This is a genomic window from Sphingobium quisquiliarum P25 (assembly GCF_000445065.1).
Classification (GTDB): Bacteria; Pseudomonadota; Alphaproteobacteria; order Sphingomonadales; family Sphingomonadaceae; genus Sphingobium; species Sphingobium quisquiliarum.
Genome location: NZ_ATHO01000007.1, coordinates 57343 through 112095, shown reverse-complemented (window position 1 = coordinate 112095; position 54753 = coordinate 57343). Strand labels below are relative to the sequence as shown.

48 protein-coding genes, 1 tRNA gene, 1 pseudogene and 1 riboswitch (1 of these 51 only partly in view) are annotated in these 54753 nt (G+C 63.4%); of the genes and pseudogenes, 23 read left to right on the top strand and 27 right to left on the bottom strand.

Going from position 1 to position 54753, the window contains the following annotated elements; all coding sequences use genetic code 11:
* Together L288_RS23470 and L288_RS23465 are read right to left on the bottom strand one after the other, a co-directional pair.
* Positions 1–310, bottom strand: a pseudogene (locus tag L288_RS23470) (hypothetical protein); the annotation flags it as partial.
* Between the two features lie 245 nt (positions 311–555).
* Complete coding sequence (locus tag L288_RS23465) at positions 556–4152, bottom strand: PAS domain S-box protein (RefSeq protein ID WP_021236557.1); 3597 nt, start codon at positions 4150–4152, stop codon at positions 556–558.
* Positions 4153–4570: 418 nt separating this feature from the next.
* Here L288_RS23465 and L288_RS23455 point away from each other — a divergent pair, with 418 nt between their 5' ends.
* The 6 genes from L288_RS23455 to L288_RS23430 all read left to right on the top strand — a co-directional run bounded on the left by L288_RS23455 (position 4571) and on the right by L288_RS23430 (position 10406).
* Entirely contained in the window at positions 4571–5494 is a 924-nt protein-coding gene (locus L288_RS23455) for a YihY/virulence factor BrkB family protein (RefSeq protein ID WP_236612984.1), read from the top strand.
* An 86-nt stretch (positions 5495–5580) separates the two neighbouring features.
* A complete protein-coding gene (locus tag L288_RS43380; RefSeq protein WP_161625639.1) occupies positions 5581–5754 on the top strand; it encodes a hypothetical protein in 174 nt (57 codons plus the stop codon).
* Positions 5747–5953 (top strand): hypothetical protein, encoded by a 207-nt coding sequence (locus L288_RS23445; protein ID WP_021236553.1) that lies wholly within the window; start codon positions 5747–5749, stop codon positions 5951–5953. Before L288_RS43380 ends, L288_RS23445 begins: the two co-directional genes overlap by 8 nt.
* Positions 5954–6044: 91 nt before the next feature.
* Positions 6045–7811 (top strand): SLC13 family permease, encoded by a 1767-nt coding sequence (locus L288_RS23440; RefSeq protein WP_021236552.1) that lies wholly within the window; start codon positions 6045–6047, stop codon positions 7809–7811.
* A 115-nt stretch (positions 7812–7926) separates the two neighbouring features.
* Positions 7927–9951 (top strand): elongation factor G, encoded by a 2025-nt coding sequence (locus tag L288_RS23435; RefSeq protein WP_021236551.1) that lies wholly within the window; start codon positions 7927–7929, stop codon positions 9949–9951.
* 77 nt (positions 9952–10028) lie between these two features.
* Positions 10029–10406, top strand: a complete 378-nt coding sequence (locus tag L288_RS23430) for a winged helix-turn-helix domain-containing protein (RefSeq protein WP_021236550.1) — start codon at positions 10029–10031, stop codon at positions 10404–10406.
* Position 10407: 1 nt separating this feature from the next.
* On the opposite strand, the gene L288_RS0121070 is transcribed toward L288_RS23430, so the two are convergent.
* Together L288_RS0121070 and L288_RS41860 are read right to left on the bottom strand one after the other, a co-directional pair.
* Positions 10408–10659: a hypothetical protein gene (locus tag L288_RS0121070; RefSeq protein WP_161625638.1), complete on the bottom strand. Its 252-nt coding sequence runs from the start codon at positions 10657–10659 to the stop codon at positions 10408–10410.
* A 184-nt stretch (positions 10660–10843) separates the two neighbouring features.
* Positions 10844–11593: a TetR/AcrR family transcriptional regulator C-terminal domain-containing protein gene (locus L288_RS41860; RefSeq protein ID WP_021236548.1), complete on the bottom strand. Its 750-nt coding sequence runs from the start codon at positions 11591–11593 to the stop codon at positions 10844–10846.
* Positions 11594–11785: 192 nt separating this feature from the next.
* Here L288_RS41860 and L288_RS23420 point away from each other — a divergent pair, with 192 nt between their 5' ends.
* The gene (locus L288_RS23420; protein WP_330216939.1) at positions 11786–13009 is read left to right on the top strand and encodes a GGDEF domain-containing protein; all 1224 of its coding nucleotides are present in this window, start codon (positions 11786–11788) and stop codon (positions 13007–13009) included.
* Positions 13010–13016: 7 nt separating this feature from the next.
* Here the strand turns inward: L288_RS23420 and L288_RS23415 are convergent, their stop codons facing one another.
* Positions 13017–13928, bottom strand: a complete 912-nt coding sequence (locus L288_RS23415) for an oxidoreductase (RefSeq protein WP_021236546.1) — start codon at positions 13926–13928, stop codon at positions 13017–13019.
* A 293-nt stretch (positions 13929–14221) separates the two neighbouring features.
* Here L288_RS23415 and L288_RS23410 point away from each other — a divergent pair, with 293 nt between their 5' ends.
* The 4 genes from L288_RS23410 (at position 14222) to L288_RS23395 (ending at position 19636) form a co-directional block, all read left to right on the top strand.
* Positions 14222–15292, top strand: a complete 1071-nt coding sequence (locus L288_RS23410) for a hypothetical protein (protein WP_152522018.1) — start codon at positions 14222–14224, stop codon at positions 15290–15292.
* A gap of 39 nt (positions 15293–15331) precedes the next feature.
* Positions 15332–17272: a flavin-containing monooxygenase gene (locus L288_RS23405; protein ID WP_051209589.1), complete on the top strand. Its 1941-nt coding sequence runs from the start codon at positions 15332–15334 to the stop codon at positions 17270–17272.
* A gap of 107 nt (positions 17273–17379) precedes the next feature.
* The gene (locus L288_RS23400) at positions 17380–18687 is read left to right on the top strand and encodes a spinster family MFS transporter (RefSeq protein WP_021236543.1); all 1308 of its coding nucleotides are present in this window, start codon (positions 17380–17382) and stop codon (positions 18685–18687) included.
* A complete protein-coding gene (locus L288_RS23395; protein WP_021236542.1) occupies positions 18677–19636 on the top strand; it encodes a DMT family transporter in 960 nt (319 codons plus the stop codon). The genes L288_RS23400 and L288_RS23395 overlap by 11 nt, the downstream gene beginning before the upstream one ends.
* On the opposite strand, the gene L288_RS23390 is transcribed toward L288_RS23395, so the two are convergent.
* From L288_RS23390 to L288_RS23375, 4 genes are all read right to left on the bottom strand, one after another.
* A complete protein-coding gene (locus L288_RS23390) occupies positions 19633–20418 on the bottom strand; it encodes a sugar phosphate isomerase/epimerase family protein (protein ID WP_021236541.1) in 786 nt (261 codons plus the stop codon). The two genes, L288_RS23395 and L288_RS23390, sit on opposite strands and share 4 nt — an antisense overlap.
* Before the next feature lie 651 nt (positions 20419–21069).
* Positions 21070–21145, bottom strand: a riboswitch (cyclic di-GMP riboswitch).
* A 243-nt stretch (positions 21146–21388) separates the two neighbouring features.
* Positions 21389–24481, bottom strand: coding sequence for an efflux RND transporter permease subunit (locus tag L288_RS23385; protein ID WP_021236539.1), 3093 nt, complete (start codon positions 24479–24481; stop codon positions 21389–21391).
* Entirely contained in the window at positions 24478–25566 is a 1089-nt protein-coding gene (locus tag L288_RS23380; protein ID WP_021236538.1) for an efflux RND transporter periplasmic adaptor subunit, read from the bottom strand. Before L288_RS23380 ends, L288_RS23385 begins: the two co-directional genes overlap by 4 nt.
* Positions 25567–25586: 20 nt before the next feature.
* On the bottom strand, positions 25587–27080 hold the full coding sequence (locus L288_RS23375) for a TolC family protein (protein WP_161625637.1): 1494 nt from the start codon (positions 27078–27080) through the stop codon (positions 25587–25589).
* A gap of 113 nt (positions 27081–27193) precedes the next feature.
* Here L288_RS23375 and L288_RS23370 point away from each other — a divergent pair, with 113 nt between their 5' ends.
* Both L288_RS23370 and L288_RS23365 read left to right on the top strand, forming a co-directional pair.
* Positions 27194–27838, top strand: coding sequence for a TetR/AcrR family transcriptional regulator (locus L288_RS23370; RefSeq protein WP_021236536.1), 645 nt, complete (start codon positions 27194–27196; stop codon positions 27836–27838).
* Between the two features lie 54 nt (positions 27839–27892).
* Positions 27893–28513, top strand: coding sequence for a TetR/AcrR family transcriptional regulator (locus tag L288_RS23365; RefSeq protein ID WP_021236535.1), 621 nt, complete (start codon positions 27893–27895; stop codon positions 28511–28513).
* Between the two features lie 37 nt (positions 28514–28550).
* On the opposite strand, the gene L288_RS23360 is transcribed toward L288_RS23365, so the two are convergent.
* Positions 28551–29522, bottom strand: coding sequence for a bile acid:sodium symporter family protein (locus L288_RS23360; RefSeq protein WP_021236534.1), 972 nt, complete (start codon positions 29520–29522; stop codon positions 28551–28553).
* Positions 29523–29612: 90 nt separating this feature from the next.
* Between L288_RS23360 and L288_RS23355 the strand changes: the two genes are divergently transcribed.
* Positions 29613–30371 (top strand): enoyl-CoA hydratase-related protein, encoded by a 759-nt coding sequence (locus L288_RS23355; protein ID WP_021236533.1) that lies wholly within the window; start codon positions 29613–29615, stop codon positions 30369–30371.
* A 60-nt stretch (positions 30372–30431) separates the two neighbouring features.
* On the opposite strand, the gene L288_RS23350 is transcribed toward L288_RS23355, so the two are convergent.
* Together L288_RS23350 and L288_RS23345 are read right to left on the bottom strand one after the other, a co-directional pair.
* Positions 30432–30743 carry a hypothetical protein gene (locus L288_RS23350; protein ID WP_021236532.1) on the bottom strand — a complete coding sequence of 104 codons (312 nt, stop codon included), beginning with the start codon at positions 30741–30743 and terminating at the stop codon, positions 30432–30434.
* 69 nt (positions 30744–30812) lie between these two features.
* Entirely contained in the window at positions 30813–31334 is a 522-nt protein-coding gene (locus tag L288_RS23345) for a MarR family winged helix-turn-helix transcriptional regulator (RefSeq protein ID WP_030541077.1), read from the bottom strand.
* A 128-nt stretch (positions 31335–31462) separates the two neighbouring features.
* Here L288_RS23345 and L288_RS23340 point away from each other — a divergent pair.
* Positions 31463–31537, top strand: a tRNA-Gln gene (locus L288_RS23340).
* 283 nt (positions 31538–31820) lie between these two features.
* Here L288_RS23340 and L288_RS44215 read toward each other — a convergent pair.
* Positions 31821–31931, bottom strand: a complete 111-nt coding sequence (locus L288_RS44215) for a recombinase family protein (RefSeq protein WP_021236530.1) — start codon at positions 31929–31931, stop codon at positions 31821–31823.
* A gap of 150 nt (positions 31932–32081) precedes the next feature.
* On the opposite strand from L288_RS44215, the gene L288_RS23335 reads away from it, so the two are divergent.
* Positions 32082–33593 carry an ABC1 kinase family protein gene (locus tag L288_RS23335; protein ID WP_031303741.1) on the top strand — a complete coding sequence of 504 codons (1512 nt, stop codon included), beginning with the start codon at positions 32082–32084 and terminating at the stop codon, positions 33591–33593.
* A gap of 71 nt (positions 33594–33664) precedes the next feature.
* On the opposite strand, the gene L288_RS23330 is transcribed toward L288_RS23335, so the two are convergent.
* The 4 genes from L288_RS23330 to L288_RS23315 form a co-directional block, all read right to left on the bottom strand.
* Positions 33665–36094, bottom strand: a complete 2430-nt coding sequence (locus L288_RS23330; RefSeq protein WP_051209588.1) for a TonB-dependent receptor — start codon at positions 36092–36094, stop codon at positions 33665–33667.
* Positions 36095–36203: 109 nt separating this feature from the next.
* Entirely contained in the window at positions 36204–37235 is a 1032-nt protein-coding gene (locus L288_RS23325) for an aromatic ring-hydroxylating dioxygenase subunit alpha (RefSeq protein ID WP_031303740.1), read from the bottom strand.
* Between the two features lie 240 nt (positions 37236–37475).
* Positions 37476–38585, bottom strand: a complete 1110-nt coding sequence (locus L288_RS23320; RefSeq protein WP_021236526.1) for an FAD-dependent monooxygenase — start codon at positions 38583–38585, stop codon at positions 37476–37478.
* Positions 38586–38779: 194 nt separating this feature from the next.
* Positions 38780–39727: a LysR family transcriptional regulator gene (locus L288_RS23315; protein ID WP_021236525.1), complete on the bottom strand. Its 948-nt coding sequence runs from the start codon at positions 39725–39727 to the stop codon at positions 38780–38782.
* Positions 39728–39921: 194 nt separating this feature from the next.
* Here L288_RS23315 and L288_RS23310 point away from each other — a divergent pair, with 194 nt between their 5' ends.
* On the top strand, positions 39922–40644 hold the full coding sequence (locus tag L288_RS23310; RefSeq protein WP_021236524.1) for an EthD domain-containing protein: 723 nt from the start codon (positions 39922–39924) through the stop codon (positions 40642–40644).
* Positions 40645–40654: 10 nt separating this feature from the next.
* Here L288_RS23310 and L288_RS23305 read toward each other — a convergent pair whose 3' ends face one another.
* The 3 genes from L288_RS23305 to L288_RS23295 all read right to left on the bottom strand — a co-directional run bounded on the left by L288_RS23305 (position 40655) and on the right by L288_RS23295 (position 42890).
* Positions 40655–41038, bottom strand: coding sequence for a dihydroneopterin aldolase (locus L288_RS23305; protein WP_021236523.1), 384 nt, complete (start codon positions 41036–41038; stop codon positions 40655–40657).
* 101 nt (positions 41039–41139) lie between these two features.
* Positions 41140–41997 carry a formyltetrahydrofolate deformylase gene (gene purU, locus L288_RS23300; protein ID WP_021236522.1) on the bottom strand — a complete coding sequence of 286 codons (858 nt, stop codon included), beginning with the start codon at positions 41995–41997 and terminating at the stop codon, positions 41140–41142.
* Between the two features lie 29 nt (positions 41998–42026).
* Positions 42027–42890 carry a methylenetetrahydrofolate reductase gene (locus L288_RS23295; protein ID WP_021236521.1) on the bottom strand — a complete coding sequence of 288 codons (864 nt, stop codon included), beginning with the start codon at positions 42888–42890 and terminating at the stop codon, positions 42027–42029.
* A 290-nt stretch (positions 42891–43180) separates the two neighbouring features.
* On the opposite strand from L288_RS23295, the gene desA reads away from it, so the two are divergent.
* On the top strand, positions 43181–44590 hold the full coding sequence (gene desA, locus L288_RS23290) for a syringate O-demethylase (RefSeq protein ID WP_021236519.1): 1410 nt from the start codon (positions 43181–43183) through the stop codon (positions 44588–44590).
* A gap of 782 nt (positions 44591–45372) precedes the next feature.
* Here the strand turns inward: desA and L288_RS23280 are convergent.
* On the bottom strand, positions 45373–46065 hold the full coding sequence (locus tag L288_RS23280) for a hypothetical protein (RefSeq protein WP_007685994.1): 693 nt from the start codon (positions 46063–46065) through the stop codon (positions 45373–45375).
* Between the two features lie 165 nt (positions 46066–46230).
* Between L288_RS23280 and L288_RS23275 the strand changes: the two genes are divergently transcribed.
* The 5 genes from L288_RS23275 to L288_RS23260 all read left to right on the top strand — a co-directional run bounded on the left by L288_RS23275 (position 46231) and on the right by L288_RS23260 (position 51135).
* A complete protein-coding gene (locus L288_RS23275) occupies positions 46231–46827 on the top strand; it encodes a recombinase family protein (protein WP_007685993.1) in 597 nt (198 codons plus the stop codon).
* Entirely contained in the window at positions 46820–48472 is a 1653-nt protein-coding gene (locus tag L288_RS23270; protein ID WP_007685992.1) for an IS481 family transposase, read from the top strand. The genes L288_RS23275 and L288_RS23270 overlap by 8 nt, the downstream gene beginning before the upstream one ends.
* Positions 48472–49449 carry an ExeA family protein gene (locus L288_RS23265; protein ID WP_007685991.1) on the top strand — a complete coding sequence of 326 codons (978 nt, stop codon included), beginning with the start codon at positions 48472–48474 and terminating at the stop codon, positions 49447–49449. Before L288_RS23270 ends, L288_RS23265 begins: the two co-directional genes overlap by 1 nt.
* A gap of 100 nt (positions 49450–49549) precedes the next feature.
* Positions 49550–50119 (top strand): hypothetical protein, encoded by a 570-nt coding sequence (locus L288_RS42935; RefSeq protein WP_062121710.1) that lies wholly within the window; start codon positions 49550–49552, stop codon positions 50117–50119.
* Positions 50120–50382: 263 nt separating this feature from the next.
* On the top strand, positions 50383–51135 hold the full coding sequence (locus L288_RS23260; RefSeq protein ID WP_021236517.1) for an IclR family transcriptional regulator: 753 nt from the start codon (positions 50383–50385) through the stop codon (positions 51133–51135).
* Between the two features lie 17 nt (positions 51136–51152).
* Here the strand turns inward: L288_RS23260 and mnhG are convergent, their stop codons facing one another.
* The 6 genes in view from mnhG to L288_RS23230 are tightly spaced (each overlapping or abutting the next) and all read right to left on the bottom strand, a layout consistent with a single transcriptional unit that may run on beyond the window.
* Positions 51153–51500, bottom strand: coding sequence for a monovalent cation/H(+) antiporter subunit G (gene mnhG, locus L288_RS23255; protein WP_021236516.1), 348 nt, complete (start codon positions 51498–51500; stop codon positions 51153–51155).
* A complete protein-coding gene (locus tag L288_RS23250) occupies positions 51497–51778 on the bottom strand; it encodes a K+/H+ antiporter subunit F (protein ID WP_021236515.1) in 282 nt (93 codons plus the stop codon). Before L288_RS23250 ends, mnhG begins: the two co-directional genes overlap by 4 nt.
* The gene (locus L288_RS23245; RefSeq protein WP_021236514.1) at positions 51775–52257 is read right to left on the bottom strand and encodes a Na+/H+ antiporter subunit E; all 483 of its coding nucleotides are present in this window, start codon (positions 52255–52257) and stop codon (positions 51775–51777) included. Before L288_RS23245 ends, L288_RS23250 begins: the two co-directional genes overlap by 4 nt.
* Entirely contained in the window at positions 52254–53885 is a 1632-nt protein-coding gene (locus tag L288_RS23240; protein ID WP_021236513.1) for a monovalent cation/H+ antiporter subunit D, read from the bottom strand. Before L288_RS23240 ends, L288_RS23245 begins: the two co-directional genes overlap by 4 nt.
* On the bottom strand, positions 53882–54226 hold the full coding sequence (locus L288_RS23235) for a Na+/H+ antiporter subunit C (protein ID WP_021236512.1): 345 nt from the start codon (positions 54224–54226) through the stop codon (positions 53882–53884). The genes L288_RS23240 and L288_RS23235 overlap by 4 nt, the downstream gene beginning before the upstream one ends.
* On the bottom strand, positions 54226–54753 hold the 3' end of the coding sequence (locus L288_RS23230) for a monovalent cation/H+ antiporter subunit A (RefSeq protein WP_021236511.1). 2406 nt of this gene lie beyond the right edge of the window; only the last 528 of its 2934 coding nucleotides appear in the window; its start codon lies off the right edge, out of view — the gene reads right to left on this strand; its stop codon occupies positions 54226–54228. Before L288_RS23230 ends, L288_RS23235 begins: the two co-directional genes overlap by 1 nt.

The following is a 54753-nucleotide window of genomic DNA, read 5'->3' as shown; positions in this document are numbered from 1 at the left end:
GGAAAGCGAGGATGGCAAGCGCGGCATCCTGGCGTCCAAGCTCCACCATGGCGAGGCGGCGGCAGTCCCGGTTGGCCAGCGGCGCAAGCGCCTGGCACAGCCAGTCGCGGACCGGCACCAGCCCTCCGTCGCTGGCGACATAAGGACCCAGGCTGCCATTCGTCCCTGCCGCCTTGGCGATCAGGTTGAGGACCAGCAGAGCGTAGCGAGGCCTCTTTGAAACAAGCGAGATGCGTTCGACCATGGCAGGCAGATCGGGGGCCGGGGTGGCGCGGCGAGGCTGTTCGAAAAGATCGGGTTGGTGGAACATATCAGGAATCTAGCACATCGCGACTCGATGTGAATCCCTGTTGGAGCCGCCGCTTCACAAAAATCACCCATGTCACTTTACCCGGTTGGACTAGGCGATGAGGGCCTCCTTCCCGCCTGAACGCTCTATGCATTCAGATGCAGAGAGAAGCACGAGTGTCACTTTACCGCTATGCCGGTAAAGTGACATGAATGGCACTTTTCATGTGATTTCAGGACCGCCCGGCCGAGGCTTCTTCAAGCGGTTCAGCCTGACTGGATCATGTCCCGTATCCGCGTGGCCAGCGCCTCCATCGCGAAGGGCTTGGTGATCATCTCCATCCCCGGTTCAAGGAAGCCGGACGCCAGCGCGGCATTTTCCGCATAGCCTGTCATGAACAGCACCTTGAGGTCAGGGCGATGCGCGCGCCCGCCGTCCGCGACCTGCCGCCCGTTAAGGCCGGGCAAGCCGATGTCGGTGACCAGAAGGTCGATGCGCCGCCGGGATTGAAGCACTTGCAGGCCGGATGGGCCATCGACCGCCTCGATCGCGCGATAGCCAAGCTCGCTCAGCACTTCGACGATAAGGCCGCGTACGATCGGCTCATCCTCCACCACAAGCACCGTTTCGCCGGTTTCGGACACATGCTCGCCGCTCAGTTGCGGCACTTCTTCCTCATCGGCCGCCTCGCCGCGATGGCGGGGGAGGTAGAGCTTGATCGTCGTCCCCTTCCCTACCTCGCTATAGATTTTCACATAGCCTTCCGATTGCCGGGCGAAGCCGTAGATCATCGACAGGCCAAGGCCGGTGCCCTGCCCCAGCGGCTTGGTGGTGAAGAAGGGCTCAAAGGCGCGCGCCGCCGTGTCCGCATCCATGCCGACGCCGGTATCGCTGACGCAGATGCAGACATATTGGCCCGGCCGCACTTCCCGCTGGCGCGCGGCATAGGCGCTGTCGAGATGCGCGTTGCAGGTTTCCACGATCAGCTTGCCGCCCTGCGGCATTGCGTCGCGGGCGTTGATCGCCAGGTTCAATATGGCGCTTTCCAACTGGTTGGGATCGCACTTCGTCAGCCACAGCCCGCCCGCAAGCACCAGTTCCAGTTCGATATTCTCGCCCAGTGTGCGGCGTAGCATGTCCTCCATCGACGCGACCAGAGGATTGGTGCGCACCGCGCGCGGGTCGAGCGGCTGGCGGCGGGAAAAGGCGAGCAGCCGGTGCGTCAGCGCGGACGCCCGGCTGGCTGAATTCGCCGCGCCCTTGATGAACCGCTCCAGCCCATCCAGGCGCCCCTGTTCCAGCCGGTGTTGCAGCAGTTCGAGATTGCCGGTGACGCCTTGCAGCAGATTGTTGAAATCGTGGGCGATGCCGCCAGTGAGCTGGCCCACCGCTTCCATCTTCTGGCTCTGGCGCAGCGCTTCCTCCGCGCCCCGCTGTTCGGTCACGTCGCGGCCGAAGCCATAGAGCGCGCCGCCTTCGGCGACGAAGTTCCAGGCGATCTGGCGCACCCCGCCCTCGCTGGTGCGGAAGGCATATTCCTCGTCCGTGCGCACGCCGCCCAGCATCAGCCTTTCCAGAGCCGCGCCCGCCGCCATGCTGTCGGTTTCGGCCACGAAGTCGATCAGGGGGCGGCCGGATGTCTGCTCCTGCGTCCATCCCAGCGCATCGGTCCAGGCCGGGTTGATCTTCTCGATCGTCCCGTTGGGCTGGGCCACCAGCTTGAGCACAGGAGACAAGGTCCATATCCGTTCCTGATCGCGCGCGATCGAGCGGTTTTCCGTGATGTCGCGGCCGATGCCGTGGATGCGGTCGCCATCGGGCACCGCCGTCCAGTCAAGCAGCCGGTAGTCGCCCGATTTGGTGCGATACCTGTTTTCGAACGCAATCGTGGTCGCGCCGCTGCCCAGCCTTTCCATTTCCGCGCGGGAGCTTTCACGGTCGGCGGGGTGGATGAATTCAAGGATGGGATGGCCGATCATCTCGGCCGCCTCCCATCCCAGCATGCGCGTGGCGGACGGGTTGACGTCCGTGATCACGCCGTCCCGATCGCATACGAGCAGCAGGTCCTGCGACATCGACCACATGCGGTCGCGATCGCGGGCATTTTCCACCTCCGCCTGCTTTTGTTCGTGGATGTCGGTGTTGGTGCCGATCCACCGCATGATCGTTCCCCCGCCAGAGCGGATGGGAATGGCGCGGGAAAGATGCCAGCGATATTCGCCGTCATGGCGGCGCAGGCGGAATTCCGCTTCATAGGTTTCGCCGCTCGCCAGCGCAGACGCCCAGCGATCCTGGGCAAGCCCCACATCTTCGGGATGAACGATATTCGCCCAGCCCGTGCCCCTCAATTCCTCTTCCGTGCGGCCGCTATAGGCAAAGACGCGCTCGTTGAACCAGTCGAGTTCGCCATCGGGCGGCGCCGTCCACACCTGGTTCGGCATGGACTGGGCGAAGGTGCGGAACTGCGCCTCGCTTTCCTCCAGCGCCCGCTGCACCGCCCTGCGTTCGGTGATGTCCAGAACGACGCCCACCATCCGCACGGGGCGGCCGTTTTCGTCATGCTCATATTCGCCCTTCCGGGCGATGGTGCGGATTTCCCCGGTATCCGCTCGCCTGATCCTGTATTCGACGTCCAGCGCAGCCGTGCCTTCCCGCCGCCGGTCAGTGTCCGAAATCAGGGTGGCATCTTCGGGAAGGACCAGTTTCTGCACCTCGGCCGCTGGCAGGTTTTCGCATTGATCCAATCCGAAGATGCGGCAGAATTCGGGCGTTCCGTGGATCAAGTCCTGATCGATATCGACGCTGAATATGCCGATGCCGCCCGCCTCCTGCGCGCGACGCAACCGCGCTTCCGATGCGCGCAGGGTTTCCTGCGACCGCACCCGCTCCACATGCACCCAGGACCGTTCGGTAACTTCGCGAATGATACTCAGTTCATAGTCGGACCATATGTGCGGCGCGCGGTCATGGATCGCCATCAGCGCGATCAGCCGCCCATCCTTGATCAGCGGCATGCAGATGGTCGCGGCGATCCCGATATCCTGGAACGTCTTCGCTTCCGCTGGCGGCAGTTCGCGCGCATTGTCGTTCACGATCAGCGGCCGCCCGGCATTCAGTTCCTGCACCGCCAGCGTTCCGAAATCGGCCAGGCTGTAATGGCCGACGATGGAGGGCGATCCCGGCGCGTGCCAGTCGCCGCGGATGGTGAAGCCGTCGCCATCCTCATCCATGTCGGCATAGGCGCAGTGGGAAACGCCCAGATGCTGCGCGGTCATCCGCGCCGTCACGCCCAGAACATCATCGGCGCTGCCCAGCGTCGCGGTGGCATTGTTCAGCCCATCGAGGAAACGCAGCCGCCGCTCGCTTTCCTCCAGCGCCTGCCGCGTGCGGTGAACGGCGGTGGTTTCCACGACGACGGCGATGACGCCGATCGGCTTGCCCTCATCATCGACGACCGGCGAATAATCCAGGTCCATCCATACCTGTTCGGGAATGCCGTTGCGATGCAGCGTCAGTTCATGACCCACATAGGTCAAGGTGCCGCCCGCCAGGCCCACCTTCATCACATTGTCGTTGAAGTCGGCGACTTCGGGCCATCCTTCCCGCACGTTGGACCCAAGCAGTTGCGGATGCCGCCTTCCGGCGAATACGGCATAGGCGTCATTGTAGATCATGACGCCGGGCTCTCCCCACAGGCTGACCATCGGGACCGGCGACCGCAGCATCAGGGCGACGGTCGCCTTCAGGTTTCGCGGCCATTGATCGATGGGGCCGATCGCTGTTCGCGACCAGTCCAGCGCCGCAATCAGCCGGGCAAGTTCGCCATCGGCGCGCAGAACAGGATCGGCAATGTCATCATGCACGCTGGGGCATCCATTTTCTTGATCAGGGCCAGTGCAGGCCGGGACTATGGGACTGGCTTCAGCCAGCGCTACAGGGAGATGGCGGTGGCCGCAAGGAGCCGGTCAGACCGGCGCGTCACCATGATTTGCTGTAAAGCCAGAACATATCCCCATGCGCATTCCCTGATCCCTTTCGCCACATAACCGGGCGAAACGATTTCAGGGCGAGACCGTTCCCGCCCGCCTGTCAGCCCGCTCCGGCTTAACGCCTGATAGGCAAAAGTCCGCAGGGACGAAGGAACCCGACCGGACCGCCGCCCATTCCCCCTTGCATGCGGATCATTCCAGGACCGCTGAACTTCAAAAAGGGGACAAGATGGTTGATGAAGGGCGTTCCGCCACAAGCCCATGGAAAATGCCAGCGCGCGCGTGGAAGGACGTGCTTGTCAGGACGTGGAAGGAAACGTCGCGCGACAATATCAGCCTGGTGGCGGCGGGGGTTTCCTTCTACGCCTTCCTGGCTTTGCTGCCGCTGCTGGGCGCGATCGTGCTGACCTATGGCCTGCTCGCCGATCCTCAGGCGGTGACGGAGAATATGACGGCGATCACGCGGGTCATGCCGCCCGACGCTGCGAAGTTCATCGGCGAACAGCTTATGTATGTGGTCCAGACCTCCGGCAGCAAGAAGGGGCTGGCCGTCTTCCTGGCTTTGGCGCTGGCTCTGTTCAGCGCCCGCAACGGCGCGGCGGCGATCATCACAGCGCTCAACATCGCCTATGAGGAGGAGGAGAAGCGCGGGTTCCTGACGGTCAATCTGCTCGCGCTTCTGATTACGGGCGGCGCTGTGCTCATGGCCGTGGCGGCGCTGCTTTCCGTCACTATCTTCGCCTATGTCGAGGCGCTGTTGCCGTCCATGCCGGTCATAGCGGCGCTGTCCAAAATCCTGTCCTACCTCATGCTGGGCTGCGCGGCGGCGGCGGTGGCGGCGACCCTGTTCCGCTACGGCCCCTCGCGCAGGAAGGCGCGCTGGGTATGGCTGACGCCCGGATCGCTGTTCTTCGCATTCGGGTGGGTGCTGCTGACACTGGGTTTCGCGGTCTATGTCTCACAGTTCGGCAATTACAATGCGACCTATGGATCGCTGGCGACGATCGTAATCCTGCTGACCTGGATATATATGACCAGCTACATTTTGATGTTCGGCGCGGAGCTGAATTCGGAACTGGAGCATCAGACGGCGCGCGACAGCACCAAGGGCGCGGAAAAGCCGATCGGCGCGCGCGGAGCCTGGGCGGCGGACCATGTCGCGAAGGGCACGAAGACCGAAGAGGACGGCAAGGCCGGGATCAATGATCGCCCATGACCGCAGGATCAGGAAAAATCGTGCCGCAGCCGAAATCCATGGCACCGCGCGGCTCGCGGCTGGTTGGTGCTGCCTGGAGCATGGCCATGGCGCGAAAACCCATATTGATCGGCAATCTTGCGCATCACGATCTGATGACGATCGGGAAGATGCTGCGCCGGAAATTCCCACTGGCCAAGGATGATCCGTTCCGGGGCGTGATGGAAAGGCTGAGCCAGGTGCCCTTCCCCGCCACCGGAAGGGACAAGGGCCGTGGCTGACCTGCGGGCCAAGCGGAAATCCTGCCTGTTCGTCATCGCGATCCTGCTGGGACTGATCCTCCTCATCGGGGTGATCATCTATACCAGCGACAGGGCGCCCGATCCGGCGTCCCGCCCGCCGCGGGGCGCGATGCCTCCGCAAGGCGAGCCGATGCGTCCCGCGAGCGCAGAGGCCAATGGCCCGGAACCGGACGGGTAGGAGCGCCTTGACGAGAACGCTCCTCCACCGGAATTGCCTTTTCCCAACCCTGCGCTAAGGGCCGGACCATGATAGCCAGTTACCCCGCTTCATGACGCTTTCCCAATGGCTTTCCATAGCGACGCTGGCGGGCATGATGGGCCTCTTCATCTGGGGCCGCTTCCGCTATGATGTGACGGCGGTGATCGCCTTGCTGACGGCGCTGCTGATCGGCATCGTAAAACCCAAGGACGCCTTTTCGGGCTTTTCAGACGATATCGTCATCATCGTGGGATCGGCGCTGGTGCTGTCGGCGGCGGTGCAGCGGTCCGGGGCGATAGAGACGGCGCTCGGCTTCGTTTCCCAGCATGTCCGCCGCATCAGTTCGCAACTGCTGGTGCTGACCGCGTCGGTCGGCGTCGCATCCGCCCTGATCAAGAATGTGGGCGCCCTGGCCATGCTGATGCCCGCGGCATTGCAGATGGCGAAGAAGAATGACGCCAGCGCATCGGTCTACCTGATGCCCATGTCCTTCGCATCGCTTCTGGGCGGCCTGATGACATTGGTCGGCACGTCGCCCAACATCATCGTCAGCCGCGTGCGGCAGGATATGACGGGCGAACCCTTTCATATGTTCGATTTCTTTCCCACCGGTTTTGGGCTGCTGCTGATCGGGCTGATCTTTCTGCGCTTCGGCTACCGGCTGCTGCCCCGGAACCGGCAGGGCGCTCCCACGATGGGCGAGGCGCTCAACATTTCCGACTATGTGACCGAAGCGAAGGTGCCCGAAGGCTCCCCCGCGATCGGCGACACGATCGAACAGTTTCTGAACCGCCATGAACAGCAGATCACGGTGACCAGCCTCTTGCGCGGCGACATGCACGGCGCGGTCGAACCGCAAGTCCATCTTCATGAAGGCGACGTGCTGATCCTGGGCGGGGAACCCGACGCGCTGGAGCGGGTGATCGCGCGCGACAAGCTGGCGCTGACCGGAACCGATCGCGAAACGGACGATGACAGCGACGACATCGGCGTGATCGAAGCGGTGGTCACGACGGACTCGGCTCTGATCGGCCGCACGGCGGGCCGCCTTCAACTGCGGGAACGATTCGGCATCAACCTGATCGGGGTGGCGCGTTCAGGCGAGACGCTGACGCGCAAGCTGGGGCAGATCGTGCTGCGCGCGGGCGATGTGCTGGTGTTGCAGGGGTCGCTGGCGCAGTTGCCCAACCGCCTGAACCAGCTTGGCGCGCTTCCTCTGGCGCAACGGCCGATCCGGCTTGGCCTGTCGAAACAGGGATGGTTGCCGCTCGCCATATTGGCGATTGCGATGACCGCGACCGCGACGGGCGTCGTCCCGGTCGCCGTCGCCTTCTTCGCGGCTGCTGGAGCCGTGGTCATCACCGGCGCGCTGCCGGTGCGCGAAGCCTATGAGGCGGTGGAATGGCCCATCCTCATCATGCTGGGCGCATTGATCCCGGTCAGCGAGTCGCTTCAAGGCACGGGCGCATCGGACGTGATCGCGACCGGCCTGGCGCACACCGCTGCGGTGCTGCCCCCCTGGGGCGCGGTGGCGCTGATCCTGGTGACGGCAATGGCGGTGACGCCCTTCCTCAACAATGCGGCCACCGTGCTGGTCATGGCTCCCATTGCCGCTGTCTTCGCCCATGACCTTGGCTATCGGCCCGAAGCCTTCCTGATCGCCACCGCCGTGGGCGCGGGGTGCGATTTCCTGACGCCGATCGGGCATCAGTGCAACACGCTGGTGCTGGGGCCGGGAGGATATAAATTCAGCGACTATGCCCGGCTGGGCGCGCCGCTGTCGCTGCTGGTGGTTCTGCTGGGCACGCCGCTGATCCTCTGGGTTTGGCCGCTCTGAAGGATAATCGGCCTCCCCTTTTGGCCCGCTTGCGTTCGGGCCGGTTTAGGAGGAACATCGCCGCTCCACACGGCCATCCCCGCACAAGGGACGGATGAGTTGGAGGAGAGCCAGGATGAGCGGCAGCAGATTGCGAGCCGTCGCGCTCGCAGGACCCGCCGGAGCGGGTAAGACCAGCCTTGCCGAAGCACTGCTGTTCGTCGCTGGCGCCATCCCGCGTCAGGGATCGGTGCAGGCGGGCAGCAGCATCGGCGACTCAAGCCCCGAAGCGCGCGAGCGCGGCAGTTCGACCGAACTCAACCTGATGCAGTTCGAATGGATGGGCGATGGTTTCTGCCTGATCGACATCCCCGGCTCGCCTGGTTTCGCGGCCGATGGCGCGGCGGCGCTTCGCTTGGCCGACCTCGCCATCGTGGTGGCCGATCCCGATCCGGCCCGCGCGCCCCTGATCGAACCAGCGCTCAGGATGTTGGAACAGGCGGGCATTCCCCATGCCCTGTTCGTCAACAAGATCGATCAGGCGCGCGGTAGCATCGAAGAACTGCTTGCCGCGCTCGCGCCCATGAGCAAGGCGGCGCTGGTCGCCCGCCAGATCCCGATCCGCGAAGGGGAACGGGTGGTGGGCTTCGTGGACCTCGCCCATGAACGCGCCTATCTTTATGGTCAGGGCAAGGCTTCCACGCTGGTGGCGCTGCCGCCAGAGCAGGCGGGGGAGGAAGCGGCGGCCCGTTTCCACATGCTGGAACAACTGGCCGATCATGACGACGCGCTGCTCGAACAGCTTTTATCCGACGAGCAGCCAAGGCTGGACACGATCTTCGCTGATCTCGCCAGGGAAACGGCGAGCGGGCTGATCGTCCCGGTGCTGTTCGGATCGGCCGCCAGCGGCTTCGGGCTCAGGCGGTTGCTCAAGATGTTGCGGCACGACACGCCACATGAGGCGCAGACGGCGGCGCGCCTTGGACTGGATGGCGAATGCGCGCAGGTCTTCAAGATATCGCATGCGGCGGCGGTCGGGCGGCTGGCGCTGGCGCGGCTGTTCGGCGGGCCGCTTGCCGATGGGGCTGAGCTGATCGACACTGACGGCCAGCCCATGAGAGCAGGGGGATTGTTCACTCTGCAAGGCGGATCGACGGCCAAGGCGGCGTCCGCCGCGCCGGGATCGATCACCGGCATCGCAAAGGTCGACACCGTCCGGGCCGGGGACACGCTGGGCACTGCTGGAAAGCCGGTCAAGGCAGACCTTCACGGCGAAAAGCCCGTGGCCAATTGCGCCATCGCCATCGCGGCCAAGGATCACAAGGACGAAGTGCGCCTGTCGGCCGCGCTCAACCGCCTGACCGAAGAAGATCCGGGGCTTGGCTGGGATCAGGACGCAATGTCGCATGAGGCGTTGCTCCACGGCATGAACGAGGAGCATCTGGCGGTGGCGATCAACCGCCTGAAGCGCCGCTATGGCGTGGCGCTAAGCGTGCAGCGCCCGTCCATCGCCTACCGCGAATCCATCCGCAAGCCGGTGACGCAGCGCGGCCGTCACCGCAAGCAGTCGGGCGGCCACGGCCAATATGGCGACGTGGTGCTGGAGGTCCGCCCGCTGGAGCGCGGCGAAGGCATAATGTTCGAGGAGCGGATCACCGGCGGCGCTGTTCCCAAGCAGTGGATACCGGCGGTCGAAAAAGGCATGATGGATGCGCTGGCGAAAGGCCCCCTCGGCTTTCCGGTGGTGGACGTGGCGGCGGCGCTGATCGATGGTTCCTTCCACAGCGTGGACAGTTCCGAACTCGCGTTCCGCACCGCCGGGCGGATCGCCATGGCCGACGCGCTTGCCGCCGCCTCGCCCTATCTGCTGGAGCCGGTGGCGCATGTGACCATCACCACGCCCGGCAGCGCGACGTCGCGCATCACCTCCGCCATCGCCAGCAGGCGCGGGCAGATGCTGCGGCTGGGTACGCTGGAGGGCTGGTCGAACTGGGAGGTGATCGAAGCACTGCTGCCCGAAGCGGGGCTGCACGGACTGGAGGCGGAAATCCGGTCGATGAGCCAGGGAATGGCCCATTATATTTCACGCTTCGATCATCTTGCCGAAGTCGCCCCGAAAGTCGCTGGCACGATCGTCCAGGCAGCGCGGCAGACCGCCTGACACGCTGGACACGGGCCGCTATGCAGCCTTCGGGAAAAGCAGTGGCCCTGACGGAATAATGGCCTACAATCGCCATCATGCCCTCCCCTGCTTCGCTCAAGATCAAGATCCAGATTATGTGCGGCAGCGAAATCGCCATGGGTCCGGGCAAGGCCGATCTGCTCGACGCTATCCGCGAGACCGGGTCGATTTCCGCCGCCGGCCGGGCGCTGGGCATGAGCTACCGCCGCACTTGGTTGCTGGTGGACGCGATGAACCGCTGCTGGCGCGAAAGGCTCGTGGTTGCGGTGCCGGGCGGCGGACGCGACAAGGGCGCGCATGTCACCACTGCGGGCGAGGCGGTGCTGGCTGCCTATCGCGCCATACAGGCGGCTGCGGCAGGCGCCGCGCAACCGGGCGCGGAACAGAGCCTGCTTCCGCTGCTTCGCGACGAGCCCCTATCTCCTGATCCTTGATCTACGCCGCTGGCCGCAGCGCCCCGGCGTCATCATCGCCGGGGCCGTGCCGCAGCGTCAGCGGCGGGCTTGCAGGCTCACGCATCTGCTCGATCGACCGCCACCATTCGGCCACCGGCTGTTGCAGCGTGGTGACGGCGGCGTGGCGGCGCACGGCGATCCACCGTGACCCAACCCGTTCATAGCGCCAGCAAGGGTCGCAGTTCAGCGGCACCTGTTCATATTCAGGCATGCCGTCCAACGGTTCACTCAAGGGTCGAAGCTGCGAGGGGACGTCCCGGCGAAAACCATTGGGAAATTCTACGCAAACCGCCATCCATCCCTCCGCGCAGTCCGCAAGGCGCGGCTGCATAAAGGGAAAACGCGCGAAAGCCGTTCAGGTTCATGAAAGCTGATGTGATTTCATCCAGCGGGCGGACTGGCTCACGCACATCGCTTCAAAAGGCCAGTTCCTCAAAAGGATGCCGCGAGTCGCCATTTTCGAGGGCGAGCGCGTCGCGGGCCACCGTCACCCCCTTTAACAGGATGAACAACCCATATTCCCAGTTATGCTCATTCACCTCGCGGGAGAAGACGTTCAGGAACTGACGCAGCAGCGGCGCTTCCTCCGGCGTCCGGCTGAGCAGCGCCTTCTTCACCCCCGCGGCGCGCGGCCGCCCCTCCGCCCGCAGGTTCCTGTCACGCTTTGCCGCAGCCGCCGCACCGATCACGATATGCGATACCGCGCGGCGCAGTTGCAGCGCCTCGTCGCCCGAAAAGCCGCGCCGCGTCAGGACGGACAGCCATAATTCGCCCGCATCGACCTCCACGAAGGGCGACTGTCCGCCATTCAGCCAGGTTTCGAGAAGCTCTCCCTCCATCGTCATCGTTTCGAACAGCGCGCGGGCATATTCCAGCACCCAGGTCGACCAGGGCTGTCCTTCGTCCGAGGGGAAATCATGATGGCGCGAGGCAAAGGCGGCGGCTAGCCTCACCAGCTCCTCGCGGTTGGCCACATAGCCGTACAGCACCGCCTTCGCCACGCCCAGCCGTTCGGCCACGGCGGACATGGTCAACTGTTGCAGCCCCACCGCCAGCGCCGCCTTCAGCACTTGTTCCAGCTCAAGCCGCCTTGGCCGTCCGCGTTGCGGGGCACGGGGCGTGTCCACCTTCATCGAAACATCGTCTCCTGCACGAGGCATCGCCATCCCCCGATCCTGCCTTGCCTACCGCTGATCGCAATAAGGGGCTTCCGTCAAGTCCAAGAGGCGATTTCGCCATCCGGGCAGCGGCCGTCCCGCTGACTGGCTGATCCGTGGGAACGCTACGGCAAGCTGGGCCGTTCACCAGCCTGTCGAATTTCGTTCGACATGATCCTCTATTCCCGATTTATGCATTTCATGGAAAATCCAGCCACTCTCTTCCGGCGATTACCGGCCAAGCTCACGCACCATCTGGGCAGGTGGCCGCAGGCCGCACTGCCGGACGCGGTGTATCGCGACCTGGTGGAAACGCTGTTTTCCATGCGCCTGCCGATCCTTGGTCTTGGCATATTATATGTGCTTTCGGCCGCAGTGATTTTCGCGCAGGATCGTGATCCGGTCATCGCCGCGTTGATGGCGGCGGCGGCGGCGCTGACGGCGGCGCGCCTCGCCCTTCTGATCGCCTATCAGCGCAGGGCGGGCGGGATGCTGACCGTAACCGAGCTGCGGCGGTGGGAGCGCAGCTATGCGATCGGCAGCCATGCCTTCGCCCTGCTGCTCGCCGGGTTCAGCATCACCGTGCTGCAAAGCCATGCGCCGCTCAATCACTTGCTGGTGATCAGCCTGATCTTCACCTTCGGCGCGGGCATCGTGTCCCGCATCGGTGTCAGGCCAGCCATTTGCGTCACCAGCCTGCTGCTGGCCACGGTGCCTGCCATCATCGCCCTGGCGGTCCATGCAGGCACCCGTTATGGCACCGGCATCCATTCGGAATATTTTATCGTAGAGGCCTTTCTGCTGGCGGTGGTGACGGCGCTCAGCCTGGAGTCAGTGCGCCATCTGCACAGGACCGCAGTCGAACATCTGACCGTCAAGCATGATCTGGCGCATCTGGTGCGGCAGGATGCGCTTACCGGCCTGCCCAACCGCCTGATGCTGCGTGAACGGTTCCGCGACAGCCTGCCGTCCACGGCGTCGGGCGATCGCCAGCTTGCGCTTCACTTCCTCGATCTGGATGGCTTCAAGGCGATCAATGACCGCTACGGCCACCTGGCCGGAGACGCAGTGCTTCGCGAAGTCGCTCTGCGCCTGAACGCGATCGTCCGGTCAGGCGATACCGTCGCGCGCCTTGGCGGTGACGAATTCATCGTCATCCAGGCGGATGTGCGGCACGAAGGAGAAGCGGAAATGCTGGCTCGCCGCATCATCCGCAACCTCAGCGCGCCCTATCAGATCATGGACATGACGATGCATATCTCGGTCAGCATCGGCATCGCCATGGCGCCCCGGCATGGGTTGAACCTGGAACATCTGACCGCTTGCGCCGATGCGGCGCTCTACCGGTCCAAGCGCGGCGGCAAGGCGCAGCTTTACTTCTGCACTCCCGAAGACGTGGCGAACGCTGCCCGCGCTGTAGCCTGACAAAGAGTCAGGCCTCCGGCAATCCGGGATCGATCCCCGTCAGTTCCACCGAAAGGTCCCAGAGGCGGCGGGCGTCGCCGCGATCGAGCGCATGCTTTTCGATCCGCGCCTTCCCCGATGCCCCGCGCATTTCCCAAATGCCCTGTGGCCCGAAATAGTCGCCGCCCTGCGCCTGCGGATCTGTTGCCGCTTGCAGCGCGGGCCACGCCGCTGCCGCGACCGGATTGAACAGCGGGCGGGCGAGCGGCAGCAACGGCTGCGTCCAGGACGGCAGGTGCCGCATCAATTCGGTCAGCGACACGCCCGGATGGCAGCCGATCGCCTTCACCGGCGATCCCGCTGCGCGCAGGCGGCGGTCCAGTTCCAGCATGAACAGCAGGTTGGCGAGCTTGCTCTGCGCATAGAAGCGGCCGCTATTATAGCCTTTTTCCGCGTGCAGATTGTCCCACATCATCCGGCCCTGCCGGTGCGCGAGGCTGGCGGTCACCACCACGCGCGCGCCAGCGGTCTGCGCCAGTTTGGGCAGCAGCAGGGCCGTCAACGCAAAGCTGCCCAGATGATTGACGCCGAACTGGGACTCCGCGCCTTGTGCCGTCCGGGAAAGCGGCGGGATCATCACCCCCGCATTGTTCAGCAGCACGTCCAGCCGGGGTTCCGCCGCGACCTGTCCGGCCGCGCGGCGGACGCTGGCGAGGTCCGCCTGATCCAGCGCGACATAGGCGAGGTCCGCGCCCGGCGTGGCGGCCTTGATCCGCTCCATCGCAGCCTGCGCCCGTGCGGCATCGCGGCACCCCAGCAGCACGCGCGCGCCCTTGGCCGCGAGCACCTTCGCAGCCTCCAGCCCTATGCCCGTGTTCGCGCCGGTGACAAGGATCGTGCGCCCCGTCTGAACGGGCACATCGGCGGCGGTGAAGCTCATCTGCCTTTTCCCCTCTTCCTCAAACTTGTCTTCCACCCGGCGGCAGATGGCCTTGCATGGGGAAAAGGCGGCTGAATGGCAACCAGCCTGCCTCTTGCGCTGCTCTCCAGACCAGTTTCAGGCATTTTCCGACTAGCGGTCGAAAAAAAGATTGAACCCCGTCTGCGCCCGGCATAATGTTCGACCCGGATGCGATCTGCACAAGGGCAGACCCGATATTTCGCATAGATGAATGGAGCCCGGACGGCCATGCGCCGCAACCGGGCGGCAAAAGAGAGAGGATGGAAAATCTGATGACCGGCGATAGCTCCTTTGTGATCCGCCCCGTCGCGGAACCGCAGATCGTGGACAATGTCTACAGCGAGGATCAGGTGCAGCGGATGATCGACGTCATTCGCCGTCATGGACCGTGGAAGATGGTTCTGGCCCAGCATTTCAAGTCGGCAGAGGAAGTGGTCGCGACGATGTCGGGACAGATGCCGGAAGGCGTCGAACCATCCTTCGATATGTTCCTGACCCCCAATTTCCGCGGCTATTTCGGCATCCACGGCATGTCAAACTATGCCGAGTTGGACGACATTTTCTATAATCCCGCCCATCTGGCGCATGTGCGCTCCTACTGGGATGCCGAGTTCGCCGCGCCTGAATCGATGAACTTCATCATCCAGGGTTCGTCCCGCAATCTGGACCCGGCGCATCTGGACGGCACCAGCTTTCGCGGCGTCGATGGGCGCAACTCGCCCGTGTGGCTGCTGAACACCATGGCCAAGTCGGGCCTGTTCCAGCGCTGGATGATGAAGAAGGCGCAGGTCATTAGCTGGTTCTACAATGGCACGATCGGCGGCGGCTTCACCTATTGGCCCGATGGCCCCAAGGGCGCGCCGAAGCGGCTGGCCATGCCTGCCTGGAATCGGGGCGTGGTGACGCAGAATGAAATGATGTTCCACCGGGGCGAAGCCTGCGGCCCGATGGACAAGCGCATGCCGGAAGGGCTGGCCTTCCAGTCGCTATGGTCAGCCGACCCGGAAACGGCGGACGGCTGGCAGATCACCACCGATGGAAAGGTCATCGAGCGGGTTTCGGCGGAAGAAACGCGGCTGATGGTTCATTGGACGGCGCAAGTCTACAAGGACAAGGCGGAACGCGATCTCGTCTTCAATCATAGTGACGACATCACTCATGATCAGGTCTTCGACATTTTCGTCGCCGACCTGCGCGCGCGCGGCCTGACCTTCGCGATGCCGGGCGATCCGATGACCGATCGCGAGTTCATCCGGCTGCTGACATCGACCTATGATTGCGGCCGCCCTTCGATCTACCCCGTCGAAGCGCCTGGACCGCATCAGGAACAGATCGCCGCCTGACATTCAAACCGCTAGACTGGCGAGAGACGATATATGGATATGAGAACGCAAACGTCGCCCCATAGGCTGGGCGACGACAGCCGGACGCTGCCCATCGCGGACGGCCCGGAACTACGCGCCGCGCTGGAGGCCGCTAACCTCCAGACGTTGCTGATGGTCTATGTGCACCTGACGCATGATGAATCCATGCTGGAAACCTTCAAGGTCCACATCCATCCGCCCTACACCAATCCCGATTATCAGATCCCGCAGGATTGCATCGAGGATTTGCGCGAAAAGCTCCTCTACGTGCTCACCACGCCGGGCGCGGCGCGCCCCGGCGATCCGCCGCTCGACCTGATGAAGAAGATGATGAGCGTGGGCGTCGGCGAGCCGGTGGAGGATGAGTTCATCCCCATGGTGATGGAGCAGGCGGGCTTTCAACGGACCGCTCCCCGCAAGGAGAAGCCCGGCCGCACGCCTCCGCCTCCCGGCTTCAAGGTGCTGGTGATCGGCGCGGGACTGACCGGCCTGCTCGCCAGCATCGAACTGGAGCGCGCGGGCTATGACCATGTCGTCATCGAAAAGAATGAAGAGGTGGGCGGAACCTGGTGGAAGAACCGTTATCCCGGCGTGGGCGTCGATACGCCCAGCCATTTTTATTCCTATTCCTTCGAAATCAGCCCCGAATGGAATCATTATCATCCGCATGGCGCGGACATGCGCGAATATTTCCGCAGCGTGGCGGACAAATATGACCTTCGACGCAACATCCGTTTCCAGACGAAGGTGCACAGCCTGGAATATGATGAGAAGGACGCCGTCTGGAACGTCACCGTCGAAGATTTGAAAAGCGGGAAGCGCGACGTCATCCGCGCCAATGCCGTCTTCAACGCCTTCGGCACCGCCGACCGCTGGAGCCTGCCCGACATCAAGGGGATCGACAGCTACAAGGGCATCATCACCCACTCGGCGGGCTATGACGAGACTATCGACCTAAAGGGCAAGCGGGTCGCCGTGATCGGCACGGGCGCCAGTTCCGCCCAGATCGTGGCGACGATCGCCAGCGAGGTCAGCGAACTCGCCGTCTTCATGCGCACCAAACACTGGATGATCAACAATCCAGAGGTCACCAAGGAAGTGCCAGAGGCGGTGAAATGGGCGCTGCGCCACATTCCCCATTATAAGGAATGGTTCCGCTTCCGCGTCTTCTGGTTCGCCGCCGACGGATTGTATCCCAATGTGGTGAAGGACCCCAGCTATCCCGAAGACGGCATCGCCGTGTCGGCCCTGAACGAAGGGATGCGGCAATATGCGCTGTCGCACATGCGGCACAAGCTGGCGGGGCGGCCTGACTTGATGGAAAAGCTGACGCCCGATTTCCCCATCTTTTCCAAGCGGATCGTCATGGACGCGGGCTGGTATGACGCTCTGGTCATGCCGCACGTCACGCTGGAGGACAGCCCGATCACCGAGATCACGCCCACGGGCATTCGCACCGCCAATGGCAGGGAATATGAGGTGGACGTGATCATCTGCGCCACCGGGTTCCGCCATGGCAAGCTGGTGAAGGACCTCAAGATCACCGGCCGCGAAGGGCACGATCTGGCGGTCGATTGGGCCGACGAGGAGGAGCGTGCCTATATGGGCACGACGATCCCAGGCTATCCCAACTATTTCATGTCGGTGGGGCCGAACGCTGGCCCCAATCATGCGGGCGGCCTCAACATCGTCAGCGAGGCGCAGGTCCATTATATGATCGAATGCCTGGACCATATGCTGGCGAGCGGCGCGCGGACCATCGAGCCGACGCAGGAGGCGTTCGTCCGCCACAATCGCCGGATCGACGATCGTATGAAACATATGATCTGGACCCATCCCAAGTCCAAAAGCTATTATCAGAACAGCAAGGGACGCCCCGTGGGCCCATGGCCTTTCCGCCTGGTCGATATGTGGAACGAAATGCGCGGGCCGGTGCGCGAAGATTTCCGGGTCGAATAGGAAGGGCCGCGCTTTACGGCCTCTGACGGACCGCTGCCCGATGGCGGCGGTCCTTTCCATTGCCCGCGTTACCGGGTTCGTAAACGGACGTCTTGAAGGGGAATCCGATGCACGCAGGCAATGAAGGCGCGGCGGTTCAGTCGTCCCACGGCCGGTCCTATGCCATCTACATGCTCATATTGCTGTTGCTCGCCAGCACGCTCAGCAATGCGGACCGTCACGTACTGTCGGTCCTGCTGCCGTCGATCAAGGCGGAGTTCGGCCTCAGCAATTCCATGCTGGGTCTGATCGCCGGTCCCGTGTTCATTGTGCCCTATGTCCTCTTCACCATGCCGCTTGCCCGGCTGGCCGACCGCTGGTCGCGGCGGTCGGTGCTGGCGGGCGCCGTATTCGTGTGGAGCGTAGCGTCGGCGGCTTGCGGCATGGCCGCCCAGACATGGCATCTCATGTGCGCGCGGCTGGTGGTAGGCATGGGCGAGGCAGGCGGCGGGCCAGCCTCGCAATCGCTCGTCGCCACCCTCTTCACCAAGCGGCGCAATCTGGCGATGGGCGTGCTGGCGTCGGGCATTTACTGCGGCATCGTCGTCGGGCTGACCGGAGGCGCTGCAATCGCGGAGGCTGCGGGCTGGCGCATGGCCTTCATCGCCCTTGCCCTGCCGGGCATTCCGCTCGCGCTGCTCATCTGGTGGACTGGCCCCAGGCGTCTGCGCAAAGTGGTCACGGCCGCGCCCGCGCAGGGCAAGCCCGCTGGCGTGCTGGCGCATTGCATGCGGATACGATCGCTGGTCCTGCTTGCGTTGGGGATGGGCATCTTCAACATCTACGGCTATGGGGCCGCGACATGGATGCCGTCCTATTTCACTCTGTCCCATGGCATGTCGATGGTGGAAGCTGGCGCCTGGATGGGCGTGGGCGCCGCGTGCGGCGGCGTGGTCGGCAGCATCGCCAGCGGCGTCATCGTGGAAGCGCTGGTGCCGCGTCACAAAAGCTGGCAGCTTCGGGTGCCTGCGCTGGGGCTGCTCCTGTCCTGGCCGCTATCCTTGATCGTCTTCAGCCTGCCGGGCGGGACCGCCCTGCCCATCGGCGGCTATCCGGTGCCAGCCGTGGCTCTGCTGTCCGTGACCACCAGTTTCCTGTCATCGCTGTGGATGGGTCCGTCCTACGCAGCGCTGGCCCGGCTGGTGCCAGCGGATTTGCGCGCGCAGACGATCGGGCTGCTGGGCGTCGTCATGAACGTGATGGGCAGCCTGCTCGGTCCGCCGATCGCCGGGCTGGTCAGCGATCTCCTGACCGAGCGTTTCGGGACGGAATCGCTGCGCTACAGCCTGCTGACCATGAGCAGCCTCATCCTGGTCGGCGGGCTGATGCTATGGCGGGCCGCTGATCATTATGGAAAGGAAGTCGTTGAAGTCTGAGGCGGTTACCCTTTCCTCAGGGCAAGCAGGCGCGGTCCGCTCCGGCAGTCAGCCGGTCGAACATCGCGGAAGGGGCATCGCCCTGCGCGTCGGTGCGGTGACGGCGTTCGGCGCGATGATGGCGGCGATGAAATATGCCTCCGAACATGGCGTCGTTCCGATCGAGATCCTCTTTTACCGGAACCTCTTTTCCCTGCCGACGATCATCGCGTGGATTTTGTGGTCCGGCGGCTTTTCCGTCGTCAGGACCAGCCGCCCTGGAGCGCATGCGGCGCGGAGCATATTGGGCCTTGGCGTCATGTTCCTGACCTTCATGGCGCTGTCGCGGCTGCCGCTGGCGGAAGCGACGGTGATCAGCTTTTCCGCGCCCCTGTTCGCCACCATGCTGTCCGCCCTCGTGCTGCGCGAGACGGTGGGATGGCACCGGTGGAGCGCGGTTGCCATCGGCTTCATCGGCGTGCTGATCGCCGTCCAGCCCGGCGGGACGGAACTCCCCCTCGCGGGCGTGGCGATCGGCCTGACCGCGGCGCTTGGCACGGCCGTGGTCGTCATCACCCTGCGCCAGATCGGCCAGACGGAAAGCGCTGCCTCTACGGTGTTCTGGTTCAATATCGTCTGCATCACGGCGACCGCGCTACCCATGCCCTTCCTGTTCAAGGTCCATGAACCGGCCATATGGATGGCGCTTGTCCTGGGCGGCCTGATGGGCGGGATGGCGCAGATCATGATGACGTCTGCCGTCCGCTATGCGCCCGTTTCTGTCCTCGCCCCGTTCGATTATCTGCAACTGATCTGGGCGATATTCTGGGGCTATATTCTGTTTTCCGACCTGCCCGCAGCCCCGGCGATCGCGGGCGCGGCATTGATCGCCAGCGCGGGCTGCTATGTCGTCTGGCGGGAAAGAAAGCTGAACCGGCCGATCAGCGGCACGCCGCAGCGCGTGGTCTAAAGCTCTCCCAGCAGGCGGCGAGTGGCCTGCACGGCAATGCGGGCGCGCTCGACCGGCGTCGCATCCTCGGCGGCGATGAAGGGCGCTTCGATGGCGACGGTGGCGGAGGATGGGATCAGAGGGACGAAAGCTTCCAGCCCAAATTCCCCCTCACCCGGAGGCAAGCGCGCAATCGTGGCTTCGCGATAACGATCGGCGGGCGGTTCGCGCGGGCCGTCATTCAACTGAACATGAAATATGCGCTCCGGCGGCAGCGAGGCTATGTCGTCCCAGCTCCACCCGGATCGGACGACATGCAGCGTGTCGACGCACAGGCCCACATGCGCACCGGCAGACATCGCCAGTTCCAGCGCATCGCCCTGCGTGACAACCGCCGACAAGGGAAAAGCCTCTATTGCCATTTCCACGCCTGCGGACTTGGCAAGTCCGGCCAATCGGCACATGGCATCCCGCAAGCGCGCGGAATCAGGATCGAAGCCCAGCGCATTGACGCGCCCGCCCAACTCCGCCGTCAAATCGACGGTGCGCTCCAGCTCCGCCCAATCCGTGTCCTCCTGTAGCATGAAGGGTTCGACGATCCCGGTGCGCAGCCCGCTCCGCCGCAGCGCCTGCACCACATCCCGGCGTGCCGCCCCGTCATGGATCAGGTCACGATAAGGACCAAGCGGCAGCGGCTTGACGAACAGACTGACGCTGGAGCAGCCCGTCTCGCTGGCGACATCGATCAGTTCCAGCGCCGTCAAATCCGATAATGTAAGATGATCCAGGCAGAGCTGGCGCATGGTCTTCCTCTCCACAAGCGCCGTCACTGCGGCTTTGGTCCGCTGGAATTGAATGTTTGGGTCCTCTGCTGTCAAGCGCGGCTCGCCGATTGTCGAGGCATATGTAGGATCGGCGGGGCTGCTCGGACGGATGACTTTGCCTGCTTAGATGTCGAAGTCCCTTGGCTGGATTGAAGCACGACATCCCACGAAGGCACTCGGACGAGACAAGCGGCTCATGAAAGCCGGTTCAAGCGCCGATCTTCAAAATCAAGGGAGTGTGAGAAGAAGTAAGCCTGATTGAGATATTTTCGCGGGCTTCACACCCCTTCGCACTAAGCTATCGGAAGGCCATCTTCCGCCTATTCATAACCAATGCTTATGCAAAGCACAGCGTCCCGGAGCGGGGGGGGGCGGGAACCGGGACGCTGTGCTTCTCTCCCATAGTGCGACCCGAGGGAGGTTTATGTGCGCGAACCACCTCGCGCTGATGCGAGCGATGCCACCGTCTGGAGCAGGTGCGAGAGGGAGGTCCACGGCCCTTCCCACCTGCCCGACGGGCACTTCATCATGTTACGGCTGGATGGCCCAATCACGGCCCGAAGCGCCTGTTCGTCGAACATTTGCGCCATGAGAAAAGACCATATGCCGCGCCATCGCTCGATCCCCTGTTTCGGCAACCCCGCTATCTCGCCAGAGACCGGAGGTTTTGCGTCCTGCCGTCACCGGCAGTTTGCCTTTTCGGTCAGGGCAGCTTGCTTGGGCTCGCTGCTCTTTCCTGGAGACTACTTAGCCGGATTCTGCCCAAAGGTCAAACGCTTGTCGGCAGTATTTGACGTTCAGGCGGAGAGGGGCGGTTCAATAGGCGCTTTTCATAGGCGTCAACGGCATGCCCGCAGGCGCCATCATCAGCACGCTGCCGAATCTGCTTTTGACAAGCTGGCGCGACGACTCCCGCATCGGCCCATCCCTCCCGCTATGCGGGAAAAATTCAGGTGACGACCGGGTCCTCGTCACCGGGTTGCCGGGGCGTGACAAGCCGCGCCGCCTTGGGTGACAGCCAGCGTTCAAATCCGTCCACAATCTCGTAGATCACCGGCACGAAGATCAGCGACAAGGCAGTCGAGCTGATCAGCCCGCCGATCACCGCCAGCGCCATGGGCTGGCGAAACTCCGCGCCTTCACCGATGCCGAGAGCGGTCGGCATCATGCCCGCGGCCATGGCGACGGTCGTCATCACGATCGGGCGGGCGCGTTCCCGGCAACTGTTGCGCAGCGCTTCGCCCATCGGCACCCCGCGCCGCTCATCCTCGATCGCAAACTCCACCAGAAGGATGGAGTTTTTCGCGCATAAGCCAAGCAGCATCAACAGCCCGATCATCGCCGGAAGGTCCAGCGTCTTGCCGAAGATCAGCAGCGTCGCAAAAGCGCCCAGCAGCGACAATGGCAGCGCGGCCAGGATGACGACCGGCTTGAAGAAGCCCTTGAACAGCAGCACCAGCACGGAAAAGGTGAGGCCAATGCCTGCCGCGATGGCGATCATGAAGCCGCCGAACAATTCCTGAATGGCTTCGGAATCGCCCTCGCGCGCCTGCTTCACCCCTGCGGGCAGGGTCTTCATCGCCGGAAGCGCCGCGACTTCTTCCAGAGCCTGACCCAGCGTACGGCCGGACACCAGATCCGCCTCCACCGATACGCGGCGTTCGCGATCATAGCGGATGATCTTGCCGGGGCCCGCGCGGAAGGTGATGTCGGCGACGGCCGACAGCGGAGTCGTGTTGCCGTCCAGCGTCGGCACGCGCAGCCCGGCGATGACGGACAGGTCCTGCCGCGCTCCTTCGGGCAGGCGCACGCGGATCGGCACGCGCTCATCACCATCGGACAGCTTTGCGACATTGGCGTCGATATCGCCGATGGTGGCGATGCGCAGCACCTGCGCCAGCGTGCGGCTGTCGACATTCAGGCGCGCCGCTTCCGCCGGACGGGGCGTCACGATCAATTCCGGCCCGGCCGGGGGTGGCGCGGGACGCGGGTCGGAAATGGACGGCACATCGCGCATCTGGCGCAGCAAAGCGGTCTGGGTCCGCTCCAGCGCCTGCCCGTCCTCGCCCGCCAGGATGATGTTCACCGCCGCGCTGCCGAACGCCCCCTGGTTGGACAGGCGCACATCGGGCACGTCGCGCAGCTTGGGACGGATGATTTCGCGAAACTCGTCGGTCGTGATGTCCCGATCATGCTTCAGGAGGACGGTGATCGTGCCGGACCGCATGTCATCCGTGCCGCCGAAACCCGCGGTGGAACCGACCTGCGCGAAGACCCGCTCCACGGCTGGTTCCTTGAGCAGCAGGCGCGTCGCCTGGGTGACCGACTGTTCCATGTCGGCCCGCGTCGCGCCGGGCGCACCTTGCACCGCGATATAGAGATAGCCCGGATTGCCGACCGGCTGGAATCCGATCGGCGTGGACACCGCCATCAGCAGCGACACCACCAATATGCCCGTGCCGATCGCCATCGTCGTCCAGCGATGCGCCAGCGCCCAATCCAGAATGCGGGTATAGCGCCGGTAGACCGCGCTATGCTCCTTGTCCGGCTGATGACCGCGATCGTGCAGCGGCGTCAGGAAATAGGCCGCCATGAGCGGCGTCAGCAGACGCGCGACCACCAGCGAGAACAGCACCGCCGCCGCGACGGTCAGGCCGAATTCCCGGAAAAACTGCCCCGCCTGTCCCGGAATGAGCGACACGGGCGCGAATACCGCGACAATGGTGAAAGTCGTGGCGATGACAGCGAGGCCAATCGCATCGGCACCGATCAGCGCCGCGCGATAAGGTGATTCCCCCGCCTCGATCCGCTTTTCGATATTTTCGACCTCAACGATGGCGTCGTCCACCAGGATGCCGATGACCAGCGTCAGCGCGAGCAGCGTGATACTGTTCAGGCTGAACCCCATTGCCGACATGAACACGAAGGTTGGGATCAGCGACAGCGGCATGGCGACGGCGGCGATGATGGTCGCGCGCCAGTTGCGCAGGAATACATAAACGATCAGCACCGCCAGGAATATGCCTTCCACCAGCACATGCTGCGTCGACGAAAAGGTCCTGCGGGTCGAATCGACCGTCGATACCAGCCGGGTAAAGGTGACGCCGGGATGCTCCGCCTCCAGTTGGGCGATGGTGGCGACGACCTTGTCCTCGACGCTGATGTCGCTGACATCGCTGGTCTTGCTGATCTGAACGGCGGTGACGGGGCGGCCGTCCAGACGCGCGAAGCTGCGCTCCTCCGTCGCGCCGTCACCCACTTCGGCGATGTCGGACAGGCGCACATAGCGGCCCGCCACCGGGATGGTGACGTTGCGCAAACGGGCGACGTCATTGTTGGAGCCCAGCACGCGGATCGTCTGTTCAACCTCGCCGATACCCGCGCGTCCGCCCGCCTCGTCCGTGTTGAACGCTGCCAGCGCATTGTTGACCTGCGGCGGCGTGACGCCCAGCGCCGCCATCCGCTCGGCATCCAGGATGACGTTGATCTCACGGGTCGCGCCACCGATGCGGCTGACCTGCGCCACGCCATCCTGCGCCTGGAAAGCGCGCGAGGCGACCTTGTCAATGAAGCGCGACAGTTCGGGTCCGCTCATCCCCTTCGCGCTGACGGCATAGGTCAGGATCGGCGCATTATCGATGTCCAGCCGCTGCACCAGCGGCGGATCGATGCCCGGTGGCAACTGCACCCGCGTCCGCTCCACCGCCGTGCGAATATCGTCGGTCGCCTTCTGCATGTCGCTATGCAGTTCGAATTCGACCATCGTCGTGGATGCGCCCAGCACCACTGTCGAACTGATATGCTTGACACCTGATACGGTGCTCAGCGAATTTTCGATCGGCCGGGTGATCTGGTTTTCCATCTCGCTCGGCGCGGCCCCGCTTTGCGTCACCGTCACCTGCACGACGGGCACAGTCACATTGGGGAACTGCTTGATGGGCAGGCCCACATAAGCAACGATGCCCGCGATCGTCAGCAGGATAAAGAGCGACACGACCGGAATCGGGTTCCGTATCGACCAGGCGGAGATCTGGAAGCTCATTTACGTGCCGCCTGCGCCTGAGCGATGCGGACCTTGTCGCCTTCCAGCACGAATGCGCCGCCGCTCAGCACCGCCCTTGCGCCCGGCTTCGCGCCGGAAAGGATCTCGGCAAAGCCGCCCGCTCGCCGCCCTGTGCGGACGCTGACGCGGTGCACCCGGTCATTCTTGTCAAGCAACAGCATGTAAGCGCCGTCCGCATCATAGTGCACCGCCTCTTCGGGCGCCACCGTCACCGGGGCGCTCGCCTTGACGAAGCGGGCCTGGGCGAAGCCGCCCGCGCGCAGGTCATCGCGCACCGGCAGCGCGATGCGGGCGCGAGAAAGCCCCGTCTGATTATCCACCCGCGCGCCTAGCAGCCGTACCCGGCCGTCGAGCGTGGTGCCGTCAGCCAGCGTCACCGTCACCGGATCGTTGATGGACAATGTGCCCATCGACGCTTCGGGCACTTCGGCGTCCAGTTCGATCAGGTTGCCGCGCGCGATGGTGAACATGACCTGCCCGGTGGACGAGGCGTCACCCGGCCGGGCCGATCGTTGCAATACGCGTCCAGCGACCGGCGTACGGACGGCCATGCGCTGCTGCCGCGTCAGAAGGTCCTGCAATTGCGCGCGAGCGACCTCCACCCCGGCGGCGGCGGTCCGGTCGGCGTTGCGGCGCTGCTCGATCGCTTCCTGCGAGAGCACGCCGCTATTGTCCAGTCCGGCGACGCGGCGGGCTTCGGCCCTCGCCTGGTCCGCCTGCGCACGTTGCTGCGCCAGTGTGGCGCGCGCCTGGGCAATCTGCGATTCCAGCAGGGCATCGTCCAGCACCGCCAGCACCTGCCCCGCGCGAACGTTTGCATCCTCCTCCACCAGCACGCGGGCGATGCGATAGCCCGACACTTCCGGCGCAATCGCCACTTCCTCGCGCGGGATCAGGCGGCCGGATGCTGCAAAGCCACCCTCCAGCGGCTTTTGCTCGACGCGTGCGACCGTAACCGACGGGGGCGGCGGCGCAACCTTTTCCTCCGCATTTCCGCATGCGGCAAGCATCTGCACTGCGGCCAGCGCGGCTGCGGTCAAGGCAAGGAACGGCTTGTGCGTCACGGATTTTCCCTGAGCGAATGTCATGAGACGGGCGTTTGAATATTGGCAGGTGGATCGGCCGCTACCGGCAGTGGAACAGGCTCATGCCCCGGCGCGATAGCGGGCGCAGCCGGGTCCCACCCGCCGCCAAGCGCGCGGAAGGCACTCACCACATTGGTCAGCGCCTGCGATCGCGCGATGGTGAGCGCCGTGCGCGCGGCGCGCCAGCTTCGTTCCGATTGCAGCAGCGTGGTAAGATCGGTGAGGCCGATACGATATCCCTGCCGCGCCGCCTCAAACGCAAAGCGGCTGCGTTCCTCCGCGCGGGTCAGTTCGGCGAGACGCGGGCGATCGCTCGCCACGGTGAACAGCGCCGTATCCGCGTCGCGAAAGGCCGCCTGCACCGCTGCCTCATAGGCGATCACGGCCTGCTGTCCTTGCGCTTCGGTGGCACGCAGCCGCGCCATCAGCCGGGGCCGGTCCAGGATCGGCAGCGTGACGCCGCTGGCCAGCGACCATAATCCATTCGTGCCGCCCAGCATCCCCGTCGTGCGCGTGATGCTGCCGCTGCCCTGAAGGGTGAATTGCGGGAACAAGGCCAGCCGGTCGACTTTCACCTGCGCCGCTGCCGCCGCGAGCCGCGCTTGCGCCGACAGCACGTCGGGGCGGCGTGTCAGCAGGGTCGCTGGAAAGGCGGCAGGCACGGCAGGCGGAATGTCCAGCCGGGGCTCGATCGGCAGGCTGCTGACCGGTGCGTCCGCCCTGCCCGTCAGCACCAGCAGCGACCTTCGCGCATTATGCAGCGCCGCGTCCAGCCGCACCACTTCCGCCCGCGCCGTCGCCACGTCGCTTTCCAGGCGGGCCGTATCCGCGCCGGATACCAGTCCGCGCGCCAGTCCCAGCCGCGATGTCGCCGCAAGTTCCTCCGTTATCCGCAGCGTCTCGGCCGCGTCATTCCGCTGCACTAGCAATCCCCGCGCCTCGAACAGCGCGCTCGCCACATCCGCCGCCAGACTGAGACGCGTGGCATGATAATCATAGGCGGCTGCAACATAATTGGCCCGCGCGCCCCGCCCGATCGCCGCCAGACGGCCGAACAGGTCGATCTCCCACGCGGGGGAGAAGGCGCCGGACAATGATTTGGCAGTCGCGGTCGATCCCATGAAATCAACGCCGCTGAACTGCTCACCCCCCTGTATGCGGGCGTTTCCGGTGAGGTTGCCGGTTGGCAGGCGCTGCGACAGGGACTGATCGCGGATCGCCCGCGCCTCGCGCAGGCGGAAATAGGCAGTGCGGGCGTCGGTGCTGTCCGCCAGCGCCCTGTCCACCAGTTCCACCAGCTGCGGATCGCCGAACCTGTACCACCAGCGATCGATCGCCTCCGCTTCCTGAGAGGCGGATAGGGCCGTCTGCTCCGCATCGAAGGCGGCGGGCAAGGACGTCCTTGGCTGGTCCAGCCTGACGCTGGGCGCGCAACCACCGGCAGCCAACGCCGCCGCCGCAACCAGACAGAGGTGGAAACGGGCAATCGGCAAGAGGAGGCAGCTCCGTATCGCGCGCAAGGCGCTGGTTCAGCATTCGAATAAGCCCGGTCAAAAAAGGAAACAAGACTGTTTCTTTTGTCCCCGGAATTTTCTACATCTGGCCTATGAGCGATCCTTCTCCCCCCGCCCGCAGACCGGGCCGCCCGCGGCGTGAGGAAGCTGGCGACATCGAACGGCGGCTCACCGAAGCCGCTGTGCACATGCTGGTGCAGCATGGCGCGGGCGTGACGATGAACGCCCTGATCGCCGCGTCCGGCCTGTCGCGAAAAACGGTCTATGCGCGCTATCCCAATATGTCGGCGCTGCTGCTTTCCGTCCTACGCAAGCTGCTCCATTTCGAACATGCACCCTTTGCCGTGCCAGAGGGGCCGGATTGGCGATTGCGTCTGCGCGATTCGATCAGGGACCTTCTGGAGGAAGTGTCGCAACCGCATGCACAGGCTCTACGCCGCATATTGATGATGGATTCCAGCCTGTTCGAGGAGGTGAAACCGCAAATCGAGCAAGTGGTCGTCAAGCGATATGTGGACCCGTTCAGCGGCTTTTTCACCAGCCTTATCGAAGATGGGCTCATCCCCCCGCAGGACACGGTTTTCGCGGCGGAAACACTGATGAACATCGTCCTTATGGAAGCGCAACGCCGCTTTTACGAAGGGGATGACAGCAAGGACCCGATGATCTTCGTCGGCAATGCCGCCCGCCTCTTCTGCGGCGGACTGGCAGCGGAACTGGACATGCTGGAACGATGACGTAGACAGAACGGACTTGCATCAGACGGATGCATGTTGGACAGCAACGGAGGAATGAACAATCAAGCCAGCATAAGGCGCGCGGGCCGGCCCAGGGCGGAGGAGTCGGAACAGAAGCGCGAACGCCTGATCACCACGGCGCTACAGGAATTCGCCCGCGCCGGGTTCCACGCCGCATCCGTCAGGGACATTGCGGAAAAGGCGGAAATCTCCAGCCGCACCCTCTATAATTATTACCCGGAAAAGCTCGCCTTGCTGGAGGCGTGCCTTGAATATTCGGCGCGCCAGTTCCGGCCCGTGCTGCCCGCCCTGAAAGGCGGCCTTCATTCGCAGCTGGTCACCTACGCCACGGAAATGCAGCGATATCTTTCCAGGCCGCTCAGCATGCAGATCGCGCGCCTGATCTTTCGCGAAAGCAGCGATTTTGAAGGGCTGCGGGAAATCGCCCGGCTGCAATTCGAGCGGCATCAGGTCGTGCCCGTGGCCGCCATATTGGAAAAGGGCGGCGTCGATCCCGCCAGGTCGCAACTGCTGGCGATGCAGTTCGTCGCCATGGCCTTCGGCGAATGGCACCGCCGGTTGCTCTATGGGCGCGACCCCCTCACCCGTGCGGAAATGGCGGAACAGGCCGAACTTACCGTCGGCATATTCCTGAACGGCATCGGCAAATCCTGATGCATGGTCCGGCCCCTGACCCCAGCCGCCAAGGCAATCAATCAGCGGGTCCGGCCTTTGCCCCATAACGGCGGGCCAGAATAGCGCAGACCATTAGCTGAATCTGGTGAAATAGCATGACTGGCAGCAGCATCGGCCCCACCACGCTCGCTGGAAACAACACGCCTGCGATCGGCACGCCGGTCGCCAGACTCTTCTTCGACCCGCAAAATTGCAGTACCACCGCATCTTCGCGCGGCAGGTGGAGCAACCGCCCCAACGCCCAGGTAAACAGCAGCACCGCCGCTAATATGATGACGCATAGCACGGCCAGCACCACCAGTTCCATGCGCGAAACCTTGTGCCACAGCCCCTCGACCACGGCCGCGCTGAACGCCGAATAGACGATCAGCAGGATCGATCCCCTGTCCACCCGCCCCAGCATGGCGCGGTGCCGCGCGACAAAGCCGCCGATCAGCGGGCGGCTCAAATGGCCGAGCAGGAAGGGCAGCAGCAATTGCAGCACGATCTTTTCCACCGATGTCAGCGAAATGAGCGCGCCGCCACCGCTCTTGCCCATCAGCAGGGCGACGAGCAGCGGCGTCAGCGCAATGCCCAGCAGGTTGGAAAAGGACGCGCTCACCACCGCCGCCGCCACATTGCCGCGCGCGATCGCGGTGAAGGCGATGGAAGATTGCACGGTCGAAGGCAGCAGCGTCAGGAACAGCAGTCCCGCCCGCGTCGATGGCGCAATGCCTCCAACATGCTGCGTCGCCAGGCCGATGAGGGGGAAAAGCAGGAAAGTGGTGGAAAGCGTCGCCAGATGCAGTTTCCACGCCTTCGTCCCGCTCCAGATCGCCTCTCGCGATAATTTCGCGCCGTGCAGGAAGAATAGCAGAACGATCCCGGCATCCGCTGCCAGCGCAACGATGCGCGCGCCGTCCCCCCGCGCCGGAAGCACGGAAGCGAGCAGCACCATGCCGATCAGCAGGAGCAGAAAGGGATCGAGCAGTTCCCGGAGCCGGTTCATCCCCGCGCCTCTAAGGGGGATCGCCGAAAAAGGATAGACGCAAGGGCCGCTGCTGGCTCATCTGGGCAGAATGAAAGGACGTGAAATCCGATGAGCGAAGACATTGAGTGCCGCGAAAGGGACGGCGTGATGGAAATCCTGATCGACCGCCCGGCCAAGAAGAATGCGCTGACCACCGCCATGTATCAGCGGATGACCGCTGCGCTGGCCGATTGTTCGGCCCGGCCGGACATTGGCGCAGTGCTGTTCGCTGGCAAGGGCGACGACTTCTGCGCGGGCAACGATCTTCAGGATTTTACGCGCGGGCCAGAGGGCGGAGAGGCCGCATTCGCCTTCATCCGCGCGCTTGCCGCCTTCGAAAAGCCCGTGGTGGCCGCGGTTCAGGGGCTGGCCGTCGGCATAGGGACGACCATGCTCTTTCACTGCGACCTGGTCTATGCCGCGCCGGACGCTCGCTTCGTCACCCCCTTCGTCAATCTGGGCCTGGTGCCGGAGGCTGGCTCCAGCCTGCTCGCGCCCGCCACATTGGGCCATGCGCGCGCGTCGGCCATGCTGCTGCTGGGTGAGCCGATCGACGCTGAGACCGCCGATAGATCCGGCCTGCTTACCGCCATCGTGCCCGCTGGGAATTTGCTGGATCACGCTCGCGCCAAGGCGAAGGCGCTGCTCGCCAAACCGCCGCAGGCGCTCGCGGCGACACGACGGCTGATACGGGGCGACCTATCGCATCTCCTGCAACGGATCGATGAAGAAGCGGCGCTTTTTCGTCAGATGCTGGACTCTGCCGAAGCACAGGAAGCCTTTGCCGCCTTCTTCGAAAAACGTCCGCCGTCTTTCCCTCGCGCATAGCAACCAGCGGACGGCCAAAATGAGCTTAATCGGAAGGGGGAAGATGCCCCCTTCCCGCCCTCATCGCTGCATGTCGTTTCCGGCGCGCTCCATCGCCGCACCAGCATCGCGCCGCGCTTCCCTGGCCTCCCGGCCAGCCTCGCGCGCGGCATTGTCGGTCGCGGCGCCGATGCGGTCCACGCCATTGTCGATCGCACGGCCTGCATCATCCAGGCCATTGTCGATCCGGTCGCCCGCCCGGTCAGCAGCGCCGCTCACATCATTGCCGATGGCCGAACCGGCATTTTCAACGCTATCAGCCGCCTTTTCGGAACAGGCTGACAGGCCCGTGACGGACAGGATCGCCAAGGCTGGCAGATATGATATGTTCATGTGTCATCCTCATCACCGGTCAACAGTCCGTCATTAAGCGCGGCAGCGGCGATAAGGTTGCGCAAATGCTCACCGTCCGCGCAAGCCGAACACCATCGACCGGTCCGCATCCGGGATCAGCCCTTCCAGCACGCGCCAGAAGCCGGTGACCGACCCCTGCCCTGCCTGGGCATAGGCGGCGGCCATCTTCTCCCGCAGCGCGCGGAATAGCTCCGCCTCCAGTTCCTGCCCCGCGGGGCTGAGCCGCAGCAGCTTCTGCCTGCGATCGCTGGGACCCGGGCGGGTCTCGATATAGCCGCGCTCGATCAGGTCGTTGAGGACGCGGCCCAGCGACTGCTTGGTGATCGCCAGCAGCCGCAGCAGGTCCTTGACTGCAAGATCGGGCTGCCGCGAAATGAAATAGAGCGCGCGATGATGCGCCCGGCCCAGCCCCTGCGCCGCCAGCCCTTCGTCTATGGAACGGGTAAGCGCGGAATAGCCGAAATACAGCATCTCGATCCCCCGGCGAATCTCATTTTCCCGCAGGAACAGCGGAGAAGCCGGTGCAATCTGCGTGGATGCGGGGGTTACGGGTGAGCTATTTGCAGTCATGCCGGCGATTTCCAGAAGGAGCGGATCGATCCCCGCATATTGCCGGTCACAAGAGGTGATGACTAGGCTTTCCTTTCGCGCCGCACACGCTATATGGCGGACCGCGCCCGGCCGGTCCGCGCGCATGCTGGGGCGTAGCCAAGCGGTAAGGCAGCGGTTTTTGGTACCGCCATGCGCAGGTTCGAATCCTGCCGCCCCAGCCAGTTTCATGTTTTTGTTTGATTTTGAGCGTGTAAGTCACAAGCTGCGGTGAATGTCGGGTCCGTCTGCGGGGTCCACTCGTGGGATGCGTTTCGGGCCCAGCGGGAGCATGCCGGAGCCGCGCATGACTCGCTTGTGATTAGTGCAACCGTGGCGTTATTTTTTCTGCGAAAATGGGGGCTGGAGAGGCGAGAGGCCAGCCGCTGGAGACTGAGCGCCTGCGGAGGACTGTCGCGCTTACTTGCGCCAGTTTGGTGGGAGGCCGAGACGGTCCACGCTCCACGCTCACGCTGCCACCATATCGAACTTGCGGCGCGTGGCATCCTTCAGCAGGCGGTCAAAGGCGCGGCGCTTGTCCCGGCGCTTGGCTCCGCTGACCCCCGCATCCTCATACACCTCACCCTCCGCGATACCCGATCCCGGACAGGCCCTCCTGTAGAGTCGAGTGCAAATCCTTGAGCGCATGGAACTGCGGCCAGTTCACAAGCGGTTGATCTCTGCCAGTCAAGTTGCGGACCGCAGGCTCATTGAGTGTAAGGAGACATGATGTTCAAAACCTTGACCGTTGCCGCGCGCGACCGCGCCCGGCTGGCCGAGATCATCAATGTCGCGTCGCGGCTGGGGTTGGGGCTGCTCCTTGCCCAGCTTGGCATCGAACCCAAGGGCAAAGGGGGGCAACAGGATTTTGAAGGCGCTGATCTGCCGCGCCGGGTCAGAATGGCGCTGGAGGCATTGGGGCCGACTTTTGTCAAACTGGGGCAAATTCTGGCGACGCGCGCGGACCTTCTTCCACCCCATTGGATCGCGGAGTTGGAGGCGCTTCACAGCCAGGCGCCCATGATCGCGTTCGATGATCTGCGTCCCTCCGTGGAAGCCGCGCTTGGCGCACCGCCTGAAGAGGTGTTTGCCTCCTTCGATGAGACCCCTCTGGCGGCCGCGTCGATAGCGCAGGTTCATCGCGCGACGCTTGAAGATGGAACCGCCGTCGTGCTCAAGATCCGGCGGCCGGGCATCCGCCCGCCTGTCGAAGCGGACCTGAGGCTCGTGAGCCAGTTGGCCGCCCTTGCTGAAACGAGCAATCCGCAGGTCCGGCGCTTCCATCCGGTTGCGCTCGCCCGGCAGCTCGCCGACGCCATGCTGAGCGAACTGGATTTCACCCAGGAGGGACGCAACGCCGAGATGATCCGCGATGATTTCGCGGGCGAGCCGCAGGTGATCATCCCCGAAATCCACTGGCAATGGACATCAGAGAGCCTGCTTGTCATGGATTATGTCGAAGGGTCGCCGCCGCGCGACGGAGACATGCTGCGCGCCGAAGGGATCGATCCGGCGGCCATAGCGGCGCTCGGCGCCGACATGGTTCTGGACATGGTGCTGATCAACGGGCGGTTCCATGCCGATCCCCATCCCGGGAACCTCCTGTGCCTGCCGGGCAATCGCATTGCTCTGCTTGATTTCGGCATGATCGGGCATGTCTCGCCCCGCCGCCGCGAGGAGTTTCTGAGCTTCCTGCTGTCGCTCACCTCCGGCGATCCGGCGGCGCTTGCCGACACGCTGGCGATATGGTCCCAGGACGGCAACGTTCCGCGAGAGCGCGTGATGCTGGTGGCCGAACGCCTCGTTGCCCGACACAGCGGCGGACGCATCATCTTGTCCGCCATGATGACGGACTTCCTGGCCGTGCTGCGGGATGAGGAGTTGAGCCTGCCGCCCGACCTCCTCCTCATCCTCAAGGCCCTGATCACCATGGATGGCGTTCTCTCCCGCATCGAGCCGGACTTCGATCTCCAGGCGGCGATGCAGCGTTCCTGGCTTCGCGTGGCTCGCGCCCGTCTCTCACCCGGCCGGTGGGAGCCGCTGCTGCGCAGCCTGGTGCTGGAACTCGCGCGGATCGGCGATGATGCGCCCCGGCTGCTGCGCGCACTGACCCGCCGGATCGAAGGAGAAGCGATAGCCGCCCCATCATTGCAGCCGGATATTCGGGGCGCGGCCCGGCTCATCGCGAGCGCGATTGTTGCTGGCGCGCTGATCATTGCCCTGGCTCTCCTGGGCAGGTGATGGGCGGCTGGGGAGGTTGAAGTCCCTTGAAAAGGCTGAGCCGGCGAGCACGCAACCGGCTCAGCATGTCATCAGAACCGGAAGTTTCCGCGAATTCCATATGTCCGTGGAGGCGCGTAGTTGGTGATGATGGTATTAGCGACTGAACTATTCAATTGAGTGATGGTGGGAACGGTGCGATTGGTGAGGTTGCGGCCCCATAGGGTGATCGCCCATGTTTCATCGGGATCGCCGAAGCTGATGGAGCCATCGACCACAAAGTCCCGCCCGGAATAGCTTTGGGGCAGATAGTCGAAGCCGACGACCCGGTTCGAACGGTAACGTCCCTGCGCGGCGAAGGTGATACGGTTGGGTCCGGCATCCACATACTGTTCGATGCCAGCGCTGGCCGACCATTTCGGCGAGTTGAAGCCGGGTTTGCCGCTGCAATCGACGTCATAGACGGTTTGACCAAGCGCATTCGTTCCCGGTGCATAGGGGCATCCTACCGCAGGAGGAAGGAAGGTCGCGCCTCGCGGCGTCTGGTAGGAATAATCGTCCAGCTTGTTTTCAAGATATTGGATCGATCCGCTCAGTAATGTTGAAGGGGTGGCCCTGAACTGCACGTCCACATCCACACCCTTGATGGTTGAACGCCCGGCATTTTCGGTGAAGTAACTGTTAAGACCAAGGCCATCGAGACCGAAGTGGGAAACCTGCTGACCCGAATATCGCCAGTAGAAGGCTTCGATATTCAACTGGAGGCGATTGTTGAAGAATCGGTTCTTTAGGCCGACAGTTGCCGCCTTGATATATTCCGGTTCGAACGTTTCATGGCCCAGGGACAGCGAGAAGCCACCGGAACGATAACCCGTTTCATAGCTGGCATAGGCGAGCGAATTGGGCCCTGCGTCGAATTCAGCCGCAAGACGATAGGTGAAGCGGTTCTGCGTGACGGTGTCGTTCACAACAATCGGAGAATAGAAAAGGATATTCCCCGCCGACCCGAAAGGCCGGGCATTGGCCGGTCCAGGGGCAACTGGAAACCCCAGGGGAAGATCGCTGGCGGGGATCGCCGCGGCGATTTCAGCCAGGGAGCGGCCCACGGGGACGGAAGGCCCGGCAAGGCAGCCCGGCCCTAACGGAGGCGCTGCGTTCGTGCAGATGTTCAGCAATGTCGGCGCTGACCCGTCCAGCGACTTGCGGTCATGCGTGTAGCGGCCTGCGGCGACCAGGCGGAAGCTGTCGGCAAGGTGGAACGTCAGGCGGCCAAATCCCGCCGTCGACCGCGTGCCGACATCATAAGATTGGATCGACGTCGCGATATACTGGTTGAAGACGGAACGGCCCCTGGTCGTTTCGTCAAAATAATAAGCGCCCAGCAGCCATTCCACCGGACCGATACGCTTGCCGTTCAGGCGCACTTCGGCGCTGAACTGCCGGTCGCGCTCATCGACGCGGCCGCCGCGAAATCCGGGCCCGTTGAAGAGGTCGTCGAGCCTGGACCGGCGGTAAGCCGAAATGACGGTAAGATCGCCGATCCCGGTTTCCACGCCGAGTTCACCAGTCACGCCCCAATTGGTGTCGTTGATATAGGGCCTTTCCACCGGTGCGGGGAAGTTGAACGATCCCCCAATGACCAGTTGGCTGAAATAATCCCTTGCTTCCGGTGAGGTCAGGCCGCTGCGCCTGTCGAGGTTGGAAGGGATGAAGACATAGTTTGCGGGCGCGGCCGATGAAGCCGGTGCGCCCGGCACGAAGGCCAGGGAGCCCTGGTAGGAGCCGCCGGGCCCCATTCCCCCCACATGAGAATAGTCAGCCGCGAGTCGCAGGCTGACACCATCCGAAGGTTCGGTCAGGAACTGCGCGCGCACGCCCTGGGCCTTGGAATCGGCCGTACCGTCGTCATTATAACCGTCGGAATGCAGAACCTTGCCAGCGACGCGGAACGCGGAATTGTCACCGACCGGAAGGTTGATGGCGGCTTCGGCCTCCACATTGTCATAATTGCCGATGCCGATGGAGATCGCGCCCCCCAGCTCGCCGATTTTCGGCTTACTGGGCAGGACGTTGATCGCGCCGCCGGTTGCGTTGCGGCCGTAGAGCGTGCCCTGTGGCCCTTTGAGCACCTCGATCCGTTCAAGATCGAAGAAGGCGCCGTTGGTGGCGGTGGGGCGGCCGATATAAACACCGTCATAGTTGAAGGCGACGGCTGAATCGCTATAGGCATTGTTGGTGAAGTTGCCGACGCCGCGAATGAAGAAGCTGGCCGTTGCGCCGCCACCGCTCGCAACATTGAGCGAAGGCGCAACAGCATTCAACGTCGCGGCGCTATTGACGCCTGCGCGGGTGAGTTCCGCCGGAGCGACAACATCGATAGCGATCGCGGCCTTCTGCGCGGATTCAACACGGCGCTGTGCCGTGACGACAATGTCCGCAAGACCTTGATCACCTGTCATCGGCTGCGGCGCCTGAACATCCTGCGCCAATGCAGATGTCGCGCCAAGCAGCACGGCTATCATGGCCCCGCCTGCTAATAAATTGGCCTTCATGGACTTCCCCTCCTTTTCAATATTATTATAATCATAGGATCGATTATTGATCCTTCTGCCCACCGCATGATCGGACGGCTCAGGCCGCCTCGCCGTTATTTTCCTTTTCGATCATGTGAGCCAATATGCGGCGTGCCCTCACCGCGGCGTTGTCGATCGGCAGCAGCGCTGGATTGCAGGCCCAGAGATCGCCCGTCCCCATCCGCGCCTGCTGCGCCTCCAGCATCGGCTTGTCTTCGGTTGCGAAGATATTGTTGACGAACTTTCCAAGAGCTTCATTATAGCCGGGATCATCCGTGCGGAAATTGCGCGTCGACAGGACGAAATAATGCGTTTTCATTGCGCCTTCCGGCGTCATGATGTGCATCGTCACGGATTCGACGGGTGATCCATTCAGTGGGTCCACCGGCTCCACATGGACGCATAATTTCATCACGGCGGGCGGATACCATACCACCTCTGTAAATGTATTCGCTAGTGATCCGGGACGATCGAGTTCGCGATCGAGTGCCGGTGGAGCGACTTCATTGGGATTTTCCCAACGAACCGTGACGATATTTCCTTCGACCTTCACCTTTTCCTTTGCACGAGTGAGGCCACCGCCGCCGAGCGTATCGGGGTGAAGGTAGTCGGTGTGGGTGAGATCGAGTATGTTGTCGGTGCAGAGTTCGAAATTGGCCTTGGTTGGCAGATAGCCGGTGAACTTGCCGTGGGCAGGTGTCCGGTCGATGAAAGAAAGATCAGGGATAAGGCTGTCGTCGGCAGCCTTGATGTCGCCCATCCACAACCAGATGAGATCATGCCGCTCGACAGTCGCCCATGATCTGACGGACAGAGCATCCGTGATTTGGCCATGCGGGTTATGCACGCATTTGCCGCCCTTGCCGAAACGCAGGCCATGATACCGGCACATGACTTCGCCATCCTGATAAACGCCTGCCGACAGGGGCGCGAGGCGGTGAGAACAAGCATCCTTGATGGCGGTTGCATGACCGTCCTTGTCCCGGAAGAGTAGCATCGGGATGTCGCAGATGGTCCGCGGCAGCAGGTCACCGGCTTTCAACTCAGTTGGTAAGGCTACAACATACCAACAGTTTCGGGGATATATCATCCAGCCTCACCCTCTTCCCGGTATATATTGTCCTGAACTTGCACGCCGCTGTTTCAAAAGTGAAACTGATAAGGTTTATGGATTTAGATAAAATTTATGAATGGCCTTCCCTTGTAGAACCTGGCATGCGCCTGACAGTTAGACGGCACATTTGCGGTTAACCCTTCACGCCCGCCGGGATTTTCTGAAGGGGCGGCAGGTTGCCAGATCGCTGATGCCCAGAACTCCGCTGCCTTCCTTTCAGATGTCGATCGCGAGCGCGGCCTGTGCATGGGCCATGCGCCTGTTCAGTTCATCGGGATGGCCGCCCGCCTGCTGCAAATTACCGATGGCGACGGATTCCTCGACGACAAGGCGGCAACGCTCCCACCGGCGCCCCTCGAACCGGTCGAACATATCCTCCGGCGTGCCGCCCCCGGCGAGTATGTCCGCCAACACCATCGCATCCTCTATCGCGATCCCCGCGCCCGACGCGAGATGCGGCGTGGTCGCATGGCAGGCATCGCCGATCAGCAGCACCCTGCCCTTGTGCCACGGGCGCGGCAGAAGCAGCGCGTCGAGAGGCCGGGCAATGATCTGCGTCCCCGCCCGGATCGCGGCCCTCACCGCGTCCATCGCGGTCCCGCCAAAGGGCGTCAGCATCGCGCTCAGTTCCGGCGCCAGCCTGTCATCGTCCAACCGGCGGCGATCCGCGCTGGTTTCCAGCAGCCAGAGATACATTTGCGATTGGGATACAGGCATCACGCCGCATGTCACGTTCGCTCCCACATAGAAATGAGGCCGGTCGATCACTTCGGGCCGATCCGCCAGCAATCGCCAGCAAAATTGACCCGTGTAGCTGGGGACCGGCGCATCCGGGAATATTTGGGCACGTGTCTGCGAAAATGCGCCGTCAGCGCCGATGACAATGGGATGACCGACCACTTCTCCGTTGGATAGCCCGACCTCGACCGCATCCTCCAATATCGTGATGCTTTTCGCGGTGACGCCGAGCCTGACGGGAATGCCCAATTCCCGCACGCGTGCCGCCATGATGCGATGAAGTTCCGGCCGCAATATGCCGCCCGCTGTCGGCAGCCCCGGCTCCAGCGGCTGCATCGGCAATTCGATCAGCGTGGTTCCGTCAGCAGCGCAGATCAGCGCGCCCTTGTCGATGAAATAGCCTGCGGCCCTGACATCATCGAGCAATCCCAGGCGCTTGAGCGCCCTGTAGGTGGGGCCGGTGATGCTGATGCCGGCGCCTGCGACGCGCCAATGGGGATCTGCTTCGATGATTTCGGCCCTGATGCCCAGCTTCGCCGATTGGATGGCCAGTGCCATTCCGGCAATTCCGCCTCCCACGATCAGCATGGATGGCTGTTCCTCATTCGGAACGGCTTGAACATCATCACCTCCCCCGTGTCCGCGGCATTATCGAGCACGACTTTAACGGGAGTCCTGCATGCTCACGAACTGATTGAATTGATGTCCTTCGATAATATCTGTGAATAGTTGTGGCGGGGTGAACCCCCAGCATCAGGAAGGATAAGGGGCGGCCGCATTGTTCAAAGGGGCAATGCTGCATCCAGTTCGAATGCGTCGAGCTTTTCCGTCTGCTCTGCGGCGAGGCGCAACTGGTTTCGCAGCCAGAGCAGTCCATCATCCGAACTGCGGGCGCTATGATATTGCGCCATTTCGCGCATGATGGGGAATTTGAAGGGCATGGGCTGGAAGGCGATCGGGAATTTCGCCGCCATCAGCTTCGCCAGGCGGTGATGCATGATCGACAGGCGTTGCGTCCCGATCAACAGCCATGGAACCAGCGTGAAGGAAGGCGCGACGATCTCCACCTGCCGTTGCAGGCCCATGGAACTCAGCTGGGCGTCGCCATGGGCAAGCTTTCGATGGCGCCCAAAGGACACGGTAATATGGGGCGACGAAAACAGTTCATCCTTCGAAATCGGCCTGCTCATCAGGGGATTGCTTGCCCAACCGGCGATGACATGCCTTTCCTCGAAGAGAAGCTCGGCGGGATGGACGTTGGACACAAATTCTTCCGGCGTGATGAAAATGTCTATGAAGCCTTCTTCAAGATCGCCCCACACATTGTCTTCCGGCAGGATGAGTTCAAGCTGCACGCCCGGCGCAATGACGGGAAGGCGATTGGCGAAGTAGGAAATCACGGCGGTCGATGCATAGTCGGACGCGACGATACGAAACCGCCTCTGACTGGTGAGCGGGTCGAAAGCCGAATTGGTGGTGATGAGGATTTCAGCTTCCCGCAGACAGGCGAGAACCTGCGGATAGAGACCCTCCGCAAAGGCCGTGGGAAGCATCCGCTTTCCATGGACAACCAATATCTCGTCCTTGAAATAGCTTCTCAGCCTGGCGAGGGCGGAACTGACTGCGGGCTGGCTGAGATTCATTTTCACGGCTGCGCGGGATACGCTTCGAGACGACATCAGGGCGTCGAAGGCCACCAGAAGGTTCAGGTCCAATCCTTTGAGCCGCATCTCTACGATCCGTTTTTCTTATTCAATGCTGAAACGATAAACGGATCTGTGAATAAAGCAATTTGCCGCCTTCATTGTGATCAGCGGGGCCAAGCTATCAGCGATTTGGATCGAAGATCATAAATATAAAGAGTTTTACATAGGCTGCGCATCAGCGGAAGGCTCTCGACGAACTGGTTAAAAGGGGTGACAATATGCTGAAGGTCGTTGCTGCCGTGCGCCGCCGCCCCGGTATGACCTATCGCGAATTCATAGATTATATCGTCAATGTCCATGGCGGGCTGACGCTCGCAAATCCGCTTGGCCTCGCGCGCTATGTTCAGAACCATGTCGTGGACGGCGCCTATTCCACCAGCGCATATGCCAGTTACGGCGCAGTGACGCATCGCGACAGCGTTACGGAACTTTACTTTCGCAGCCCGGATGATCTGAAGCGGACCTTCACCGACCCCTATACGATCACCGTGATCGCTCCCGATGGCGAGAAATTCTCCGAAACGGCGACCACGCAAATGGCTTTCACGCGGGAAACCTGCTTGTCGGAGCCATCCGGGACGGATGATGCCGTCAAGATCATGCACTTCCTGTTCCCGGAACATGGCTCAACCGCGCAGGATGTCCAGGCCCGCTGGGACGATATCCATGCCGCAGCCCTTGCCGCCGCTCCCGCTTTGGAAGCAGCGCTGCGCGGTCTGACGAGATCCGACGCCCTGCCCCTGCCGGACCCGCAAATGGCCAGGCATTTCGGTGGCGCCGACGGGCCCGCCATCACGCTCATGATCAGCTTATGGGTGGCGCCGGATGCGCTGGAGCATTTCCGCGCCTATGAAAAATCAGTGTTAGCGTCCGGCCTCTTCCAGGCGGATCGCTGCTACTTCCTGATCTGCAAGGAACATCAGATCTATCCGCCAATGTGATGGCGGCGCATCATGCCGGAAGATCGGGTGCATGCCCTTGCTGATCGCGGCGCACCGACACCTCCACCCCCGCCATGCCGCGCGTGATCGCGAACGGCTTGTCGATGCTGACGTCCGCCTCAACCACATGGGTCCATGAAAGGCATTTCTGGGCAAGCATATAGGCAAAGGTTTCGATCAGGGGGATGTGCACCAGAGAAAGCGATTCCGCCGCCTTGACGATCCGGCGGTAATCGACCGTGTCCTCTATGCCCTTCACGGCTCCGGTGGACAGCAGCAACTCCACCGTGATGACGAGGGGCTGGCGGCGGCCGATTTCGTCGGGGTTGATGCCGATGTCCGCCAGAAGCGGCAACTCCTTGACGCGAACCTTGGTAAGAACGGAATTCATCATCTTGGCTGGGCCCTCTCCGCCGCCTTTATCATATTGCTGAGCAGATATGCGATGGTCATCGGCCCTGCGCTGCGGGGACCGGGAAGCTGGCGCGCCATGCGTCAGCTTTTGAACACGACCGTGCGCGACTGGTTCAGGAACACGCGGTCCTGAAGGTGCAGGCGGACGGCCTCCGCAAGGACGCGGCGCTCGATATCCCGGCCCCTGCGGACAAGTTCGTCGGGCACGTCGGCATGGCCGATCATTTCGACGTCCTGATGGATGATGGGGCCTTCATCAAGGTCGGCGGTGACATAGTGGGCGGTCGCGCCGATCATCTTGACGCCGCGGTCATAGGCCTGGTGATAGGGCTTGGCCCCCTTGAAGCCGGGCAGGAAGCTGTGATGGATGTTGATGCACCGGCCGGACAGGAAAGCGGCCATGTCATCGGACAATATCTGCATATAGCGGGCGAGTACCACCAGCTCCGCCCCGCTATCGTTCACAACTTGCTTGATCCTGGCTTCCTGCTCCGCCTTCGTGTCCTTCGTCACCGGGAAATAATGATAAGGAACGTCGCCGATCAGCGATGTGTGCAGCAATTCGCGCGGATGGTTGGAAATGATCGCTACGACATCCATCGCCAGTTCGCCAATCCGGTAACGGTAGAGCAGATCGCCAAGGCAATGGTCCCATTTGGAAACCATCAGCACCACCTTTTTCGGAGTGGCCTGGTCCCGCATGACCCATTCCATCCCCGCGCCTTCGCTGACCGGCGCAAAGCCGTCACGCAGCGACTCCAGCGTCTCGCCCGCGCCCGGCTTGAACGCGATGCGCATGAAGAATTTGTTGTTCATGCTGTCGTCGAATTGCTGCGCATCGACGATGTTGCAGCCGCGTGAAGCGAGAAATCCGGCCACTTGCGCGACAAGGCCGGGCTTGTCGTCACATTGAAGCCGCAAGGTGTAGATGTCGGGCACGTCAGACTCCTCCTTTCTTTACTGCCGCGTCAGTGCGCGCGGTCATAGTCGTTGATCCAGGCGACGGTCTTCTCAAGCCCGCCAAAGGGATAGAAATGAAGCCGCACGCGCCCATGCTGAGGCCCCAGCTTTCGCGCGAAGGTGTCGACCAGCTTGTCCGGTCCTGCCGAACCGAACAGCTGCGTAATGGAAATGCCGTATTTCGCAAGGACCGAGGCAGACGCCCCGACGCCGCACCGTGCCGCAAAGCGCAGCAATGTCTTGATGCCCGCAGGTCCGGGAACGCCGATGCGGACCGGGGCACCGATGCCGCGCGCCCGCAGATCGGCAAGCCAGTCCAGAACCGCATCCGCATCGAACACGAACTGGGTAACGATCAGCGGCGCCATTCCCCGGCTTTCAATGTCCGCCACCTTGTCTTGCAGCACGTCCCAGCATTGCTGCCTGCTCATATTGGGGTGCCCTTCGGGATGGCCGCCGATCCCGATCGCGGTGATCCCCGCCCGTTCGAAAGCGCCGCTTGAGATCAGCGCGCTGCTGTCGAAAAAAGGACCTTCCGGTTCGGAAGGATCGCCCGCGATCACGAAGCAGCGCTTCACGCCCGCTTCCGCCACAGCCGCCGAAAGATAATCCTCGAACTCGCCAGCGGATTGGATGCGGCGCGCCGAAAAATGGGGCATCGGTTCAAAGCCCAGATCGCGCACCAGCCTTGTCGCGGCAATGCGAGCCTTGAATTCCTCGCCCGGCAGAAACGTCACCGCGACAGGCGTTTCCGGCCTGAGGGCAGGCGCGGCGGCACGCAGGGAGTCCACATCCTTCGCCGTCATTTCCAGGGAATAGCCATCCACCATGTTGGCAGCGGCGCGATCCCAGTTCGGATGAATGATGGGCATTCCTTTCCCCTCCAATGTCGCTGTGCGATTCTCTCTAGCGTGGCAGATTATCTTCGGATAGGTGAATTCTTCATGTTATTGAATATGGAGGGGTGCGACATCACGGAACGGCCGGTGATTCCATCGCCCGTTTCCCGGCAGGAGGAGACCGTCTCCTGCGTCGGGGGGACGTAATTGCGGGTGATTGAAATGCTGGCCGCATGGCGCCAGCGGAAGTTCGATGAAGTCCTCAGGGAATGGCTGTCATTCCCATTGAATATGTCCAAGACGCAAAAGTGAAAGGCAACGGCATGAGCGAGAAGACACTCCAGAAGATTCTGGATGAACAAGGCAACATCGTTGAATTCCTGCGCAACCAGCAGGCCGGTCCCAATGTCTATCCCGGCGTTCCGGGCGAATATTCCAACTGGCGCGATGAACAGCGCAGCTGGGCGGAAACCGCGGTGCTGTTCAACCAGAGCTTCCACATGGTCGATCTGCTCGTCACCGGACCGGGCGCTTTCGACATGCTGTCCTACCTCGCGCCCAACAGCTTCAAGGGCTTCGTTCCCAATCGCGCCAAGCAATTCGCGCCGGTCACGCCGGAAGGCTATGTGATCGGCGACGTCATCCTCTTCTACCTCGAAGAGGAAAAGTTCGAACTGGTCGGCCGCGCGCCCTCGATCGAGTGGGTCGAATATTGGGCCTCGACCGGCAAGTGGGACGTCAAGGTGGAACGCGACGAGCGCACCGCCGCGCGCCCGCTGGACCAGCAGGGTTACCGCCGCAACTATCGCTTCCAGCTCCAGGGCCCCAACGCGATGAAGGTTCTGGAAAAGGCGATGGGCGAAACCCCGCCGGACCTGAAATTCTTCCACATGGCGCCCGTGAAGATCGCCGGCGTCGAGGTGCGGGCACTGCGCCACGGCATGGTCGGGCAGCCGGGTTACGAACTTTTTGGCCCCTGGAAGGATTATGACACCGTCCGCAATACCCTGATCGAAGCGGGCAAGGATTTCGGCCTGACCCTGTGCGGCGGCCGCACCTATTCATCCAACACGCTCGAATCCGGCTGGATTCCTTCGCCTCTGCCCGCTGTCTACACCGGCGAAGGCACCAGGGGTTTCCGCGAATGGCTGGGCGCGAAATCCTATGAAGGCATGTGCTCGCTGGGCGGCAGCTTCGTTTCCGGCAATATCGAAGACTATTATCTGACGCCCTGGGATCTCGGCTACGGCATCATGGTGAAGTTCGATCATGACTTCGTCGGCCGCGAAGCGCTGGAGAAGATGAAGGACCAGCCCCATCGGACCAAGGTCACGCTGGCCCTCGACAATGAAGACATCGTCCGGGTCATGAGCTCCATGCTCCAGACCGGCGACAAGGCGAAATTCCTGGAATTCCCCACCTCCGTCTATTGCATGCACCCCTATGATTCCGTCTTGAAAGACGGGAAGATCGTCGGCCTGTCGACCTGGATCGGCTACACGGTGAATGCTGGCCGCTTCCTTGCGCTCGCCATGGTCGATGCTGAACTGGCGAAGCCGGGAACCGAGGTGACGCTGCTTTGGGGCGAGCCGGACGGCGGCACCCGCAAGCCCACCGTCGAGCCGCATGTGCAAACCGAAATCAAGGCGATCGTCGCGCCGGTGCCTTACTCCGAGGTGGCACGCGATTCCTACGCCGATGGCTGGCGCACCAGGGCGGTGAAGGCGGGCTGAGCCGGTTCATGTCCAGCGATCCGGCCGTGAAGCGCGGCCGGATCGTTGAACGGCGAGGGCGGCGGCGCGAAAGTGGGTTCCTTCCACGGCTGGTTCCAGCCTACAGCAGGCGTGCGCTTAGCTGTAGGCGCTTGCAACCGTAGCAGCTTCTGCTCGCAAACAGCGCCTTTTCCTGCCCAGATTACCTGACAACGAGCCGACTATGCTGCTCACGCTATCCGACAATGTGCTCGCCATCATCCGCGTCTGCTCGCAAACGGCAAAGGGCCGCTCATGGTATCTGCCAACTACAAAGTCGAGATTAGCAGTCATTTGCTGATGCGCGATGCTCACGCAGCTTTGTGGAACCCAAGATCAGAAAGTACACGATGGGGCAAACCACCATCAGCATCACTGCTGGATCGGTAGCCCATCTCGTTGGGCCATCGCTGTCCGGCTCACTTGCTACCGCGAGCATGAGCGCGATTGATCCTCGCACAGCGGCGTAGGTGGCAGGAACAAGCAGGATGTGGAGAAGCCACCCGTAGCGGAACCGCATGGCGCCAAACCAGCAGAGTACAGCTATGGCGGGTGGAGCGAGTGTGGCGGCTACGAAGCCGCAGAACCAAATGGCAAACCCTGCCGGAGTCAGCGTATCGCGATAGTAGCTGGCGATCCCATCCGGTCGCAATCCGAGAGCGACGAAAGAGCCTGCGACGACAACGGCACCCAAAGCCGTCAGTCCGACGCCACGCAATGTCCCGTGTCTCGGCATCAATCTATGCAATCCAGTAAGCCATTGATCAGGCTGCTCGCACTTTGGCTCGGAAGAAGGTCGTTTCCGACCCAATCAGATCGGGGTCGATCCCGCTCTCCTCGGCGGCCAGTTGCTGGATGATCCGCCAAATCTCGGGGGCGGTGAGGCGCGCGCCGTCGCGGGCAAGCCTGCCACGGTTCTGCTCCGTGACCAGTCGGGCGAGATCGCCGATAGTGTCGCACCTCCGAGGTAATCGCCGGCGGTCGAGGTGCCGTAACCATAGCCCCGCGTAGGCGCTCGCTCCAGCAGCGAAGATGCGAAGGGGAGGTGCCAGCGTCGTGAAGGCGAGGATCGCGACCGCGACAGCGAAGCAGAGACCACTGACAATCCCAAGCCATCCGGCTCGCGTCGCCGGCATCTTGAGGTCGGTATCGGCTTCCAGGTCGCTGAACGCTTGGCGCAGCTTCCCACCGATCAGCGGCGCCAACGGCGCATCCGGCCCGACGTGCCGGCCAAGCCCGAGCGCGCGTCGAAGCCTGTAGAACGTCATCTGCGTGGCGCATGTCGTGCCGCCCCCGCTGTAGGCTGCGACATGCGCGACGACATGGTCACGCACCTCGCCGAACGTTGTCCAAGGCAGGTTCGAGCGCAGGCGCAGATCGAAGGTGCGCTCGATTGCGAGGAAGAAGTCGGTGTCGTCGCCATCACCGACCCAGCCAACCGTATCGAGCACCTGCATGAACCCGGCTCCTCAGCGGTTCTGCAAAACGACCGTTTCTGACGAGCCGATCGCCTTGCTGGGCCGGCAACGTAAATCTGCGGGCCGCACTTTGTCAAAACTGTTCTGGAAACCCGCGTCGCAAAACGGTATGCCCCGCACGAGTTTGGAGAAGATCAGACGCTCATGCGGGTCGGCTATGCCAGGGTCAGCACCAGCGACCAGAACCCCGAGCTCCAGCTCGATGCGCTGCGGCGGGCCGGCTGCGAGCGGGTGTTCACCGAAAAGGCGTCGGGCGCGCGCGATGACCGGCCCGAACTGGCGCGCATTCTGGAAGACGTGCTGCGCGCAGGCGACACGCTGGTTGTTTGGAAGCTCGACCGCCTCGCCCGCTCGCTCAAGAAGTTGATCGCCACGGCCGAGGATCTGGAGCGCGAGAAGATCGGGCTGGTGTCGCTGACCGAGAGCATCGACACGACAACGCCGGGTGGCATGCTCACCTTTCACGTGTTCGGCGCCATCGCGCAGTTCGAGCGTGCCCTGATCCGCGAGCGAACTACCGCGGGGCTAGTGGAGGCGCGCCGGCAGGGTCGCAAGGGTGGCCGCCCATCGGCAATGCGCCCGAGCGACGTCGCCGCGGCACGGGCGATGATGAAGGAGGGCACGTTGCCGGTGCGCGACATCGCCAAGCGCATGGGCGTGTCGGTCGCGACCCTCTATCGCTATGCAGGCAAGCGCGGCAGCGGTGCATCGATCAAGGAGGCTGCAACAGCCCATGGCTGACCGGGCGAAGCGACCGCCTGGAGAGGCGCTGATCGATCTTCGCCGACGGTTGTCGCTGTTGCCCCCACGCGACCCCGGTCGCACCGAGATCATCGCCCGTGCGGCCGAGGCCTATGGCATCTCCATCTGGACCCTTTACCGGGCGTTGCGCGAGCTGAACCGCCCCAAGTCGGTGCGCCGGTCCGACCATGGTGCGACGCGGGTTGCCCCGCAGGCCGAGATGGAGCGCTACGCCGAGATCGTCGCCGCACTGAAGATCAGGACCACCAACAAGAAGGGCCGGCACGTTTCGACCGCCCGCGCCATCGAGTTCCTGGAAACCGATGGCGTCGAGACGCCGGAGGGCCTGGTCAAGGTAGCACCCGGCCTGCTGAAGCGGGCGACCATCGACCGGCTGCTCCGCTCATCAGGGCTGGACTATGCCCGCGTGACCCGCCCCCACGCAGCCGTTCGTTTTCAGGCGCGGCGATCCAACGAGCTGTGGCACTTCGACATGAGCCCGTCCGACCTCAAGCAGGTCGAGGCGCCGCTCTGGATCGAGCAGGGTCGCGGCAAACCCACGCTGATGCTGTTCTCGGCCGTCGATGACTGCTCGGGCGTGGTCTACCAGGAATATCGCAGCGTCTATGGCGAGGATGCCGAGTCCGCGCTGCGCTTTCTATTCAACGCCTTCGCCGCCAAGCCTGAGCCCGAACTGCCGTTCCAGGGCCTGCCGGTCACGATCTACATGGACAACGGCCCGGTCAGCCGGTCGCGCGTGTTCCAGTCGGTGATGGGCAGCCTCGGCGTGCGCGTCCTCACCCATCTGCCGCCGAAGGCCGACGACCGGCACACCGCGGCCCGCGCCAAGGGCAAGGTCGAGCGGCCGTTCCGCACGGTGAAGGAGGTGCACGAGACGTTGTACCACTTCCACAAACCCAAGGACGAGGCGGAAGCCAATCTGTGGATGCGGCGTGCGCTGGTCACCTACAACAACGGCGACCATCGTTCCGAGCCACACGCGCGGATCGAGCACTGGCTGCGGCACCTGCCCGGCGATGGCGTGCGGGCCATGTGTTCATGGGAGCGGTTCTGCGCCTTCGCTCGTGAGCCCGAGCGGCGCACCGTTGCGGGCGACGCGACCGTCTCGGTTGAGGGCGCTTCCTACGAGGTCGAGCCCGAGCTCGCCGGCGAGACGGTGACGCTGCTCTGGGGGCTGTTCGACCAGCAGCTCTTCGTGGAGCATGACGGCAAGCGGCATGGCCCTTACGAGCCGTCGCGCGGCGCCGTGCCGCTCTACCGCTATCGCAAGTATCAGAAGAGCCGCGCCGAGGAGCGGCTCGACAAGGTGGTCCGGCTCGCTGACCAGCTGGGGCTGCCCCGCGCGACCGTGACGGGCGGCGACCGGCCGCTGCCGTCGCTGCCGCCCTCCACCGCAGGGCTCGCGGTGCGGCAAACACCTTTTCCGGAGCCGGCGGTCGAGACGGCATACCCGACCGGGCTCGCGGCGCGCCACGCCATCGTCGACCAGCTCCGGCGACCGCTCGGCTCGCTGCCTGAGGCAGACCGCGCCTTCATCGACGCGCTGCTGGGCGAAACGCTCGACAAGACCATCATCGCTGACCGCATCCGAGAGCGGTTCCAGTCAAGACGGGGGACAAGCTGATGCTCGCCGACGTTCAATCCAGCTACGGGCTCGCCCGCCCGTTCCAAGGCGTCGGCAACTTCGAGACAGAGCATCAGCGCAACCTCGTGCGCGAGGTCTGTGCGGCCGTGCAGACCGGCAGGTTGATCGTCGTCTCCGGCCTGGTCGGATCGGGCAAGACGCACCTGCTGCGCCGCATCGAGGACGAGCTGGCCCGGGCGGGCAAGGTCGCCGTCGCCAAGTCGCTTGCGGTCGACAAGCGCCGCACCTCGTTGCCCTCGCTGATCGAGGCGCTGTTCTACGATCTCTCGCCCGGTGACCGTGCCCAGGTGAAGATTCCCAAGCAGGCCGAGCGCCGCGAGCGCGACCTGCGCGACATCATGCGCAAGGGCAAGCGCCCGGTCGTACTGGTGGTCGACGAGGCGCATGACCTGCACCACAAGACGCTGACCGGCCTCAAGCGGTTGATGGAGGTGGTGGCTGATGCCGGCGTGCTGCTGTCGGTCCTTCTGGTCGGCCATCCTCGGCTACGCAACGACCTGCGCCGCCCGCAAATGGAAGAGATCGGCTACCGCACGACCACCTTCGACTATGAGGGCATCGGCGCCGAACGCCGCGACTATGTTGCCTGGCTGCTCGGCGCCTGTGCGGCCGAGGGGGTCAAGGTTGCCGACTTGATGAACGAGGACGCGATCGACCTCATCGCCGAGCGCCTGCGCACCCCGCTCCAGATCGAGATGCACCTGACACTCGCCTTCGAGCAGGGCTTCCGCTTCGCTGCCAAGCCCGTCACGGCCGAGATCGTCGAGCAGGTGCTGTCGCGGGCGATTGACGACCTCGAACCCACGCTGACGCGCAACGGTTACGATGCGGGCGCGCTCGCCAGCCAGCTCAACACCCGGCCGTCCGACATACGCGCGTTCCTCGCCGGAACGCTGGACGCCGAACACACCCGCGACCTGACCGAGCGGCTCCGCGAAGCCGGTGTGCCGATATGATACTGGCTGTCCTCGCCTTGGTATCTCCCGCACGCGGACGCAACGCATGTCGTCTGTGCCACCGATTGTGGACGTTGCGCTTCTCTCATAGCCTGCCGGCATGAACAGGCATCTTACCGCAGCTTCTTTATCGATCGTCAGCTTGCTCAGCGCGTGCTCGGCCTCGGCCGAGAGGAGGTTGGAGGGACGAGTCTTCGACATCCCGAGAGCCAACGACATATCCGACAATGATAAGCCGTTCTTTCTACCAGCGCTCGATCCCAGCGACGGGTTCTCGTTCTACCTAAATCCGAGCGCAAGCTTGCCGGAGCGAAACTTGGTGGGCGTGGCAAGCAAGAAGCGGATGTGTGCCCGCGCAGCGGGAACAGAGGCGCTTGTCAACTCGACTGTCTGCGCAAGTCGCCCGCTTTCATGGCGCGGCCGAACACTGCGCAAGGTAAGTGATGGTGTTTTCTGGACATACCAGTTGCCAGCCGAAGCAGGTCAGAAGCGTCCTCCATCGCTGGCGAGTTGCTCCGCCATGGGCGGAGGCTCGCGGCCGGGGCTCTGCACGGCCAATCTGCCGTATGACAATCTCGTGCTGACGATTCACTTCCGAGACAATCAGGTCGGCTCGCTCCAGGCATTATACGATCAATCCGTTGCTAGCCTGAGGAAGTGGGAGCGCTGATGCTTACGGCAAACCCGGCGGGAACGATCGCTGCCAGACCGCTCACCGGCACTCCTCGCTATTGGCAGAAAGCGAGAACAGGCCTTCTCCGTTTGCGAGCAGGCGCGGATGATGGCGAGCACATTGTCGCATAGCGTGAGCAGCATGGCCCACCTGCTGTCAGCAAATCTGAGCAGAAATCCGCGCTGTTTGCGAGCAGAGGCCAGTATCTTTGCAATCGCCTACACTTAGCGAGCGCGGGGCCCTGACGTTTTGAACGGAACATGATGACAGCGCAGACGAATATCCAATCCAAGGTCAAGTCCGCCTTGCGGACTCTCGATATTCTGGAACTGGTCGTCGCTTACAGGACCGGCATATCCGCGGTCGAGATTTCAGCAGCGCTGTCCATCCCGGAAAGCAGCCTTTCCTATCTGCTTTCGACGCTGACGGACCGCGCTTATCTGAACCGGGAAGGGCGGCTCTATTTCGCGGGCGCGCGGCTCGACCGGCTGCGCGAGCCTGCCGAAGGGCAAAGCCTTGCCGACCGCGCCGCCCCGCTGGTGAAAGCCATATGCGGGCAGTTGAACGAGACCACATCGCTGTTCATGCTGACGGGATGGGAGGCGGAGGCCGTGATCACGGAAACCTCCTCCCAAAACCTGCGCTATTCGATCGACGTGGGCACGCGCACCCCATTGCATTGCATCTCGGCTGGCAAGGCCCTGCTCGCCGCGATGCCGCCCGACCAGTTGGAAAGCTACTTCACGGAAAGCGAGCGGTTGAGCTACACGCCCAACACGCGCTGCGACCGCCGGGATATTGAAGAGGAACTGGCGCGCGTGCGCTCCGGCGGGTTCGCCAGGACTCGCGATGAATATAGCCGGGGCATATCGGCGATCGGCATGGCGGTGCCATCCGATAGCGCGGTGACCTATGCCATCAGCGTCGCCGTCCCAACGTCGCGTTACGACGATGAGGTTGAGGGAAAGATCATCGAAATTCTACGCAAGACTACGACGCTCCTGAAGAACTAAGCGCCCCATGCGCCCGATCACTCGTCGTCCGCGGGCACATGGGCCGCGCCCTCGCTTCGGTCCCTGTACAGGGCCGCGCGCGCCAGCAGGATCAGCGTCACGGGCGTCGTCAGCGTCACGAACAGGATGATCAGCAGTTCATGAATGACGGGCCGGGTCTGCAACACCGTGAAGCAGATCATGGATGCGGTCGCGACGAGCACCGTGCCCAGCGATGCCCCAAGCGTCGGCGCATGAACGCGGTCGTAAAATGTCTTGAGGCGGATCAATCCCAATGTCCCAACCAGCGTGAAGGCCGCTCCGGCAAAGAGCAGCAGGCCCACGATGATCGCCGCCCAGCCGGGCAGGTCCGGCGCCTGGATCATTCGATCACCTCCCCGCGCATCATGAATTTGGCCAGCGCGACCGTGCTGGTGAAGCCCAGCAAGCCTATGACGAGCGCCCCTTCGAAATAGAGGGTGCGGCCGGTCTGCACGCCATATGTGACCAGAAGCAGCATGGCGCTGACATAGAGCGTGTCCAGACCCAGCACCCGGTCCTGCGCGCGGGGGCCGCGCAGAACGCGAAAGCAGGCGCAGCCCATCGCCAGTCCCAGCAGGATCTGCGACAGGGTGATGACATAGGCCAGGGCCAGCGCGCTCATTCGAATATCTCCAGCAGCAGCCTTTCGTAGCGGTGCTTGATGAGGTCGATCCATTGCTGTTCGTCGATCAGGTCGAGCACATGGATGAGGATGACGTTGCGCCGTGGATCATGCTGCACCCACAAGGTGCCGGGCGTGGCCGTCAGGATGATCGCCAGCACCGCCAGCGCATAGGGATCGCGCAGCGCGACCGGCAGCTGGATGAAACCCGACTTGCGATCCGGCCTGCGCATCAGCACGATCTTGCCCACCGCTATGTTCGACCGGATGATATCGGCAATGACGATCCGCGCGAGCGTCAGCATCGCGCGGCAAAAGCGGATTTTCGGTCTCTCCCAGCCCAGCGGCAGCATCACGCGCGGCAGAAGCAGCGCCACGGCGGCCGCCACCAGCACATGGCCGGGCGAAAAGCCGGTCAGCAGCACCCACATCACGAAGAGGGAGAAGGCGAGGAGCGGAAAGGGAAAAAGCCTCCTCATCGCGCCGCCGCTCCCGCATCGGCGCCCGCGCGCGGCGCTGAAAGGACAGCTTCGATATAGATGGCCGGGTCGGCCAGGGCGGCGGCCGTCTGATCGAAATAACGCATCGCCGGGCCCGCCATCACCATCAGGCCGACGCATACCGCCAGCAGCAGTCCGATCGGCCCGACCTCGATGATGCTCAGCCGCGATGGCGAATCCTCGCCCGGCGTCCACAGGAGGTCGATGCCCGCGCGCGTCATCGCGACCATGGCCGCGAGCCCCGACAGGATCATGAGCGCAATCAACGCCACGTCCAGGCCGCTGATCCTGTCATGGCGGAAGAGGGCGTCGATGATGGCGAACTTGGCGATGAAGCCGGACAGGGGCGGCAGGCCGGACAGCAGCAGCGCGCAGAATATGAACCCGCCGCCCAGGATCGCGATGGTGCCGGGGATCACCACGCCGATTTCGCTTTCCTCCCCTTCCGGCGCGCCGACATATTCATCGTCGAACACCGGTTCGGCGATCCCGGCGATCATGTCCTCCTCATCCGCGTTGCGCTCCACGGGTTCTATGATCAGGTAGAGCGCGCCGACGGCCAGCGTCGAACTGACCAGATAGAAAAGCGTTGCCGCGATCAGCGCCTGTCCGCCGATCCCGATCGAGGTGAGCAGGATGCCGGACGACACCAGCACATAATAGCCCGCTATGCCGGTCAGCTGCCTGACGGACAGGATGCCGATGATGCCAAAAGCCATGGTCGCGAGGCCAGCGAAGCGCAGCCATTCGTCGGCGAACCCCGCCGCGCCCCCCGCGTCAGCCCCCAGCAGTGCGGACGACAGGCGCAGGATGACGTAGATCCCCACCTTGCTCATGATCGCGAACATCGCGGCGACGGGCGGCGCGGCGGCGGCGTAGGTTCTGGGCAGCCAGAAGCTGAGCGGCCAGATGCCGGCCTTGATGAGGAAGGCGACGCCCAGCACGGCCGCGCCGCTTTCGAACAAGGCCAGGTCCGCGCGGGCGATGGCCGGTATGCGCAACGCAAGGTCGGCGATGTTGAGCGTGCCGGTCACGCTGTAGATGATCGCTATGCCGGTCAGGAACAGCAGCGACGCGGCGATGTTGATGGTGATGTAATGCAGGCTGGCGCTGGTCCGCTCCGTCCCCGACCCGTGCAGGATAAGGCCGTAGGAGGCGGCAAGCAGCACTTCGAAGAAGACGAAGAGGTTGAAGATGTCGCCGGTCAGGAACGCGCCGTTCACGCCCATCAGCAACAGCAGGAACAGCGGATGGAAACGCGGCCCCGACCTGTCCCAGCGCGCCAGCGCGTAGAGGAGAGTGGTCAGACCCAGGACGTTGGTCAGCAGCAGCATCATTGCCGACAGCCGGTCGATCACCAGCACGATGCCGAATGGCGCGGGCCAGTTGCCCAGCAGATAGGCATAGGAGCCTGAGGGAGAATCCGGGGAACCGCCCGCGACGCGCCAGAGCAATGCCGTCGAAACCGCGACCAGCGCCACCATGGTCAGGAAGCTGAGCAGCCGCTTGAGCGTGCGCCGCCGCTCGTCAAAGGCAAGCATGACCGCGCTGGCCAGCAGCGGCAGCAGGATCGGCAGGATGATGAGATGATGCGCCCACCCGGTCACTGGTCGCCATCCTCGCCATCGACATGGTCAGTGCCGGTCAGCCCGCGCGAGGCCAGCAAAACGACCAGCAGCAGCGCCGTCGTCGCGAAGGAGATGACGATGGCGGTCAGCACCAGCGCCTGCGGCAAGGGGTCGGCATAGAGAGCGGGGTCGCTTGCCGCATCGCGCGCGACGACCGGCGGCGCGTCCGTGCGGATGCGCCCGGCGGCCAGGATGAACAGATTGACCGCATAGGCCAGCAGGGAAAGGCCAAGGATGACCTGGAACGTTCGCGGACGGAACAGCAGCCAGAGGCCGGATGCCGTCAACGTGCCGATGGCGAGCGCAAGGACGATCTCCATCAGCCTTCCCCCTGCCTGACTGCCGGGCGGGGCGGAAGGTCGTCGGGCTTGCGCGTCCGGGGCGACCGGATCGATTGGTGCGCCAGCGCGATAAGGATCAGCACGGTCGTGCCCACGACAACGGCGAAGACGCCGATATCGAAGATCAGGGCGCTGGCAAGGGGGATCGCGCCGATCAATGGTACGGTCACGTAGCGCGCTTCGCTCGTCAGGAACGGATAGCCCAGCAGCAGCGAGGCGAGACCCGTCAGCAGGGCGCAAAGCAGGCCAAGGCTGATCCAGCGGACAGGCCGGACATTCAGCCGCGCCTCCACCGAGCGCGTCCCGCTGGCCATGTAGAGGATCAGGATCGCGATCGACACGGTGACGCCCCCGGCGAACCCGCCGCCCGGCAGGTCATGGCCCCGCATGACGAGATAGAGGCCGAAGGTCAGGACAACGGGGAACAACCATTCCATGATGACACGCGGTATGAAGAGATAATGCGCGACCGTATCCCCCATCTCGGCGCCGCTGCGCGCTTTGTC

Coding starts and splice junctions, on each gene's coding strand:
- L288_RS43380 (WP_161625639.1), top strand. CDS start 5,581: ATGGCGCGAAAACCCATATTGATCGGCAATCTTGCGCATCACGATCTG.
- L288_RS23440 (WP_021236552.1), top strand. CDS start 6,045: ATGACGCTTTCCCAATGGCTTTCCATAGCGACGCTGGCGGGCATGATG.
- L288_RS23435 (WP_021236551.1), top strand. CDS start 7,927: ATGAGCGGCAGCAGATTGCGAGCCGTCGCGCTCGCAGGACCCGCCGGA.
- L288_RS23430 (WP_021236550.1), top strand. CDS start 10,029: ATGCCCTCCCCTGCTTCGCTCAAGATCAAGATCCAGATTATGTGCGGC.
- L288_RS41860 (WP_021236548.1), bottom strand. CDS start 11,593: ATGGCGATGCCTCGTGCAGGAGACGATGTTTCGATGAAGGTGGACACG.
- L288_RS23420 (WP_330216939.1), top strand. CDS start 11,786: ATGGAAAATCCAGCCACTCTCTTCCGGCGATTACCGGCCAAGCTCACG.
- L288_RS23415 (WP_021236546.1), bottom strand. CDS start 13,928: ATGAGCTTCACCGCCGCCGATGTGCCCGTTCAGACGGGGCGCACGATC.
- L288_RS23410 (WP_152522018.1), top strand. CDS start 14,222: ATGACCGGCGATAGCTCCTTTGTGATCCGCCCCGTCGCGGAACCGCAG.
- L288_RS23405 (WP_051209589.1), top strand. CDS start 15,332: ATGAGAACGCAAACGTCGCCCCATAGGCTGGGCGACGACAGCCGGACG.
- L288_RS23400 (WP_021236543.1), top strand. CDS start 17,380: ATGCACGCAGGCAATGAAGGCGCGGCGGTTCAGTCGTCCCACGGCCGG.
- L288_RS23390 (WP_021236541.1), bottom strand. CDS start 20,418: ATGCGCCAGCTCTGCCTGGATCATCTTACATTATCGGATTTGACGGCG.
- L288_RS23385 (WP_021236539.1), bottom strand. CDS start 24,481: ATGAGCTTCCAGATCTCCGCCTGGTCGATACGGAACCCGATTCCGGTC.
- L288_RS23370 (WP_021236536.1), top strand. CDS start 27,194: ATGAGCGATCCTTCTCCCCCCGCCCGCAGACCGGGCCGCCCGCGGCGT.
- L288_RS23365 (WP_021236535.1), top strand. CDS start 27,893: ATGAACAATCAAGCCAGCATAAGGCGCGCGGGCCGGCCCAGGGCGGAG.
- L288_RS23360 (WP_021236534.1), bottom strand. CDS start 29,522: ATGAACCGGCTCCGGGAACTGCTCGATCCCTTTCTGCTCCTGCTGATC.
- L288_RS23355 (WP_021236533.1), top strand. CDS start 29,613: ATGAGCGAAGACATTGAGTGCCGCGAAAGGGACGGCGTGATGGAAATC.
- L288_RS23350 (WP_021236532.1), bottom strand. CDS start 30,743: ATGAACATATCATATCTGCCAGCCTTGGCGATCCTGTCCGTCACGGGC.
- L288_RS23345 (WP_030541077.1), bottom strand. CDS start 31,334: ATGACTGCAAATAGCTCACCCGTAACCCCCGCATCCACGCAGATTGCA.
- L288_RS23335 (WP_031303741.1), top strand. CDS start 32,082: ATGTTCAAAACCTTGACCGTTGCCGCGCGCGACCGCGCCCGGCTGGCC.
- L288_RS23330 (WP_051209588.1), bottom strand. CDS start 36,094: ATGATAGCCGTGCTGCTTGGCGCGACATCTGCATTGGCGCAGGATGTT.
- L288_RS23325 (WP_031303740.1), bottom strand. CDS start 37,235: ATGATATATCCCCGAAACTGTTGGTATGTTGTAGCCTTACCAACTGAG.
- L288_RS23320 (WP_021236526.1), bottom strand. CDS start 38,585: ATGCTGATCGTGGGAGGCGGAATTGCCGGAATGGCACTGGCCATCCAA.
- L288_RS23315 (WP_021236525.1), bottom strand. CDS start 39,727: ATGCGGCTCAAAGGATTGGACCTGAACCTTCTGGTGGCCTTCGACGCC.
- L288_RS23310 (WP_021236524.1), top strand. CDS start 39,922: ATGCTGAAGGTCGTTGCTGCCGTGCGCCGCCGCCCCGGTATGACCTAT.
- L288_RS23305 (WP_021236523.1), bottom strand. CDS start 41,038: ATGATGAATTCCGTTCTTACCAAGGTTCGCGTCAAGGAGTTGCCGCTT.
- L288_RS23295 (WP_021236521.1), bottom strand. CDS start 42,890: ATGCCCATCATTCATCCGAACTGGGATCGCGCCGCTGCCAACATGGTG.
- desA (WP_021236519.1), top strand. CDS start 43,181: ATGAGCGAGAAGACACTCCAGAAGATTCTGGATGAACAAGGCAACATC.
- L288_RS23280 (WP_007685994.1), bottom strand. CDS start 46,065: ATGCAGGTGCTCGATACGGTTGGCTGGGTCGGTGATGGCGACGACACC.
- L288_RS23275 (WP_007685993.1), top strand. CDS start 46,231: ATGCGGGTCGGCTATGCCAGGGTCAGCACCAGCGACCAGAACCCCGAG.
- L288_RS23270 (WP_007685992.1), top strand. CDS start 46,820: ATGGCTGACCGGGCGAAGCGACCGCCTGGAGAGGCGCTGATCGATCTT.
- L288_RS23265 (WP_007685991.1), top strand. CDS start 48,472: ATGCTCGCCGACGTTCAATCCAGCTACGGGCTCGCCCGCCCGTTCCAA.
- L288_RS42935 (WP_062121710.1), top strand. CDS start 49,550: ATGAACAGGCATCTTACCGCAGCTTCTTTATCGATCGTCAGCTTGCTC.
- L288_RS23260 (WP_021236517.1), top strand. CDS start 50,383: ATGATGACAGCGCAGACGAATATCCAATCCAAGGTCAAGTCCGCCTTG.
- mnhG (WP_021236516.1), bottom strand. CDS start 51,500: ATGATCCAGGCGCCGGACCTGCCCGGCTGGGCGGCGATCATCGTGGGC.
- L288_RS23250 (WP_021236515.1), bottom strand. CDS start 51,778: ATGAGCGCGCTGGCCCTGGCCTATGTCATCACCCTGTCGCAGATCCTG.
- L288_RS23245 (WP_021236514.1), bottom strand. CDS start 52,257: ATGAGGAGGCTTTTTCCCTTTCCGCTCCTCGCCTTCTCCCTCTTCGTG.
- L288_RS23235 (WP_021236512.1), bottom strand. CDS start 54,226: ATGGAGATCGTCCTTGCGCTCGCCATCGGCACGTTGACGGCATCCGGC.